This is a genomic window from Roseateles flavus (assembly GCF_039872765.1).
In the GTDB taxonomy this organism is placed as follows: domain Bacteria; phylum Pseudomonadota; class Gammaproteobacteria; order Burkholderiales; family Burkholderiaceae_C; genus Roseateles_B; species Roseateles_B flavus.
In genome coordinates, this window is sequence record NZ_JBDPZC010000002.1 from 1 (window position 1) to 55,021 (window position 55,021).

Annotated in this window: 52 protein-coding genes (1 of these 52 cut by a window edge); 20 read left to right on the forward strand and 32 right to left on the reverse strand. The window is 71.4% G+C overall.

All coding sequences use genetic code 11. The features are described from left to right. The first annotated feature begins 566 nt into the window (after positions 1–566). Together ABDJ40_RS05925 and mobA are read left to right on the forward strand one after the other, a co-directional pair. Complete coding sequence (locus ABDJ40_RS05925; RefSeq protein WP_269632441.1) at positions 567–920, forward strand: hypothetical protein; 354 nt, start codon at positions 567–569, stop codon at positions 918–920. Beyond that, entirely contained in the window at positions 913–1,614 is a 702-nt protein-coding gene (gene mobA, locus ABDJ40_RS05930) for a molybdenum cofactor guanylyltransferase MobA (protein WP_347607450.1), read from the forward strand. The genes ABDJ40_RS05925 and mobA overlap by 8 nt, the downstream gene beginning before the upstream one ends. Positions 1,615–1,756: 142 nt before the next feature. Here the strand turns inward: mobA and ABDJ40_RS05935 are convergent, their stop codons facing one another. After that, complete coding sequence (locus ABDJ40_RS05935; RefSeq protein ID WP_347607453.1) at positions 1,757–3,535, reverse strand: PKD domain-containing protein; 1,779 nt, start codon at positions 3,533–3,535, stop codon at positions 1,757–1,759. 206 nt (positions 3,536–3,741) lie between these two features. On the opposite strand from ABDJ40_RS05935, the gene ABDJ40_RS05940 reads away from it, so the two are divergent. From ABDJ40_RS05940 to ABDJ40_RS05955, 4 genes are all read left to right on the forward strand, one after another. Continuing rightward, positions 3,742–4,335, forward strand: coding sequence for a GNAT family N-acetyltransferase (locus tag ABDJ40_RS05940; RefSeq protein WP_347607456.1), 594 nt, complete (start codon positions 3,742–3,744; stop codon positions 4,333–4,335). A gap of 154 nt (positions 4,336–4,489) precedes the next feature. Continuing rightward, positions 4,490–6,493 (forward strand): OPT family oligopeptide transporter, encoded by a 2,004-nt coding sequence (locus ABDJ40_RS05945; RefSeq protein WP_347607459.1) that lies wholly within the window; start codon positions 4,490–4,492, stop codon positions 6,491–6,493. Positions 6,494–6,646: 153 nt separating this feature from the next. Continuing rightward, positions 6,647–8,068 carry a PASTA domain-containing protein gene (locus tag ABDJ40_RS05950; protein ID WP_347607462.1) on the forward strand — a complete coding sequence of 474 codons (1,422 nt, stop codon included), beginning with the start codon at positions 6,647–6,649 and terminating at the stop codon, positions 8,066–8,068. Further along, entirely contained in the window at positions 8,065–8,664 is a 600-nt protein-coding gene (locus ABDJ40_RS05955) for a hypothetical protein (protein ID WP_347607464.1), read from the forward strand. Before ABDJ40_RS05950 ends, ABDJ40_RS05955 begins: the two co-directional genes overlap by 4 nt. Before the next feature lie 74 nt (positions 8,665–8,738). On the opposite strand, the gene ABDJ40_RS05960 is transcribed toward ABDJ40_RS05955, so the two are convergent. The 11 genes from ABDJ40_RS05960 to bufA2 form a co-directional block, all read right to left on the reverse strand. Further along, the gene (locus tag ABDJ40_RS05960; RefSeq protein WP_347607467.1) at positions 8,739–9,152 is read right to left on the reverse strand and encodes a VOC family protein; all 414 of its coding nucleotides are present in this window, start codon (positions 9,150–9,152) and stop codon (positions 8,739–8,741) included. Positions 9,153–9,275: 123 nt separating this feature from the next. Next, on the reverse strand, positions 9,276–12,134 hold the full coding sequence (locus ABDJ40_RS05965; protein WP_347607470.1) for an EAL domain-containing protein: 2,859 nt from the start codon (positions 12,132–12,134) through the stop codon (positions 9,276–9,278). Continuing rightward, the gene (locus ABDJ40_RS05970) at positions 12,135–13,706 is read right to left on the reverse strand and encodes a methyl-accepting chemotaxis protein (RefSeq protein ID WP_347607473.1); all 1,572 of its coding nucleotides are present in this window, start codon (positions 13,704–13,706) and stop codon (positions 12,135–12,137) included. 216 nt (positions 13,707–13,922) lie between these two features. Beyond that, positions 13,923–14,573, reverse strand: a complete 651-nt coding sequence (locus ABDJ40_RS05975; protein WP_347607476.1) for a TetR/AcrR family transcriptional regulator — start codon at positions 14,571–14,573, stop codon at positions 13,923–13,925. Positions 14,574–14,720: 147 nt separating this feature from the next. Next, complete coding sequence (gene lepB, locus ABDJ40_RS05980; protein ID WP_347607479.1) at positions 14,721–15,401, reverse strand: signal peptidase I; 681 nt, start codon at positions 15,399–15,401, stop codon at positions 14,721–14,723. A gap of 73 nt (positions 15,402–15,474) precedes the next feature. Next, positions 15,475–15,957 carry a hypothetical protein gene (locus tag ABDJ40_RS05985; RefSeq protein WP_269632450.1) on the reverse strand — a complete coding sequence of 161 codons (483 nt, stop codon included), beginning with the start codon at positions 15,955–15,957 and terminating at the stop codon, positions 15,475–15,477. A 55-nt stretch (positions 15,958–16,012) separates the two neighbouring features. Continuing rightward, a complete protein-coding gene (locus ABDJ40_RS05990) occupies positions 16,013–16,762 on the reverse strand; it encodes a hypothetical protein (RefSeq protein WP_347607482.1) in 750 nt (249 codons plus the stop codon). Further along, the gene (locus ABDJ40_RS05995) at positions 16,759–17,301 is read right to left on the reverse strand and encodes a peroxiredoxin (RefSeq protein WP_347607485.1); all 543 of its coding nucleotides are present in this window, start codon (positions 17,299–17,301) and stop codon (positions 16,759–16,761) included. Before ABDJ40_RS05995 ends, ABDJ40_RS05990 begins: the two co-directional genes overlap by 4 nt. 77 nt (positions 17,302–17,378) lie before the next feature. Next, positions 17,379–18,176, reverse strand: coding sequence for an HvfC/BufC family peptide modification chaperone (locus tag ABDJ40_RS06000; protein WP_347607488.1), 798 nt, complete (start codon positions 18,174–18,176; stop codon positions 17,379–17,381). 70 nt (positions 18,177–18,246) lie between these two features. Then, positions 18,247–19,098, reverse strand: coding sequence for an MNIO family bufferin maturase (bufB, locus tag ABDJ40_RS06005; protein ID WP_347607491.1), 852 nt, complete (start codon positions 19,096–19,098; stop codon positions 18,247–18,249). 78 nt (positions 19,099–19,176) lie between these two features. After that, complete coding sequence (bufA2, locus tag ABDJ40_RS06010; RefSeq protein ID WP_269632455.1) at positions 19,177–19,437, reverse strand: BufA2 family periplasmic bufferin-type metallophore; 261 nt, start codon at positions 19,435–19,437, stop codon at positions 19,177–19,179. Between the two features lie 234 nt (positions 19,438–19,671). Between bufA2 and ABDJ40_RS06015 the strand changes: the two genes are divergently transcribed. Then, a complete protein-coding gene (locus tag ABDJ40_RS06015) occupies positions 19,672–20,595 on the forward strand; it encodes an N-acetylmuramic acid 6-phosphate etherase (RefSeq protein ID WP_347607494.1) in 924 nt (307 codons plus the stop codon). A gap of 9 nt (positions 20,596–20,604) precedes the next feature. Here the strand turns inward: ABDJ40_RS06015 and ABDJ40_RS06020 are convergent, their stop codons facing one another. The 8 genes from ABDJ40_RS06020 to ABDJ40_RS06055 form a co-directional block, all read right to left on the reverse strand. Beyond that, positions 20,605–22,026 carry an esterase-like activity of phytase family protein gene (locus tag ABDJ40_RS06020; RefSeq protein WP_347607497.1) on the reverse strand — a complete coding sequence of 474 codons (1,422 nt, stop codon included), beginning with the start codon at positions 22,024–22,026 and terminating at the stop codon, positions 20,605–20,607. Positions 22,027–22,147: 121 nt separating this feature from the next. Next, positions 22,148–22,813: a DUF4197 domain-containing protein gene (locus tag ABDJ40_RS06025; RefSeq protein ID WP_269632459.1), complete on the reverse strand. Its 666-nt coding sequence runs from the start codon at positions 22,811–22,813 to the stop codon at positions 22,148–22,150. A gap of 64 nt (positions 22,814–22,877) precedes the next feature. Continuing rightward, the gene (locus ABDJ40_RS06030; RefSeq protein ID WP_347607501.1) at positions 22,878–23,246 is read right to left on the reverse strand and encodes a DUF5329 family protein; all 369 of its coding nucleotides are present in this window, start codon (positions 23,244–23,246) and stop codon (positions 22,878–22,880) included. 30 nt (positions 23,247–23,276) lie between these two features. Then, positions 23,277–23,693 (reverse strand): membrane protein insertion efficiency factor YidD, encoded by a 417-nt coding sequence (gene yidD, locus ABDJ40_RS06035; protein ID WP_347607503.1) that lies wholly within the window; start codon positions 23,691–23,693, stop codon positions 23,277–23,279. 4 nt (positions 23,694–23,697) lie between these two features. Further along, a complete protein-coding gene (locus ABDJ40_RS06040; RefSeq protein ID WP_347607506.1) occupies positions 23,698–24,207 on the reverse strand; it encodes a GNAT family N-acetyltransferase in 510 nt (169 codons plus the stop codon). Between the two features lie 10 nt (positions 24,208–24,217). Further along, a complete protein-coding gene (locus ABDJ40_RS06045) occupies positions 24,218–24,847 on the reverse strand; it encodes a LysE family translocator (protein ID WP_269632464.1) in 630 nt (209 codons plus the stop codon). A gap of 12 nt (positions 24,848–24,859) precedes the next feature. Then, positions 24,860–25,369: a GNAT family N-acetyltransferase gene (locus tag ABDJ40_RS06050; RefSeq protein WP_347607509.1), complete on the reverse strand. Its 510-nt coding sequence runs from the start codon at positions 25,367–25,369 to the stop codon at positions 24,860–24,862. A gap of 105 nt (positions 25,370–25,474) precedes the next feature. Further along, positions 25,475–27,565, reverse strand: coding sequence for a M13 family metallopeptidase (locus ABDJ40_RS06055; RefSeq protein WP_347607512.1), 2,091 nt, complete (start codon positions 27,563–27,565; stop codon positions 25,475–25,477). 125 nt (positions 27,566–27,690) lie between these two features. On the opposite strand from ABDJ40_RS06055, the gene ABDJ40_RS06060 reads away from it, so the two are divergent. The 4 genes from ABDJ40_RS06060 (at position 27,691) to ABDJ40_RS06075 (ending at position 31,491) form a co-directional block, all read left to right on the forward strand. Then, positions 27,691–28,539 (forward strand): N-acetylmuramoyl-L-alanine amidase, encoded by an 849-nt coding sequence (locus ABDJ40_RS06060; RefSeq protein WP_347607515.1) that lies wholly within the window; start codon positions 27,691–27,693, stop codon positions 28,537–28,539. Between the two features lie 9 nt (positions 28,540–28,548). Continuing rightward, complete coding sequence (locus ABDJ40_RS06065) at positions 28,549–29,556, forward strand: ABC transporter permease (protein WP_269632468.1); 1,008 nt, start codon at positions 28,549–28,551, stop codon at positions 29,554–29,556. Between the two features lie 4 nt (positions 29,557–29,560). Then, a complete protein-coding gene (locus ABDJ40_RS06070) occupies positions 29,561–30,472 on the forward strand; it encodes an ABC transporter permease (RefSeq protein WP_347607520.1) in 912 nt (303 codons plus the stop codon). Between the two features lie 89 nt (positions 30,473–30,561). Beyond that, positions 30,562–31,491: an agmatinase gene (locus ABDJ40_RS06075; protein ID WP_347607523.1), complete on the forward strand. Its 930-nt coding sequence runs from the start codon at positions 30,562–30,564 to the stop codon at positions 31,489–31,491. On the opposite strand, the gene ABDJ40_RS06080 is transcribed toward ABDJ40_RS06075, so the two are convergent. Beyond that, positions 31,476–32,282, reverse strand: a complete 807-nt coding sequence (locus tag ABDJ40_RS06080) for an MBL fold metallo-hydrolase (RefSeq protein ID WP_347607526.1) — start codon at positions 32,280–32,282, stop codon at positions 31,476–31,478. The two genes, ABDJ40_RS06075 and ABDJ40_RS06080, sit on opposite strands and share 16 nt — an antisense overlap. A 110-nt stretch (positions 32,283–32,392) precedes the next feature. Between ABDJ40_RS06080 and ABDJ40_RS06085 the strand changes: the two genes are divergently transcribed. The 4 genes from ABDJ40_RS06085 to ABDJ40_RS06100 all read left to right on the forward strand — a co-directional run bounded on the left by ABDJ40_RS06085 (position 32,393) and on the right by ABDJ40_RS06100 (position 36,739). After that, complete coding sequence (locus ABDJ40_RS06085) at positions 32,393–33,388, forward strand: helix-turn-helix domain-containing protein (protein ID WP_347607529.1); 996 nt, start codon at positions 32,393–32,395, stop codon at positions 33,386–33,388. 77 nt (positions 33,389–33,465) lie between these two features. Then, on the forward strand, positions 33,466–35,067 hold the full coding sequence (locus tag ABDJ40_RS06090; RefSeq protein WP_347607532.1) for an ABC transporter substrate-binding protein: 1,602 nt from the start codon (positions 33,466–33,468) through the stop codon (positions 35,065–35,067). Continuing rightward, positions 35,064–35,687 carry a M15 family metallopeptidase gene (locus tag ABDJ40_RS06095; protein WP_347607535.1) on the forward strand — a complete coding sequence of 208 codons (624 nt, stop codon included), beginning with the start codon at positions 35,064–35,066 and terminating at the stop codon, positions 35,685–35,687. Before ABDJ40_RS06090 ends, ABDJ40_RS06095 begins: the two co-directional genes overlap by 4 nt. Positions 35,688–35,698: 11 nt before the next feature. Next, entirely contained in the window at positions 35,699–36,739 is a 1,041-nt protein-coding gene (locus tag ABDJ40_RS06100) for a S66 peptidase family protein (RefSeq protein ID WP_347607538.1), read from the forward strand. 10 nt (positions 36,740–36,749) lie between these two features. On the opposite strand, the gene ABDJ40_RS06105 is transcribed toward ABDJ40_RS06100, so the two are convergent. The 7 genes from ABDJ40_RS06105 to ABDJ40_RS06135 all read right to left on the reverse strand — a co-directional run bounded on the left by ABDJ40_RS06105 (position 36,750) and on the right by ABDJ40_RS06135 (position 43,969). Further along, positions 36,750–37,562 carry a substrate-binding periplasmic protein gene (locus tag ABDJ40_RS06105; RefSeq protein ID WP_347607541.1) on the reverse strand — a complete coding sequence of 271 codons (813 nt, stop codon included), beginning with the start codon at positions 37,560–37,562 and terminating at the stop codon, positions 36,750–36,752. Between the two features lie 81 nt (positions 37,563–37,643). Further along, positions 37,644–38,426, reverse strand: coding sequence for a substrate-binding periplasmic protein (locus ABDJ40_RS06110; RefSeq protein ID WP_347607544.1), 783 nt, complete (start codon positions 38,424–38,426; stop codon positions 37,644–37,646). A 36-nt stretch (positions 38,427–38,462) separates the two neighbouring features. After that, complete coding sequence (gene dacB, locus ABDJ40_RS06115; protein WP_347607547.1) at positions 38,463–39,947, reverse strand: D-alanyl-D-alanine carboxypeptidase/D-alanyl-D-alanine endopeptidase; 1,485 nt, start codon at positions 39,945–39,947, stop codon at positions 38,463–38,465. Positions 39,948–40,028: 81 nt separating this feature from the next. Then, positions 40,029–40,259, reverse strand: coding sequence for a hypothetical protein (locus tag ABDJ40_RS06120; protein WP_269632479.1), 231 nt, complete (start codon positions 40,257–40,259; stop codon positions 40,029–40,031). A gap of 136 nt (positions 40,260–40,395) precedes the next feature. After that, positions 40,396–41,397: an alpha/beta hydrolase gene (locus tag ABDJ40_RS06125; protein WP_347607552.1), complete on the reverse strand. Its 1,002-nt coding sequence runs from the start codon at positions 41,395–41,397 to the stop codon at positions 40,396–40,398. Then, positions 41,394–42,587: an amino acid aminotransferase gene (locus ABDJ40_RS06130; protein ID WP_347607555.1), complete on the reverse strand. Its 1,194-nt coding sequence runs from the start codon at positions 42,585–42,587 to the stop codon at positions 41,394–41,396. The genes ABDJ40_RS06125 and ABDJ40_RS06130 overlap by 4 nt, the downstream gene beginning before the upstream one ends. Positions 42,588–42,799: 212 nt before the next feature. Continuing rightward, positions 42,800–43,969, reverse strand: coding sequence for a DUF2332 domain-containing protein (locus tag ABDJ40_RS06135; RefSeq protein WP_347607558.1), 1,170 nt, complete (start codon positions 43,967–43,969; stop codon positions 42,800–42,802). A 159-nt stretch (positions 43,970–44,128) separates the two neighbouring features. Here ABDJ40_RS06135 and ABDJ40_RS06140 point away from each other — a divergent pair, with 159 nt between their 5' ends. After that, the gene (locus tag ABDJ40_RS06140; RefSeq protein ID WP_347607561.1) at positions 44,129–44,839 is read left to right on the forward strand and encodes a Crp/Fnr family transcriptional regulator; all 711 of its coding nucleotides are present in this window, start codon (positions 44,129–44,131) and stop codon (positions 44,837–44,839) included. On the opposite strand, the gene ABDJ40_RS06145 is transcribed toward ABDJ40_RS06140, so the two are convergent. Continuing rightward, entirely contained in the window at positions 44,826–46,610 is a 1,785-nt protein-coding gene (locus ABDJ40_RS06145; RefSeq protein WP_347607564.1) for a di-heme-cytochrome C peroxidase, read from the reverse strand. The genes ABDJ40_RS06140 and ABDJ40_RS06145 overlap by 14 nt on opposite strands. Before the next feature lie 103 nt (positions 46,611–46,713). Between ABDJ40_RS06145 and ABDJ40_RS06150 the strand changes: the two genes are divergently transcribed. Then, the gene (locus ABDJ40_RS06150; protein WP_347607567.1) at positions 46,714–47,160 is read left to right on the forward strand and encodes a hypothetical protein; all 447 of its coding nucleotides are present in this window, start codon (positions 46,714–46,716) and stop codon (positions 47,158–47,160) included. Between the two features lie 11 nt (positions 47,161–47,171). Here the strand turns inward: ABDJ40_RS06150 and ABDJ40_RS06155 are convergent, their stop codons facing one another. Next, the gene (locus ABDJ40_RS06155; protein WP_269632486.1) at positions 47,172–47,663 is read right to left on the reverse strand and encodes a glutathione peroxidase; all 492 of its coding nucleotides are present in this window, start codon (positions 47,661–47,663) and stop codon (positions 47,172–47,174) included. A gap of 25 nt (positions 47,664–47,688) precedes the next feature. Continuing rightward, positions 47,689–48,549, reverse strand: coding sequence for a DMT family transporter (locus ABDJ40_RS06160; protein WP_347607571.1), 861 nt, complete (start codon positions 48,547–48,549; stop codon positions 47,689–47,691). Positions 48,550–48,848: 299 nt separating this feature from the next. Here ABDJ40_RS06160 and ABDJ40_RS06165 point away from each other — a divergent pair, with 299 nt between their 5' ends. Continuing rightward, a complete protein-coding gene (locus ABDJ40_RS06165) occupies positions 48,849–49,763 on the forward strand; it encodes a hypothetical protein (RefSeq protein ID WP_347607574.1) in 915 nt (304 codons plus the stop codon). A 66-nt stretch (positions 49,764–49,829) separates the two neighbouring features. Here the strand turns inward: ABDJ40_RS06165 and lplT are convergent, their stop codons facing one another. Continuing rightward, positions 49,830–51,107 carry a lysophospholipid transporter LplT gene (lplT, locus tag ABDJ40_RS06170; protein ID WP_347607577.1) on the reverse strand — a complete coding sequence of 426 codons (1,278 nt, stop codon included), beginning with the start codon at positions 51,105–51,107 and terminating at the stop codon, positions 49,830–49,832. Between the two features lie 336 nt (positions 51,108–51,443). Between lplT and alr the strand changes: the two genes are divergently transcribed. Both alr and ABDJ40_RS06180 read left to right on the forward strand, forming a co-directional pair. Then, a complete protein-coding gene (gene alr / locus ABDJ40_RS06175; protein ID WP_347607580.1) occupies positions 51,444–52,562 on the forward strand; it encodes an alanine racemase in 1,119 nt (372 codons plus the stop codon). Between the two features lie 326 nt (positions 52,563–52,888). Further along, positions 52,889–55,021, forward strand: partial view of a TonB-dependent receptor gene (locus ABDJ40_RS06180; RefSeq protein ID WP_347607583.1) — the 5' portion only. The gene runs 438 nt beyond the window's last position; only the first 2,133 of its 2,571 coding nucleotides appear in the window; its start codon is at positions 52,889–52,891; the stop codon falls past the right edge of the window.

The window sequence follows — 55,021 nt, forward strand, 5'->3', positions numbered from 1 at the left end:
TGAGGGCCTGCTGGCGCGGCCCGCTCGGATGACGTCCGTTGGCGGGTGGCGCGGCCCGGACGCATGCAGCCGGGGCTGGGCCGGCAAAGCCGGATCCTCGGCCGTCGTGCCTGAGGGCCTGCTGGCGCGGCCCGCTCGGATGACGTCCGTTGGCGGGTGGCGCGGCCCGGACGCATGCAGCCGGGGCTGGGCCGGCAAAGCCGGATCCTCGGCCGTCGTGCCTGAGGGCCTGCTAGCGCGGCCCGGGTGGATGGCGTCCGTTGGCGGCGGGCGCGGCCCGGACGCATGCAGCCGGGGCTGGACCGGCAAAGCCGGATCCTCGGCCGTCGTGCCTGAGGGCCTGCTGGCGAGGCCCGGGCGGATGACGTCCGTTGGCGGGTGGCGCGGCCCGGACGCATGCAGCCGGGGCTGGACCGGCAAAGCCGGATCCTCGGCCGTCGTGCCTGAGGGCCTGCTGGCGCGGCCCGGGGGGATGGCGTCCGTTGGCGGGGCGAACGCTGACAGGCAAGATGCCTGGGCGAGTCGATTGCCTGAGTGAGTCCCCTCTGACTGACCGCGAGACCGCCATGTCGCCCTCACCTCCCGAGCATTTCCAGGAAGCCCTCACGGGCTGGTTCACGCGGCCGGTGCGGCGGCGGGCGGCGCTGTTGACGGCGCTGAGCTTCGTGGTGCCATGGCTGCTGGGGGCCTGGATCAAGCTGGGGCAGCAGCCGGGCCTGCACAACGACGCCGAACGCCAGCAGCTGCTGGTGGACTACATGGTGATGGGGGCCATCCTCTTCTGCCTCAGCATGGTGCTGACCTGGCTGATCGGGACCTGGATCCTGGCGGTCATGAAGGGCCGACAAGTGCTGGGCGACGACTTCCCGCAAGAGACGCACCGCCCCAGCCCGGCGGACGACCGGGTGCGCCGTGGCTGAGCGGGGCCCCGGGCCGGCGCAGATCACCGGCCTCATCCTGGCCGGCGGCGAAGGCCGGCGCATGGGCGGGCAGGACAAGGGTCTGCTCCTGCTCAACGATCGCCCGCTGGCGGCCCACGCCCTGCAGCGGCTGGCGCCGCAGGTGAGCCAGGTGCTGATCAGCGCCAACCGCCATGCCGAGGCCTATGCCGCCCTGGGCGTGCCGGTGCTGGCGGACAGCCTGCCCGGCTTCCTGGGCCCGCTGGCCGGCCTGCTGACCGGGCTTCAGTCCTGCCCGACCGACTGGCTGCTCAGCGTGCCCTGCGACAGCCCGGCCCTGGTCCCGGACCTGGCGGCACGCCTGTCGGAGGCGCTCCACGGCCAGCCGCAGGCGCGCGTCGCGCTGGTCGAGGGGCCGGACGAGGAGCGTGGCGGCCATCGCCTGCACCCGGCCTTCGCCCTGCTGCACCGCTCCCTGGCCGCACCGCTGGCCAAAGCCCTGGCGGACGGCGAGCGGCGCCTGGGCCAGTGGCTCTCGAGCCAGCCGCATGTGCGCGTGCGCTTCGACCGGCCCGGCGACGCCCTGATGCTGGCCAACGCCAACACCCCCGAGGCCCTGGCCCTGCTGGCCGGGCGCTGGGCGCCGCCGTCCCACCAAAGTCTCACCAGCCCGTCTCCGCCACGGCCCGGCAATCCGGCCGGGCACGGTCGGTGACGCCGGCCCGGGCAGCGGAGGCATGGGGGCCAGGTCTTGCCATGCCGGACCCCGGTCATCCGACCCGCCATGGCGCTCCAGCGAGGACAGGCCCCGCGGGGCCTGTCCGGGGCCGCGCAAAGCGGCCATCTTCAGCACGGGCTCACTTGAGACTCAGCGTCACGCCCGAGAAGCTGGCGTAGGCGTACAGGCCCACGTACACCACGTCCCCTGCCGCCACGGCCAGGGTGCAGGTCTCGGTGTTGCTGCTGCTCCAGGAGCGGCAACCGTAGCTGCTGGTGGTGGGGGCCGCGCCCTTGCGCAGGTAGAGGTCGGCATCGCCGCTGCCGCCGCTGCTGGTGAAGGTGACGCTGCTGACGCCGGCCGGCACGGTGTAGGTGTAGCTCAGCCAGGTTCCCTTGGTGGCGGCCAGATTGGTCTTGGGGAAGCCGCCGCCCGTGCCGCTCACGGTGACGGTGGCGGACTGGCTGTTGCTGGCGCCCTTGTCGTCGGTGACGGTCAGGCCGACCGTGTAGCTGCCCGAGCCGCCATAGGTGTGGGCGGGCTGCAGACCGCTGCCGGTGCTGGCATCACCGAAGGTCCAGGCATAGCTGACGATGCTGCCGTCCGGATCGCTGGAGCCTGCGCCCGAGAAGGTGCAGGTCAGACCCGTGCAGCTGCTGGTGAAGCGGGCCACGGGCGGCGTGTTGGTGCCGGTGCCGGTGTCGCCGTCGGGCACCTGGTTGTTGAAGTGCGTGGCCACCTGGGGCCAGATCTTGCTGAGCTTCACGCCCTGGTTGGTGCAGCCGCCGAAGTGGTGCAGGGCCAGGGCCTTGTGGCTGGCACCGGCGATCACGGGCGAGCCCGAGGAGCCGCCTTCGGTGTCGCAGAAGTAGGCCACGTCGGTGCCCGTGCCGTTGCCATTGGCGTTGGCATTGTTGATCTTGCAGTTGCCGCCGCCGTCCTGGTCGCTGGTGAGGGCCAGCTGCTTGGGGTTGCCGCCCCCATGCTGGGCGATGTAGATGGTCTCGTTCAGGATGGGCTCATGCACGTCCAGGCCCAGGTAGCCGAAGCCGGCCACGTTGGCGAAGTTGTTGATCGTGAACAGCGTGTAGTCCAGCGTGCTGTCGGTCTTGAGCAGGGTGCCGCCGGTCACCTTGGTCACGGCGGCGAGGGTGCTGCCGCCGCATGTGGTCTTCTGGTAGTTGAACCAGACCTCGGTATTGGTCAGCGTGGACTGGGTCGAGAAGCAGTGGTTGTTGGTGAACATGCGGTTGTCCGGGCCCACGCGCCAGCCCGTGCACAGGCTGCTGCCCGCCATCAGCAGGCGCGCCACCGGCCGGGTGCGGTCCACCTGGGTGGGGTTGCTGCTGGCGAAGCAGACGGGGTCGCGGCGCTCGTCCGTGCCACAGACGGACAGCGTGGTGCGCTCCGCCGCCGCGACCTGGCCCGCATGGAACTGGTCGATGCGCAGGGCATGCGAGGGCCCCCAGGCCACGCCCGGCGGCAGCACCAGGGTCACGGAGGCGCTGTCACCGAAGACCGAGAGCGCGGCAAAGCGCGTGATCCCGTCCTCGCCCTGGCTGCGGTCGAAGGTGCGGTTGGCCTGCGGCTCTGCCTCATAGCGATGCACCTCGCGGCCATCCGCCGAGGCGACGAGCACATAGGCCCCCGCGGGCAGGCGGAACTCGGCGAAGTGCACCTTGACGAAGTCGGCGCCCGCGGCCTGCACCTGCTGGCTGAGGCGGCGCTCGGTGCTGCCCAGGGCCTGGCGCGGGTCGACGCTGAAGCGCAGATCGGCGGCCACCGGGCGCGCCACGGTGAGGGGCCGGGGGTGGGTGTCGGTGGCCTGTGCCAGGCCCGCGAGCGGCAGGGCGGCGCCCAGAAGGCAGGCGCCCAGGTGTCTGGAGAAGGGTCGAGCGAATGGACGGGTCAGAGTCATGGCTTCCTCGATGCAAGGACGTTGGGGGACGCGGCCCACGCCAGACGGCAGACCGCCGCGGTGCTCCCGGCACAGCAGAGCCCGCGGCGCCCCGGGTCAGGGCAGAGCCCCCTGGCGACGCCGCCGGGCCATGATGGCAAAGGACGGTCCATCGCCAAGCTGCAAGGCCTGACAGGCCCGCACCGCCCATGACCTATGCTTGTCCCATGTCCAAGTTGCCTGACGCCCCGCGCTCCCGCATTGCCCAGGGCCTGCCGCCCGGGCTGGAGATCCGCCTGATGCGCGAAGCCGACCTCAAGTCCTACAAGGCCCTGCGCGACGCCATGCTGGCCCGTCACGAGGAGGCCTTCACCTCGGACGCCGCCGCCGAGCGCGGCCGTGACGCCGAGAGCTACCGCAGCCGCCTCAGCGGCGCCGGCCACTGCCTCTTCACCTTGCTGGCCTGGGACGGCCCGCAGCTGCTGGGCGCACTCTCCGCCGAGCGCGACAGCCGCGCCAAGATCCGCCACATCGCCCATATCGTCGGGATGATGGTGGACGAGGCCGCCCAGGGCCGCGGCCTGGGGCGCGCCCTCATGCAGGCGGCCCTGGCCCTGCTGGCCCAGGACGAGGCCCTGCAGCTGGTGACCCTCAGCGTGACCCGCAGCAACCGGCCCGCGCGCCGGCTCTATGAGCGCTGCGGCTTCGTCCGCTACGGCCGGCTGGAGGGCGCCATCGTGCTGCCTGACGGGCGTCTGCTGGACAAGGACCTGATGGTGCACCGCCTGCGCCCCGGGGTCCCGCCCGCCCCGGGCGCCTGAGCAAGACCTGGCCCCCGGCCGGTCAGGCCGGCCGGGGCGCCAGCCGCCCACCCCGTAGTCGACCCGATCCCGGCCGCGCCCACTCGCGCGATGATGCCGGCTTCCAGGGCCTGCCCACCGGGCGGGCCCGCCACGCCAACAAGGAAGCCGTGCCATGAGCTCGCCTCAGACACCCACGTCCCACCCCCCTGTCGCCCTGGGAAGCGAACTGACCCTGCGCGGCATCGTGCTGGGCATCCTCATCACCCTGGTCTTCACCGCGGCCAACGTCTACTTCGGCCTCAAGGCCGGTCTGACCTTCGCGACCTCCATCCCGGCCGCCGTGATCTCCATGGCCCTGCTGCGGCGCTTTGCGGGGAACTCCATCGGCGAGACCAACATCGTGCAGACCATCGCCTCCTCGGCGGGCACGCTGTCTTCCATCATCTTCGTGCTGCCCGGGCTGGTGATGATCGGCTGGTGGACGGGCTTCCCCTACTGGGTGTCCGTCACCATCTGCGCGCTGGGCGGCGTGCTGGGCGTGATGTACTCCATCCCCCTGCGACGCGCCCTCGTCACCAACTCGCCCCTGCCCTACCCCGAGGGCGTGGCCTGCGCCGAGGTGCTCAAGGTCGGCCATGCCGAGGGCGAGGCCGCCGGCGAGAGCAGCCGCCAGGGCCTGCGCGCCATCGTGATGGGCTCCCTGGTCTCGGCGGGCTTCGCGGTGGTGATCGCCACCAAGATCTTCATCGACAAGATCGCCGACTTCTTCCGCGTCTCCAGCCACTCCAACAGCGCCAGCGGCTACGACTTCAATCTCAGCTTCGCGCTGCTGGCCGTGGGCCACCTGGTGGGCCTGTGGGTGGGCCTGGCCATCCTGGTCGGGGCGCTGATCGCCTGGGGCGGCGCCGTGCCTTACCTCAGCGGCCTGGTGGAAGGCTCCGGCCCGATCCAGGACATCGCACGCACCGTGTGGAGCAAGCAGGTGCGCTTCCTCGGCGCGGGCGCCATCGGCGTGGCCGCACTGTGGACCCTGGTCAAGTTGGCCCGTCCGGTCTTTGACGGCCTGCATGGCGCGCTGATGGCCAACAAGGTCCGCAAGGCCGGCCAGGGCGCCAGCCTGCCGCGCACCGAGCGCGACATCCCCATCGGGACGGTGGGCCTGATCACCGCGGCCTGCCTGCTGCCCATCGGCTTCATGCTGTCGCACTTCATCGGCGGTGCCGGCCTGAGCGACCACATGGCCCTGCTGGTCGTGGGCGGCCTGGTCTACATCGTGCTGATGAGCTTCTTCGTGGCCGCCGTGTGCGGCTATATGGCCGGCCTGATCGGCTCGTCCAACAGCCCGCTGTCGGGCGTGGGCATCCTGGTGGTGCTGGGCATCGCCCTGCTGCTGGCCTTTGTCGTCAAGCCGCTGCTGCCGGCCACCGCCGGCCAGGCCCTGGTGGCCTTTGCCCTCTTCGTGACGGCCGTGGTGTTCGCCGTGGCCACCATTTCCAACGACAACCTGCAGGACCTGAAGACCGGCCAGCTGGTGGACGCCACGCCCTGGCGCCAGCAGGTGGCCCTGATCATCGGCGTGCTGGCCGGCGCGGTGGTGATCCCGCCGGTGCTGGACCTGCTGAACAAGGCCTACGGCTTTGCCGGCGCGCCCGGCGCCAACCCGGCCACGGCCCTCGCCGCACCGCAGGCCGCGCTGATCTCGGCGTTGGCCAAGGGCGTGATCCAGGGTGACCTGAACTGGAACCTGATCGGCATCGGTGCCCTGATCGGCGTCACTGCCATCGTGGTGGACGAGTTCCTGAAGCGCTCCAGCAGCGGCAAGGTCTACCTGCCGCCCCTGGCCATCGGCCTGGGCATCTACCTGCCGCTCAACAGCACGCTGATGATCGTGGTGGGCGCCGTCGCCGGCTGGTACTTCGACCGCCGTGCCGAGCGCGGTGCACAGCCCGAGGCCACCAAGCAGCTGGGCGTGCTGCTGGCCTCCGGCATGATCGTGGGCGAGAGCCTGATCGGCGTGATCCTGGCCGCCATCGTCGTCTTCTCCGGCCAGGGCGAGCCCCTGGCCCTGGTGGGCGACAGCTTCCACACCGCCAGCAAGTGGCTGGGCGGCCTGGCCTTCGCGGGCCTGGGCCTGCTGCTGTACCGCCGCCTGCTGGGCATGAACGCCAAGGTCTGAAGCGGCCTGGGCTGAGGACAAGGGCGCCCCGCGGGGCGCCCTTTTGTTTCCTGGCCCCCAGCGCATGCGCCGCGAACCCTCCGGCGGGTCGGCCCAAGCTAGGGATTGACCCCCCTGCCCCTGCCGCCAGACTGCCTCCCGGGGAGGCATCGAATGGACATTCGAGTTTCGACGCGCCGCGGGGCCCCCGTCCTCGTCGGCCTGCTGATGGCGGCCGTGTCCGTGGCGCTGGCGCAGACGGCGCCGCTGACGCAGAAGGCGCAGCTGGCGCCCAAGGCTGCGCTGGCGCAGACGGACCCCTGCCGGGGCCAGACGGGCCGCCTGGCGCAGCGCCTCATCGAGAGCGGCCGCTGCATCCAGGTGCCGGCCGTGCTGGGCCAGACCTCCGACGACGCCCTGCGCCAGCTGGCGCAGTACGGCCTGCGCATGAGTTCCGCCGCGCGCACCTCGGACGACACGCCCGGCCTCATCATCGACCAGGAGCCCCAGGCCGGCGCCGCGGTGATGCGGGGGACCACGGTGAAGGTCACCCTGCCCTATGCGCCGCCGCTCGTGCTGCCCGAGCTCGTCGGCACCGGCCTTGACGAGGCGAGGCGCCGGCTGCCCAAGGGCCTGGGACTCAACGCGACGCCCCAGGCAAGTGTGCGGCCCCGGGACGAGGTGCTCAGCCAGCAGCCGGCGGCCGGCACGCAGGTCCGGCGCGGCAGCGTCGTGGAGCTGCGGGTGTCAGACGGCTCGCTCGTGGAGGTGCCCGGCGTCGTGAGCCTGCCGCTGGCGACGGCGCGCCGGGCGCTGGCCGAGGCCGGCCTGGAGGGCCAGGTCCAGCAGGTCGATGACGAGAGCTCGGACGCCCCGATCGGCCAGGTGACGGGCCAGGAGCCGGCGCCAGGCAGCGTCGTGAAGCGCGACAGCGCGGTGACGCTGCGGGCCTCGGCGGGCCTGGAGGTGCCGGACGTCGTGGGCCGCCCCCTGGCCGAGGCCCAGGCCGCCCTGCAGCGCTTCAGCCTCGGCACCACCGAGGCCGACAGCCCGCTGCCGGCCGGGCAGGTGCTGGAGCAGACCCCACCCGCCCATGCCCGCGTCGCGGCCGGCAGCGCCGTGCGGCTGCGCCTCTCCAACGGGTCCGTCGTCACCGTCCCCACCCTGCAGGGCCTCAGCCGTGACGAGGCCGGCGCCCTGCTGCAGGCTGGCGGCCTCCAGCCGGCCATCGCAGAGGGCCCCGACTGGGCGCCCGCCCGGGTCGATACCAGCGCGCCGGCCGCCGGCACCGCGGTGAAGCGCGGCAGCACGGTGCTGCTCACACTGGTCCTGCCAGTGTGGATCTGGGCCGCGGGCGGTATCGCCGCGGCCGCCGCGGCCGCCGCGGTGACCGCGGCATGGCGAGGACTGCGGCCCCGGCCAGACCCCGCCCCTGCGCCAGCACCCGGGGACGTCCAGCTGTCCGCCAGCATCCACTTCAACACCCGCCCCCTGACGGCGCAGGCCAGCGGCCCCGAGGCCCCCACCCTCGGGCTGCGCGCCTCACTGCTGCGCGGGCCGGTCCAGGTCCATGAGCACCAGGAGACATCGCCATGAGCAGCGTCACCCTGCACCAGCTGTTCCAGTTCACGCAGGCCCTCGTGGAGCGCGGCGCGGAGGCCCGGGACCGGGAGGCTGCCGAGGCGGCGAGGCCGGGCAAGCCAGGAGATGAGGGCCAGGCCCCCGAGGCCGGCCCCAGCCTGAGCGGCTTCGTGGCGGCCAAGGCGGCCGAGCGGCTCAACGAGGCGCTGGACACCGACCTGTTCGAGATCCTGGCCGAGGCCTGGCTGAAGTTCCGGGAGGTCCTGGAATGCGCGGACCCGGCCCGTCATCCACCGGGCCAGGACGCGATCGTGACGCTGCACGAGGTCGAGATCACCTCGACCAACACCCCCCTGCTGCATCTCACGGCCGGCGGTGTTCCCTTGCCGGACCTGCGCTTCACCCTGGAGCTGACGGCGCGTTTCAAGTCTCTGCAGCTGGTGGTCCGCGATGCCCGCATCCGCGCGCTGCGGCCCGGCCTGATGTCCGCGCATGCCAGGCTCAAGTGCGGCGGTTTCAAGCTGGGCGAGCAGCCCACGCCGGAGTGGCAGGTGCCGGGCGAGATCTCCTGCGGGGAGGGCATCCCGATACCGCGGTCCCGGCCGGCCTGAGGGCGCCAGCCTCCGGGGGGCGTCTGCCGCGCGGCCTGACGCCCTGGCTCATCGGCTGAGCCAGGGCCGCCGGTTCACTGGCCGGCGCCGGGCATCGCGGCCGGGTCCATCCAGAGCGCGGCCCACATGTGGCCGTCCGGGTCGGCCAGGTCGCGGGTGTACATGAAGCCGTGGTCCTCCATCGGGTTCACGTCGGCCGTGCCGCCGTGGGCGGCGGCCGCCTCGTTCATGGCGTCGACCGCCGCCCGGCTCTCCAGGGCCAGCGAGAGCATGTGGTCGGCGCAGCCGGGCGGCGGGAAGGGCCGCTGGGTGAAGGTGCGCCATTTGGCATGGCCGACCAGCATGACGCTGACCGCCTCGTTCCAGACCATGCAGGACCCGCTGTCGTCGCTCATCTGCGGATTGCGGGTGAAGCCCAGGGCTTCGTAGAAGGTGGTCGAGGCCGCGACATTGCTGACGGGCAGGCTGATGAAAAGGGGCTGGGTCATGGTGGCTCCTGTGGGTGGTCCGGGAGAAGTCCCCGCCAAGGGGCGCTTCAGGAGGACGACGATCAAGGCCTGTCGATTTCGACACGGGCCGTTGCGGCGGCTGGCCCATGATGCCCAAATCCTCTACACCGTGCACCCCAGATGCCGCTCGAACTGCCCGATGGGCATGGGCTTGCCGAAGAGGTAGCCCTGGTAGGCATGGCAGCCGCTGGACTGCAGGAAGTCGACCTGCGCCGCGGTCTCGACGCCCTCGGCGATGACGTCCAGGCCCAGGCTGTGGGCCATGCCGATGACGGTCTGGACGATGACGGCGTCCGTGTGCGAGGTGAGCATGCTGGCCACGAAGGCCTGGTCGATCTTGAGCTGGTCCAGCGTCAGGCGGGTCAGGTAGGCCAGGGAGCTCTGGCCGGTGCCGAAGTCGTCGATGGCGAATCGCACCCCCAGGGCGCGGATGGCCTGCATCTTGGCCAGGGTGTCCTCCAGGTTCACCAGCACCAGGCTCTCGGTGAGCTCCAGCTTCAGCCGCTGCGGGCTGGCACCGCTCTCACGCAGGGTCTGGCGAACCTGCTCGACAAAGTCCGCCTGGCGGAACTGACGGGCGCTGACGTTGACGGCCAGCTGCAGCTCGCGGGTGGCCGGCGCCTCGGACCAGCGGCGCAGCTGGCTACAGGCCTCCTCCAGCACCCACTGGCCGATGGGCAGGATCAGGTCCGTCTCCTCGGCCAGGGCGATGAACTGCCCGGGCGGCACCAGGCCCCGCGCCGGGTGCCGCCAGCGCAGCAGGGCCTCGGCGCCGGTGGGCCGCCCCTGCGCATCCACCTGCGGCTGGAAGTGCAGCAGCAGCTGGCCGCCGGCCAGGGCCTGGCGCAGGTCGGCCTCCAGGGCGATGCGCTCCTGGATCGCCGCATGCGTGGCCGGGTCGTAGAAGCGGGTCACGTTGCGGCCGGCACGCTTGGCCTCGTACATGGCGATGTCGGCGCGCTTGAGGATCTCGTCGACCGGCTGGGCGCCCCCCTCCAGCATGCAGATGCCGATGCTGGCCGTGCAATGCCATTCGATGCTGCCCACCTGGTAGGGCAGGGACAGCGCGGCGCGGATCTTCTCCGCCACGGCCTGGGCGTCCGCCCCGGCCTGGCTGGGCGCGGGGTGCAGATTGCACAGGATGACGACGAACTCGTCCCCGCCCTGGCGCGACACCGTGTCATGCACCCGCACGCAGGCCCGCAGCCGGCGGGCCACCTCGATCAGCAGGGCGTCGCCCACGTCGTGGCCCCGGCTGTCGTTGAGCTCCTTGAAATTGTCCAGGTCGATGAAGAGCACGGCCGCAGCCTGCTGCCGGGGCCCGGCGGCCTGCAGCTGGTCCAGCCGGTCCCGCATCAGGCGGCGGTTGGGCAGCTCGGTGAGCGCGTCGTAGAAGGCCAGGTTGTGGATGGTCTCGTCGGCCAGCTTCTTCTGTGTGATGTCGGTGAAGACGGCCACGTAGTTGACCACCGCGCCGTCATCGTCCGTCACAGCGGTGATGCTGAGCCACTCGGGATAGACCTGACCGTCCTTGCGCCGGTTCCAGACCTCGCCCTGCCAGTGGCGCCGGGCCTTGAGCTGGCGCCACATGGCCTCGTAGAAGTCGTTGCCATGCCGGCCAGAGCGCAGCAGACGCCCCACCACCTGGCCATGGGCCTCCGCAGCGCTGTAGCCGGTGATGCGGGTGAAGGCGGCGTTGACGCGCAGGATGACCTGCTCGGCATTGGTGATGGCGATGGCCTCCAGCGAGTCGAAGGCAATGGCGGCGATGCGCAGGTCCGCCTGCGCCCGGCGGCGCTCGGTGATGTCGGCCGCGACGGCGACGAAGCCGCTGCGGCCATCGGTGTCCTCGCGCAGGGGCTGGACGTCGATGTCCAGCCACAGCGCGCTGCCGTCCTTGCGCCGGTTCAGCACCTGGGAACGCGCGCCGCTGCCGGAGGCGATCGCCTGCTGGATGCGCACCAGGCCCGGCTGCTGCTCGGCGCCACAGTGCAGCAGTCCGCTGAGGCTGCGCCCCAGGGCCTCGCCCTGGGCATAGCCCGTGATCTGACAGAAGGCCTCGTTGACCCAGACCATGCGGAAGCGGCCGTCGGTGATCATGACCGCGTTCTGGGTCAGCTCGGCGACCAGGGCCAGCCGCTCGAGCTCCCGCGTCTGCGCGGCGATCTGCAGGTACTGCGCCTTCACCGCGCGCGCCGTGGGCTCGGCCACGAGCAGCGCCATGGCCAGCAGCAGCACCGCCGTGGCGCCGGCCCACAGGCGCGAACGGATCACCTCGCTGCGACGGCGGGCCTGGATGGTCGCGTCGATCGTGGCCACCAGCTGCTCGGCGGCGGCCAGGGCAGGCTCGACCGCCTGCTGCAGGCCCTCGATCCGCTGGCGAGCGGCGGGGGTGCCGGCCCGCAGCGCGGCCAGCAGCGCTTCCGCCTCGCGCAGCAACTGGGTGCGCGCCTGGTCCCAGCGGGCCAGCACGGTGGCGTCCAGGGCCTGCTCGGCGGGCTCGCGCATGGCGGCGGCATGGAGGAGGGTCTTGAGTGCCGCCGTGTCCCGCTTCGCCTGCGCCAGCACCTCGGCCAGCGCGGCCGGGTCCACGGCGCGTGCGGGCGCCGGGTCCGGCGCCCCGTCCTGCTCCGGCGGCGCCAGCAGCGACACGATGCGACCGATGCGCTGGCTGTGCATGCGCTGGCGCCCGGCCAGGTTGGCGGCCTCGGCCTCGGCGCCGTAGCGCTCCAGCGAGGACTCCGCCTGCCAGGCCAGCAGCAGAGCGTGCCCGCCGGCGGCCAGCAGCACGAGGTAGATGGCCATGCGCACCTGGCGGTGCGAGATGACGCCCTCGAACCGCTCGGGGCGTCCGTGGCCCGTCCCGCGGCGCCGCGCCCGCTGCCGCAGGGCGCGGAACAGCAGCAGCCCGAGCAGCAGGCCGCCGCCCACGGCCATCGCCATCAGCCAGCCCGCCGCCATTCAGCCACCGGCCAGGCCGGCCCGTTCCTCGGTCTCGAGGTGAAAGGACGCCACCGCCAGGACCAGCTGCTGCGCCTGCTGGCGCAGGCTGGCCGCCGCCGCCGCGGTCTCCTCGACCAGCGCCGCGTTGTGCTGCGTGGCGCGGTCCATCTCGTTGACGGCCTCGCCGATCTGGGCCACGCCTTCGCTCTGCTGGTGGCTGGCCACGCTGATGCCGCCGACCGCGGCGCTCACCTGGTGGATGGCCTGGACCAGCTCGCCCACGGCCGCCCCCGTCTCGGCGACCAGCGCGGAGCCGCGGTCCACGCGCTCCAGGCTGCCCAGGACCAGGTCCTTGATCTCGCGGGCCGCCTGCGCGCTGTGCTGCGCCAGCATGCGCACCTCGCCGGCCACGACGGCAAAGCCGCGCCCCTGCTCGCCGGCCCGGGCGGCTTCCACGGCCGCGTTGAGGGCCAGGATGTTGGTCTGGAAGGCCAGGCCGTCGATCACCGAGATGATCTCGCCGATGCGCCGTGCACTCTCGTTGATGCCCTGCATGGTCTGGACCACCTCGCCGACCATGTCGCCGCCGCGCGAGGCCACCCGGCTGGCGCTCTGGGCCAGCGCGTCGGCCTGGCGGGCATTGCTGGTGTTCTGCTTCACCGCCGAGTCCAGCTGGGCCATGGAGGCTGCCGTCTGCTCCAGGGCGGCGGCCTGCTCCTCCGTGCGGCTGGACAGGTCGCTGTTGCCCTGGGCGATCTGGGCGCTCGCGCTGGCCACGCCCTCGGCATCTCGCCGCACCCCGGCGACCAGCGCGGCCAGGCTGCTGCGCATGCGCTCCAGCGAGGCCAGCAGACGCGCGATCTCGGGGCTGCCCCTGACAGCCACGGCCTGGCTCAGATCACCCCGGGCCACCGATTCCGCGACCTCGATCGCCGACTGCAGCGCCCGGCCCAGGCTGCGTATCAGCAGCTGGCCCAGCGCCAGGGCCACCAGGGCCGCGCCGATGCCCAGGCCCAGGGACTGGCTGCGGATGCCCGCATAGCGCTCCAGCGCCTGCGCATGCTCCTGCCGGGCCGAGTGCAGCAGCAGCTGCATCAGGCGCTGGATGTCCTCGCCCACCGGCACGTAGCGCGGCCGCAGCGCCTGCACGACCAGGGCATTGGCCCGCTCGACATCGCGCTGCTTCAGGGCGCTGACCACGGGCAGCAGCCCCTCGCGCACGAAGGCGCGGCGGTGTTCCGCAAACTGCTCGGCCAGGGCACGCTGCTCGGCATTCAGGGGGCTGGCCTGGAAGTCCCGCCAGAGCCTGTCGATGGCCGCGATATTGCCCTCGACCTCGCCCACGCTGCGTGTGATGGTGGCATCGTCCGGCGTCACCAGGGCCACGGCCACGGCCAGCCGGTTGCGCAGCAGCCGCTCCTGGATCTCGGCGACCGAGGCCATGGGCAGCACGCTGCCCTCGAAGACGGCCTGCAGCGCATCGTCCGCCCGGGCCAGGCCCGCGAGCCCGTTCCCGGCGACGGTCGCGATCAAGACCAGCAGGCCTGCGATCAGTAGATTCAGCCGCGTGGAAATCCTCAACCGATCCATGGATCACCCCTTGTTGCCCCTGCGGGGAGCGGCTCGCCCAGGGGGTCGGCCGTCCTCTCGTCGATTTATCGTAACGTGTACGCTACGCGTTACATTAAGGGTAAGCCTGAAGATGGCGGGAGATCGCCACGGGTGCTTTGAGGAGGATCAAAAGGCCGGCAGGCGGCAGGAGGGACGGGCCGCCGGAACCGCCGGGGAGCGTCCCGGGCGGTGACCTCAGCGCGGCTGCAGCTGGCGCTCGATGTCGTCGAGCAGGCCGTCCAGCAGCTGGGCCGGCAGGCGATGGGGCTGGGTGGCCAGGCCGATGCAGGTGTAGAGGAAGCCGACCACCTTGATGCGGCACAGGTCGTAGGCCATCTGCCGCTGCTCGGGCGTGGCGCCCTCGCCCAGGCAGGCGTCGATCAGGGTCTCGGCTTCACGGCGGAAGCGCCAGGCGGGGCCGTCCTGCAACAAGGCGGACGGGATCTCGCTGCCGGGGTCGAACAGCAGGCGGAAGTCCTGGGGGTGCTCCAGCCAGAAGGTGATGTAGGCGGCATAGAGCTGACGCAGGCGCGGTGCCGGCCGCTCCTGCGCCGCCATGACGGCACGGGTGGCATTGAGCGCCGCGTCCAGCACGCCCAGCCAGACCTGCTCCAGCAGGGCCGCCTTGTTGGGGAAATAGCGGTAGAGCGACATCGCCGACACGCCCACTTCCCGGGCCACGCTGCGCATGGTGACCGCGCCGTAGCCGCCGCCCTGGTGCAGGCGGCTGACGGCATCGAGGATCTGCAGCCGCAGCTCGTCGCGCTCCGGCCCGCGACGACGCCGCTGGACAGCCACGCGGGCGCGCGGACCTTCGGACGGCGGGACGGGCAGGTGGATCGCCATGGTGTCAAACCCAAAACGCAAAGACGCGTGCAATGGAGAACGGGAGAGCGCGCATTGTGCTCCTTCGCCACAGTGCAGTCGATTGCACCGCCAAAGCACCGGCCCGGCGCCGGCCTTCTTCCCCGCCGGGAGCCCGTGGGCCCGGGCTCAGCGCAGCGCCATCCCGAAGCGCTCGAAGCGGGGCGTCCACACGCCGTCGAGGTCGGCCGAGGCCAGGATGTGGTGCGCCCGTCCGATCACCGCCTGGCGGGGCACGAGGCCGATGTAGCGGGAGTCGGCGCTGTTGTCGCGGTTGTCGCCCAGCACCAGCAGCTGGTCCGGCGGCACGGTCAAGGGCGCGAAGCTGGAGCGGGCATGGACGCCATCCAGCCACTGCACCTGCCGGCGCTGGCCGCCCACATGCTCCTGCACGCGGCGCGCCGGCCACTCGCCCAGGCCGGCCACGGGCTCGCGGACGGCGGTCTCGTCCTCGTAGCGGGCGGCCTCGCCGTTGATGTAGAGCCGCTCGTCGCGCATCTCGACCTGGTCCCCGCCCACGGCCACCACGCGCTTGATCAGGCGGGTGCCATCCTTGGGGGAGCTGAAGGTGATGATGTCGCCGCGCTGCACTTCGCCCAGCCGGGCGATGACCACCTCACTCAGCGGCAGCTTGAAGTCGTAGGCCAGGCGGTTGACCAGCACCACGTCGCCCTCCAGCAGATTGGGGCGCATGGAGCCGGTGGGGATGGGGTTCCAGTCCGCGATGGCCGTGCGGAAGAAGCCGAAGCACAGCAGGAAGACCAGGAAGCCGCGGTTCTCACGGAGCCATTGTTTCGCGGGCATCTTCATGGGTGTCTCCTCACAAGGGAGCGCCAGCATCGCGCGCCGCGCTTAGCAAGGACTTAAGCGGCCCGAACCGCGCTCAGTGGCGCCAGCTCGCCCGTGCTGGACGTGGCAGGGCCCGCGCGAGCGGATGCTCGGCACCGGCGGCATCGACCACGGCCTGGTGCAGGCCCTCCAGGTCCGCCAGCATCAGCGGCAGCCAGAAGCTGCGCCGCTCCCCGTCCACATGGATCTTCAGGTGCGCGAGCAGCAGCAGCCTGGCCGGCTCGACCGCACGGATGGCCGGCCACGGCAAGGTCTGCCAGCGGCCCCGGATGTCGAAGGTATGCAGACCTTGCGGACCAACCCGGAAGCGGAAGGCGTGCACCGGCCCGCACATGATCAGGGCCAGCATCAGACCCATGGCCACATGCAGGAGCAGGTCGGGGCGCCGGATGGGGGCGCCCGTCCAGGCCGACTTCAGCACCAGCACGGCACCGATGCCGGCCATGCACAGCGACAGCTGGCCCCGCCACATCGGCCAGAAGGCATAGCGGAAGCTGCGGTAGTGGGTAGGCGTCATCAGCTGGCTTGGCAGGCGGCTCGGGATGCGCCCCGGGCGCCGGGGCGCCATTCTGTCAGCGCGGGCGCAGAGCGAGATCCAGGTTGACCCCAATGCCGTCCTGCACCGCCAGCATCCCGCCCAGCAGGCTCAGCGGCCGGATGCCGAAATCCGTCAGCCGCAAGGCCATCTGGCCCTGCACGCGCAAGACCTGACCCCCAGGCCCTGACGAGGGCTCCAGGCTCAGCGCCAGCGGCAGGCGCCAGCGCTGCTGGCGGCCGTGCCAGTCCAGCTCGATCTCGGCCAGCACCGTCGCACCCTCGCCCAGCAGCTCGACCGACTGCACGCGCAGCCAGGGGAAGCGCGCGGCCTCCAGCATTGATTCGCCCAGCAGATTGGCGCGCGTCGCGGCGATGGCCTCGGCGCCGGGCACCGAGGCGAAGCCCGGGCCCAGGCGGGCACGCTGCGCCGGCTCGTCGAGCTGCAGCTCGTCCAGGCGCAGGGCCAGGGCGAAGCGGGAGCGCGCCAGCTGCGCGGCGTTCAGCTGCAGGGGGTTCTGCGCCTGCGCAGGCAGCTGCAGCCAGCCCTGCAGGCGTGGCGCGGTCAGCACATGGTTGTGGCCCAGGCCTGCCAGCGCGCCCTGGCGGAAGGCCAGGACCTGCAGCAGGGAGCGGGCCGGGTCGAGGCGCCACAGCTGGCCCTCGCCCGGCTCGGGCAGGGGCCCCTCGGCGCGGGCCTCGGGGAGGGCCGCCGGCCCGGGCGCGGCGCAGGCCGACAGCAGCAGCACCGCGGCGCCACCCAGCAGGGCGCGCCGGCGCGCACTCACCGGCCGGCCTTCCAGGCTTCGGCGGCCTTCATCATGGCCTCGACATGCCCGTCGGCGCTCATCTTGGCGTGCACCGCGGCGATGCGGCCCGGCGGCACGATGAAGTAGGAGATGCGGTCGGCCGTGTCCGCCATCATCAGCAGCTTGGCGTCATAGGCCTTCATGACCTTGGCCCCCGCATCCGCCGCGACGGCGAACTGCTTGCGGCAGGCCTCCACGCTGAAGCGCTTGAGCGTGGCGATGTCATCGTTGGAGATGCCGATCACCGTGACGCCGAGCGACTGGAACCTGGGCGTGGCCTCGGCGAACTGGTGCGCCTCGACCGTGCAGCCGCTGGTGAAGGCCTTGGGATAGAAGTACAGGACCACCGGCCCCTTCTTCAGGGCCTCGGCCAGCTGGAAGCGGTAGGGCTCGCCGGCCAGGGCGGCATCGGCGCTGAAGTCCGGGGCGGCGTCACCGGGCTTGAGGGCGGCATGGGCGCTGGCCAGCAGGCCGGAGCTCAGCAGGGTGGCAGTCAGCAGGAGAGCAGGGGCGCGCATGGGCATCCTTGGGTAGCGTCAGAGGACCGCATCATGCCCCCGAGCCAAGCCCTCTGCCAGGGCTCGGCTATTGGCGATCACGCCCGCGCGCGCAGCCAGCCCTCCTGCACCCATTGCTGAAGGCAGGCCACCAGCCGCGCGGGGGCCTCAGCCTCGCCCCACTGCGCGACGGCGATCTCGCCAAGGCGGGTCCAGTCGGCGCCCTCGAACACGGCCTCGACCAGGGCGCCCTCCCCAGGCTCCAGCGAGCGCCAGCGCGTCTCCAGCTGCGGGCGCCAGGCCAGCAGGCGATGGGCCAGGGGCTCGGGAGCGGGCAGCTCGGGATCGTCCTGCGCCTCGCCGGCCTCGCGCCGCTGCGCGTGGCCGGCCAGCACGGCCCAGGCGGGCTCGATGGCCCAGTCCAGGGGCAGGCAGCATGCGCTCGCGCGGGGCTGCAGGCGCAATGTCGGCCAGGCCTCGGGGGCCAGCTGCTGCAGAGACTCGATCGCCAGTGCCTCGTCGTCCGCCGCATCGAAGACGCCGCGCAGGGCCCAGTCCATGCGGGCGACGTCGATGAAGGCGGGGTGGGCCACCTCGGCCTCCGAGGCCATGAAGTCCGCCAGGCCGACGCCGTACCAGCGGATGGAGGCGAAGCGGGAGGGGCGGGCCTTGATGTAGGCCGCGGCGAGGGCGTCGAAGTCCTCGTCGCCCATGACCTGGGCCAGCACGGGGTAGTTGTCGCGCAGGGCCTCGACGAGGCGGGCGCGGTAGGCGTGGCGGTAGACGGCCAGGCCGCGCTGCGAGGCCGCGTCCAGCAGGCCGGCGGGATCGCCGGGCGCCTCGTCCATCAGCAGCGCCTGCATCTGACGCTGGCTCGCGAGCAGGGCGTCGCTCATTGGGGCCCCCTTTGCAGTGCGTGCTGTCCCGCCAGGCGGGCCTGAGCCCCTTCGGGCGGCCAGGCGCGGCTCATGCGGCCTCCTGCCAGCCCGCCAGCACGCGGCGGGACAGCTGCCGCGCCAGGTCCAGCTCCTGCAGCAGCTCGGGGAGGGGCGGGATGTGGTCATCGCGCTCGATCATGGTGGGCACGGGGCCCAGGCGCTGCAGGGTGTAGGCATAGAGCTGCCAGACGGCGTCGCAGATCGGATGGTCGTGGGTGTCGATCAGCAGCTCGCCCTGGTCCTCGTGGCCCGCGAGGTGGATCTGACGCACGCGCTCGGGCGGCATGGCGTCGATGAAGGCGCGCGGGTCGAAACCGTGGTTGCGGCTGGAGACGTAGACGTTGTTGACGTCCAGCAGCAGCTGCGCACCGCTGCGCTGCAGCAGCTCGGCAATGAAGTCGGCCTCGCCCATCTCGTCCTGGGCATAGCGCACGTAGCTGGAGACGTTCTCCAGCACCAGCGGGCGGCCCAGCAGCTCCTGGACTTCGGCGATGCGCGGCAGCAGGTGGCGCAACGTGGCCTCGGTGTAGGGCAGGGGCAGCAGGTCGTGCAGGCGGCGGTGGTCCACGCCGCCCCAGCAGAGGTGGTCGGACACCCAGCCCGGCTCGAGGCGCTCGGCCAGGGCGCGCAGCTCGCGCAGGTAGGCGCGGTCCAGCGGGTCGCTGCTGCCGATGGACAGGGACACGCCGTGCATCACCACGGGATAGTCGCGGCGCAGGCGCTCCAGGTGGTGCAGGGGCTTGCCGCCGGGCACCAGGTAGTTCTCGGAGATGATCTCCAGCCACTGCGGGCGCAAGGTCGGGTCCAGGGGCTCGGCGAGCGCCTGGTAGTGCTCGACGCGCAGTCCCAGGCCGAAGCCTTCGATGGGGCGTGCATGCATGGGGCTGCTCGTTCAGCAGGGTCGGCCGCCACCGATGACAGCGGGCGGCGCACCGACCCCGGGGAGGGCGGGAAGGGCTTACTTCTGGACAGTGCCGCCGGCCTTCTTGCACTCGGCTTCGGACTTCTTGACCCAGCCCTGGCCCTTGCAGCTGTTGTGGCCCTTGCACTCGTTCTTGGCCGTCTTGCACTCGGACGTGCCCTTGCAGCTGTTGACGCCCGAGCACTTCACCATGCCGTCGTCAGCCGGCGTGGCGGCCTGGGCGGGCAGGGTGGCAGCGGCGAACAGGGCGGCAGCGGCAGCGGCGACGGACAGGCCGGTCTTGAGGCTTTGTTGCATGTGATTCTCCTGAGTTTGCTCTGTTGAGATGGGTAGGAGACCCGGCGCGGCGGCCGGGGCCGTTCGCGTTGGATCTGCGGGTCTGTCGCGCACGGCACCGGGAACTTACACCGCCGCCATCAAAAAAGATGTAACAAGACAGCCCCGCTGCGACCAGGCGCCGCAGGCGGGCCGCGAGCCGCGCTGCGCAGGGCCCAGACGCCCTAAAGTAGCGGCACGCCGCCGGAGAACGCGATGCTGAAGACCGAAAGCCCGCCGCCCCAGGGCCCCGCGCTGGACCAGTGCCCGACCCCGCAGCTGCTGGCCTGGCTCGTCGATGACCAGCAGCAGGCCCTGGCCGCCGTGCAGGCCGCCCGGCCACAGCTGCTGGCCGCGGTGGAGGCCGCCCTGCCCCGCCTGCGTCGCGGCGGTCGCCTGGTCTACGTGGGCGCCGGCACCTCGGGTCGCCTGGGCGTGCTGGACGGCGTGGAGCTGACGCCCACCTTCAGCTGGCCGCGCGAACGGGCCCTGGGCCTGATGGCGGGCGGCCCGGCCGCCATGTTCGAGGCCCAGGAAGGCGCCGAGGACGATGCAGACGCCGGCCGGCGCGAGCTGCAGGCCCTCGGCCTCACGCCGGACGACGTGGTGATCGCCCTGGCCGCCTCGGGCGGCACGCCCTATGTGCTGGGCGCCGTGGCCGCGGCGCGCGAGGCCGGCGCGCTGAGCCTGGGCCTGGCCAACAACGCCGGCACGCCCCTGCTGGCGCAGGCGGACATCGGCATCCTGCTGGACACCGGCCCCGAGCTGATCGCCGGCAGCACGCGGCTCAAGGCGGGCACGGCCCAGAAGATTGCGCTGAACACGCTCTCCAGCGCCCTGATGGTGGGCCTGCACCGCGTGCATGGCTGCTGGATGGTGGACATGCGGGCCAGCAATGCCAAGCTGCGCCGCCGCGCCCAGGCGCTGGCCGAGCGAGTGGGCCGGGCGACGCCGGAGGCGGCGCAGGCGGCGCTGCAGGCCTGCGACGGCGAGCTCAAGCCGGCCCTGCTGATGCTGCGCGCCGGGCTGGACGCCTCCGCAGCGCGCGCCCCGCTGCAGCGCTGCGAGGGGCATCTGCGCCTCGCGCTGTCGATGTCAGGCCTCCAGGACGATGAGACGGTCCCGTCTGGCAAGACCTGACCCCAATGATCAGCGCCGCGAGCGCCGCACTGCGCCGCCCATCAGCAGCAGTGCGCTCAGTGCCATCGCCAGCGAGGCGGGCTCCGGCACGGCCTTCAGCGCCTGGGGCACATAGACCGAGCCGGCGAGGTCCGCATCGCTGATGCCGAAGACGTAGAAGTTGTTGGGGCCGGCCGTCTGGGGCAGGAAGTCGTTGTCATTGGCCACCCACAGCGTGTGCAGCAGCTGGCCCTTCCAGACCACGTCCTCGCCCCAGCTGAGGCCCTCGATCTTGGCGGGCACGCTCTCGGCGCTGATGCCGACGCCGGCGCCGATCAGGGTCGAGGCCACATCCAGGAACAGGCTCTTCTTGACGGCGAAGCTGCGCAGGTCGCCCTTCTTGCCGCTGATGTCGGCAGCGCCCTTGAGGTCGATCTTGAACAGCTTCTTGGTCTTGGCGGCGCTGCCGTCACCCAGGCCGGCGCCGTCGCGCTCGTCCAGGATGAACTCGTGGTCGTTGAGGGCCAGGATCTCGCTGACGCCGCTGCCGTCGGTCAGCTGGTAGGCGTACTCGTGCGTGGCGCCGCTGGCCACGTCGATGGTGACGATGCGGATGACCTTGTTGCCGTCCTGCAGCAGCGGGGCCTGCATCACGCCGACCAGGGTCTTGCCGTCGGGCGTCAGGGCCAGGCCCTCCATGCCCTTGTTGGCCACGCGGCCGCTGCTGTTGACGGGCTTGTCCTCGGCCGCCGTGGTGGTGCCCAGCACCTTCACGCCCAGCTCGGCCGGCAGGGCATAGCTGCGGATGCGCTGGCCGGTGGCGCGGTCGAACTGGTAGACATAGGGCCCGTATTCATCGCTGATGAAGACGCTTTTGCCGTCATTGGAGACGCGGGCGCCTTCGGGGTCCAGGCGGGCGTTGTCCGGGCTCAGCGAAGACCTGGCCGGGTCAAAGCCGTCGGAACGGCCCGTGAAGTACTGGCGCGTGGCGGTGTTCTGCGCCGGGGCACCCGCGGGCAGGCCGAAGGCCGCGCCCGAGCCGTAGGCCAGCGGCGTGGGGCTGGACAGCAGCGTGGTGGCTTGCAGGGTGGGCGTGAGCGTGAAGGGCAGCGCGCCGCCGCCGGCCAGCTTCAGGTCCATCTGCACGGTGTGGAAGCGGCTGATGTAGGAGGCCGTGTTGTCCACCGCCGGGTTGTAGACCGTGGCATTGGGGCCGCGGTCCGGCAGGGCAACGAAGGTGTTGCCGCCCGCCCAGGCCAGGGCCGAGCCCATCCCGCCCAGCAGGTCGGCGGGCAGACCGTTCTCCAGGGTGCCGGCCAGGCCGGACTTGTCATGCAGGCCCGTGAGCGAGCCGATGGCCAGCAGCGGCGCGGCCTGCGCTGCAGCGGGCAGGGCCAGGCCGAGGCACAGGGCCAGGGTGCGTGGGAAGGGGATGGGCAGAGGGCGGGACATGGCAAGACTCCAGGCAGGACCAGTCCGGCATCTTTGTGAAGCCCGGTGACAGCGCCATGAAGCGCCCGGCCCGGCAGCCCCCATGTTCACGGGACAGGGTCAACCCGCCCCGCATGGCCGCTCAGCCCCCGAAGACCTTCTTCAGCAGCGCGGAGCCCGTGCCCACCGGGTCGCGGCGGATCTGCTTCTCTTCCTCGCCGATCATGAAGAAGAGCCCGTCCAGCGCCCGGCGGGTGACGTAGCCCTGGATGTTGGCGTCGTCCTGCTTCACCAGGCCCAGGCCCGCGGCCTTGCCGGCCACGGCGTTGTACTTGTCGGCCAGGGCCTGCTTCTCGGTCGCGCGGGTCACGATGGGCAGGAAGCGCTCGGTGAGGGGTGCGCGGGTCTTGGTGGCGAAGAACTGGGTGACGGAGTCATCCCCGCCCTTCACGATCTTCAGGGCGTCTTCCACGCTCATGTTCTTCGCGGCGTTGACCAGCAGCACGCGCGCCTCGGGCACGGCAGCCTCGGCGGCACGGTTCATGGCGGTGAGCAGCTCGTCGAGCTTGTGGCCCTGGCCGGTGGCCTTGAGCAGGCGGGCCGCGCCCTTGAGCGAGTCCGGCAGCTCGATGCGCACACGGTCATCCCCCAGGAAGCCGTCCCGGCGTCCCAGCTGGGCCACGGCCGCCTGCGCGCCGCGCTCCAGGGCCGCGCGGATGCCGCTGGCGGCCTCGCTCTCCCCCAGGGCCCAGGCGGGCAGCGAAAGCCCCAGGGGCGTGGCGATCAACAGGGTGCGGCGGTTCAGCATGGGGCGACTCCTTCGGTGCAGGGGCCCATGCTACTGCGCCCGGGAGCGCCCCGCACGCGCGGGGTCAGGTCTTGCTGCCACGCAGCTTCTGCAGCTCCTGGGTCAGCCAGTCCTTGCTCTGCACCGGCGCGGCCGCGGCGCAGCGCACGAGGTAGGGCTTGCCGCTCATGCTGCTGGTGCTGGCGGCCTGCTGGATGAAGTCCTCGCTGCGCCGGGGTGCGCTGTCGTGCGACTCCAGGTAGTCCAGCTTCTTGAGCAGGTGGCTGCGCGCCTCGGTGCCGCTGTACCAGCTGCCGTTGCGGTTGAACTCGCAGCCGGAGTCCTGCAGGCGCTGCAGCAGGCCCTGGATCTCGGTGCGCACGGCCGGCGCTGTAGGTGCGGCCTGGGCGGCGCCCAGGCTCAGCAGGAGGAGCAGGGTGGAAAGGAGCTTCATGACGCCATCATCGCGCAAGCTGCGGCCCCTTCAGGAGAAGCGGCCGCGGAAGGACGTGCGGCGCTGCTCGCGGCGGGACTTGCGCTCGAAGACATCGCAGGCGTCGCAGCAGTCGCAGGCATCGCCCAGGTCGCAGACGTCGCCCACATCACAGCCGCTGCAGCTCTCCGCCCCGGGCAGGTCGCAGCCCCCGCAGTCGCAGTCCCCGCGCTGCAGGGCCGGCGGGCGGCGCTGCGGATGCGCCTGCGCATGCACCGCCGCGCAGCGCGCCAGGCGTTCGCGAAGCAGCCACAGGCCCGTCCAGCTGCCTTTCCAGCGGATGGCGCGCAGGCCCAGACCCGAGCAGCCCGCGCCGCCGCAATGCAGGCGGTAGGCGCAGCCATAGCCCTTGCGGGGCGAGAGATGGCGCTGGTAGAGCCGGATCAGGGCCAGCAGCAGCGTGCGCATGGGCTCAGGCGGCCAGCGCGCCCAGCCGCTTGCTCATCACCACGCTGCGGTAGACCTTGCCGGGCCACTGCACATGGCTGACGGGCTCGTAGCCGAGACCCTGGTACAGCGTGACGAGGTGCGTGGCCGGCTCGGCCGTGTCCAGCGCCAGCTCGCCGAAGCCCTGGCCGCGGGCCCAGTCCTCGCCCGCCTGCATGAGCGCACGCCCGATGCCATGCCCTTGCAGGCCAGGCTCCACCGCGAACTGGTGCAGGGCGGCCACGCCGGGGCGGGTGAAGTAGGCGCAGTCGTTCTGCGCATAGGTGGGCTGCAGCAGCACGGTGCCGGCCAGCTGCCCCTCCCAGAAGGCCAGCAGGCAATGGCCGCCGGCCACGCGGCGGGCCGTGGTGGCCTCGTCCTGGTCGACGGCAGTGTAGTTCAGGCCCAGGGCCGCCAGGCGGGCATAGGCGCGGTGCAGCAGCGCGGTCAGGGCGCTCAGGGAGTCCTCGGGCTGGAGCGGGCGGATCTGCAGCATGGGCGTGGGTTCAGCGTTGCACGGTGGCCAGGCGCAGCGCCAGGCCGGCGAAGACGAGGGCGGCGCAGCGGTTGAGCCCGCGCTGCAGGCCCGGCGAACGGCGCAGCCGCTCGCCCAGCAGGCCGGCCGCAAAGGCGATGCTGCCGAAGGTGATCAGGGTCGCGAGGATGAACACGGCGCCCAGCACCCCCAGCTGCAGCGCCACGGGGCCGCGGTCGGCGGCCACGAACTGCGGCAACAGGGCGAAGAAGAAGAGCAGCACCTTGGGGTTGCTGAGGTTCATCACGATGCCGCGCCGATACAGGGCCGACAGCGGCTGGGCCGGGGCCTGCGCGCTGCCCGGCAGCGAGGCAGCGGGTGCGCGCCAGGCGCCCCAGGCCAGGTAGAGCAGGTAGGCCGCGCCGGCCGCCTTCATCAGGGTGAAGGCCAGGGGTGAGGCGGCCAGCAGCGCCGCCAGGCCCAGGGCCACGGCCGCGGTGTGCACCACGATGCCCGTGCACAGGCCCAGCACCACGACGAGGCCGGCGCGCCGGCCCTGGGTGGCTGACTGCATCAGCACGAAGAGGTTGTCGGGCCCGGGGGTGAAGCCCAGCACGAGGGCGGTTGCCAGGAAGGCCAGCAGGGTGTCGAGGGAAGGCATGGGCGGCGGCGTTCAGCGCGGAAGGCCGGCATCATCGCACCCCGCCTCGTCGGCCGGGCCTGCATGACGCATGGGCAGGAAGGCCAGGCCGTGCTGCCGCTGCGCCGGCCCTTCGGCGACGAAGCCGAAGCGCTCGTAGACCGCCACGGCCGGCAGCGCGGCGTTGACGGTGAAGCCACCGCGGTGCCCGGCCTCGGCCGCGCCAGCCTGCATCGCCCGCCACAAGCGGCGCGCCAGGCCCTGGCCCTGCCAGGCCGGCGCCACGAAGAGGTGGAAGAGATGGCTGGTGTCACGGCTGGCGATGAAGCCGGCCAGCGCGCCGCCGGTGGCCTCCAGCACCCAGAAGCGGTAGCGCGCATCGGCCAGGTAGCCCGCCTCGGCGGAGGCGGACACCGAGGCCAGGAAAGGCTCGGTGCCCGCGCCATCGGGCGACAGGAAGAAGGCCGGCGCGAGTTCGACGATGAGGGCGCTGATCGCCGCCGCATCGCCCGCCCGGCCCTCGCGGAGCTGCAGCGTGTTCATGGGCCCAGCTTGCCAGACTCCGGCGGCACGCCCGCATGCCGGGGGTCACGTCTTGCCAAAAAAAGAGGGCCGCCGCAGCAGCCCTCCGCTCACTTCAGGTCCGGCTTACCAGACCTTGCAGCGCTCCGCTGCCGGCTTGACCATGGCCTGGCCCGGCTTGCAGGCGAAGGCCTTCTCGAACTCGGGCATGTTCACCGCCACGCCGTTGATGCGGTAGCGGCCCGGCGAGTGCGGGTCGGTCGCGGCATGCACGCGGGCGGCCTCGGGCCGGGTGTCGCTGCAGTCCCATTGGGCGAAGCCCACGAAGAAGCGCTGCTCCGGCGTCAGGCCGTCCACGGTGGGCAGCTGCTTGCCGGCGATCTGGGTCTGCCAGGCGGCCCAGGCCAGGACCAGGCCGCCGAGGTCGGCCAGGTCTTCGCCCAGGGTCAGCTTGCTGTTGATCTTGATGTCGTCGATCACCTTGTACTGGGCGTACTGCTTCGAGACGCAGGCGGCGCGCTGCTCGAAGGCCTTGGCGTCCTTCTTGGTCCACCAGTCCTTCAGATTGCCCTTGGCGTCGAACTGGCGGCCTTCGTCGTCGAAGCCGTGCACCAGCTCGTGGCCGATGGTGCCGCCGGTGTTGCCATAGTTGGGCGCATCGTCCAGCTTCGCGTCGTACAGCGGGGGCTGCAGCACGCCGGCCGGGAAATTGATGTCGTTCATCTGGGCGTTGTAGTAGGCGTTGACCGTCTGCGGCGTCATGCCCCATTCGCCGCGGTCCAGGGGCTGGCCGATCTTGCCCAGGTCACGGCGGCGCTCGAAGGCCTGGCCGCGCATCACATTGCCCACGAAGTCCTCGCGCAGCACGGCAAAGCGGCTGTAGTCGCGCCACTGGTCGGGGTAGCCGACCTTGTTGACGATGCTGTGCAGCTTCTCGAGCGCACGCTTCTTGGTGTCCTCGCTCATCCAGGGCAGGGCCTGGATGGACTTGCCCATCTCGACCTCGATCTGCTCGGTCATGCGGATGGTGGCGGCCTTCAGCTCAGGGCTGAAGTTGCGGGCCACGAACTCCTGGCCCAGGGCCTCGCCCAGCTGCCCGTCGACCAGGGTCACGCACTTCTTCCAGCGCGCCTGCTGCTTGGGCACGCCGTGCAGGGTCTTGCTGAAGAACTCGAAGTGCTCGTTGACGAAGTCCGGGCCCAGATAGGGCGCCATGCTGCTGGCCAGCTGCCAGCGCAGCATCGTGCGGAGGTCCGCCACCGGCAGGCGCTTCCACTGCTGGCCCAGGGCCTTGTAGAACGCGGGCTCGGTGACGTTGAACTCCTGCTGCGGGGTCAGGTCTTGCGCGCTCTGGTAGGCGGGGAAGTCGAAGTCCGGGATCAGGGCCTGCAGCTGCTTGGCCGTGTAGCGGTGGAAGCTCTTGTAGGGGTCGCGCTTGTCGACCACGCTCAGCGAGGCCTTGGCCAGCGCGGTCTCCACGCTCAGCACCAGGCGTGCATTGGCCGCGGCCTGCGGCTTCGTATCGCCCATCAGCTCGAAGATGCGGGCCACATGGGCCTGGAACTTGGCGCGTAGCTCGCGGCTCTTGGCATCGGTCTTGAGGTAGTAGTCGCGCTCCGGCAGGCTCAGGCCGCCCGTGGCCGCGAAGGCGATCTGGCGGGTGCTGTCAGCGAAGTCCTGGCCGGAGCCGAAGCTGAAGAAGAGCCGGTTGTTGTGGGTGTTCTGGTGCAGGGCCGCCAGCACGAAGGGCAGCTCGGACTTGTCCTTCAGGCCCCCGATGCGGTTCATCAGCGGCTTGAGCGCGGCCAGGCCGTTCTTCGCGACGGCGGCCTCGTCCATGCAGGCGGCGAAGTAGTCGCCGATCTTGGTCTGGGACGCGCTGCGGGTCTCGCCGGGGGCCGCAGGCTGGGCCAGCTTCTCCAGGATGCCCCAGAGGTAGCGCTGGTTGTCATTGGCCGCCTTGGCGTAGACGGACCAGCGGGCCTGGTCGTCCGGGATGGGGTTGTTCTTGTTCCAGCCGCCGCAGGCGTACTGGTAGAGGTCTTCGCAGGGGTCTGCCGTGCGGTCCATGGCCGAGAGGTCCAGGCTGGGCGTGTAGGGCAGGCTCTGCAGCGGCTGTTCGGCGGGCTTGGCGTCCTGCGCCTGGGCGAGGCTGGCCAGGACGAGTGCGGTGCCCAGGGCGCTGAGGCGCCAGGCGGTCTTGCGGGCAGTCTTCATGGTGGGGCAAGGGTGTCTTCGTGAAGGGCCGCATTGTGGCGCCAGGACCCGCTCCGTGCCGCTCGTCAGGCCCCTCGGCGGGATCGGGCCTTTCCCCAATGCACAAGCTGCAACAATGCGGGCCGATGAGTGCCGTTCGCTTCACCCGCTCCCTGCCCCTGCTGGCCAGCCTGCTGCTGGCCGCCTGCGCCACCGGCCCGCGCGGCCTGCAGATCGACGACAGCTTTTCGTCCCTCAACCAGGACAGCCGCGCCCAGCTGCTGGTGCTGCATTACACCGTCGGCAACTTCGAGAGTTCGCTGAAGACCCTCACCCAGCCCAACCCCGGTGGTGGCGAGGTCTCGGCCCACTACCTGGTGCGCGACGAGCCCGTGCGCATCTACCGCCTGGTGGACGAGTCGCGGCGCGCCTGGCATGCCGGCGTGAGCCGCTGGAAGAGCTGGGGCAACCTCAACGCGGCCTCCATCGGCATCGAGATCGTCAACCCCGGCCGGGTGGACACCCCCGACGGCCCGCGCTACGCACCCTTCCCCCAGGCCCAGATCGACGAGGTGATCCGCCTGTGCCAGGACATCGTCGCCCGCCACCGCATCCGCCCGGACCGCATCCTGGGCCACAGCGACGTGCAACCCCTCAGCAAGCAGGACCCCGGCCCCGCCTTCCCCTGGAAGCAGCTGTGGGCGGCCGGCCTCATCCCCTGGCCCGACGAGGCCCTGGCGGAGAGCCTGCGCCCCTTCTACGAGCAGGGGCTGCCCGACGCGGCCTGGTTCCAGCAGAAGCTGGCCCAGCACGGTTTCGGCCTGACGCAGAGCGGCCTCTGGGACACCGAGACCCGCAAGGTGCTGGCCGCCTTCCAGATGAAGTACCGCCCTGCCCGCTACGACGGCGAGGCCGACGCCGAGACCGCCGCCCTGCTGGACGTGATCACCCGCCGCGAGGGATTTCGCATGAAGGACGGCAGCCTGCCGCGCTGACACCCGCCCATGCTCAACGCCCTGCTGCGCCGCCTGCTGACCCTGCTGCCCACGCTGCTGGGCGTGAGCCTGGTCGCCTTCGGCCTGATCCGCCTGGTGCCCGGCGATCCGGTCGAGGTGATGATGGGGGAGCGCGCCCTGGACGCCGCCACGCACGCCCGGCTGATGCACGAACTGGGGCTGGACGCGCCCTGGCCCGTGCAGTACGGCCGCTACCTGCAGCAGCTCCTGCAGGGCGACCTCGGCCGCAGCCTGGTCAGCCATGAGCCGGTGGCTCAGGAGTTCCTCGCCCTCTTCCCTGCCACGGTGGAGCTGGCCGTGGCCGCCCTGCTGCTGGCCCTGCTGCTGGGTCTGGGCCTCGGCCTGGCGGCCAGCCTGAAGCGCGGCTCCTGGCTGGACCAGGGCGTGATGGGCCTGGCCACGCTGGGCTATTCCATGCCGGTGTTCTGGTGGGGCCTGATCCTCATCATGACCTTCTCGGTGGGCCTGGCCTGGACGCCGGTGACGGGGCGCATCGCCATCGAGTACGAGGTCACGCGGGTGACCGGCTTCATGCTCGTCGACGCCGCCCTGCACCCCGAGCCCGGCGCCTGGCGCTCGGCCCTGCTGCACCTGCTGCTGCCGGCGCTGGTGCTGGGCACGTCCAGCACCGCGGTGATCGCCCGCATGACGCGCTCCAGCATGCTGGAGGTGCTGCAGGAGGACTACATCCGCACCGCCCGCGCCAAGGGCCTCTCCACCGCCCGCGTGGTGCTGGGCCATGCCCTGCGCAACGCTCTGGTGCCCGTGCTGACCGTGGTGGGCCTGCAGACCGGAAGCCTGCTGGCCGGCGCGGTGCTCACCGAGACCATCTTCTCCTGGCCCGGTGTGGGCAAGTGGCTGATCGACGCCATCGCCCGGCGCGACTACCCGGTCGTGCAGGCGGGCATCCTGATCTCCGCGCTGACCTTCATGGGGGTGAATCTGGCGGTGGACCTGCTCTATGGCGTCGTCAACCCGCGGATGCGTGCGCGCTGAAGCCATGAACCAGCCCTCCCGGACTCAAGACCTGACCCCACGCCCGCCGCGAGGCCGCAGCCCGGCACGCGCGGCCTGGGACCGCTTTGCCACGCAGCGCGGCGCCCTGGCGGCCCTGGGCGTGTTCGGCCTGGTGGCGCTGGCGGCCCTGCTGGCGCCCTGGCTGTCTCCGCACGATCCGCTGCAGCAGTACCGCGACCACCTGCTGCAGCCGCCGCTGTGGATGGAGGGCGGCATCGCCCGCTTCCCGCTGGGCACCGACGAGCTGGGCCGCGACCTGCTCTCGCGCCTGCTGCACGGCGCGCGCGTCTCCCTGGGCCTGGGCCTGGCCTCGGTGGTGCTGGCGCTGGTGCCGGGCATCGTGCTGGGCCTGCTGGCGGCCTTCCACGAGCGCTGGCTCTCGCCCCTGGTGATGCGCAGCATGGACGTGCTGCTGGCCCTGCCGGGGCTGCTGCTGGCCATCTGCGTGATCACCATCCTCGGCCCGGGGCTGATGAACACGGTGATCGCCATCGCCATCGGCGCACTGCCGGGCAGCACGCGCCTGGCGCGGGCCGCCGCCCTGGCCGAGAAGTCCCGGGACTACGTGCAGGCGGCCCGGGCCGCCGGGGCCTCGTCCTGGCACCTGATGTTCCGCACCGTGCTGCCCAACTGCGCGGCGCCGCTGATCGTGCAGGCCACGCTGGCCTTCTCCTCGGCCATCCTGGAGGCGGCGGGCCTGGGCTTCCTGGGCCTGGGGGTGCAGGCGCCCACGCCCGAGTGGGGCGGCATGCTGGCCACGGCGCGAGACGCGCTCCAGCGCGCGCCCTGGGTCCTGAGCCTGCCGGGCCTGGCCATCCTGCTGACGGTGCTGAGCGTCAACCTCGTCGGCGACGGCCTGCGGGACGCGCTGGACCCCAGGCTGCGCCGCGGCTGAGCCCCGCGCCCTGTCTCGACGCTCGCACGAGGTGACGACGGCGCCGACTTCGGTCAAGATGGCCCCGCCCTCCCCTCCATGACCTCGCCATGACGCAGTTCGCCTTCCTCAGCCACACGAGTTTCATGAAGCAGCCCGCCGCCGCGCCGGGCAGCAAGCCCTTCGGCCTGGCCGGCATCGCCTGGGACGGCTGCGTCACCAACCGCCCCGGCGCCCGCTTCGGCCCGCGCGCCATCCGCGAGGCCAGCCACATGCTGTGCGACGGCATCCACCCCTTCTTCGACACCACGCCGGACGGGCATCTCCAGGACCATGGCGACCTGCCCCTGCCCAACACCAGCCTGGAGGGCATGCGCGCCGCCATGATGCCGCTGATCCGCCCCCTGATCGCGCAGCAGCACATGGTCTGGCTGGGCGGGGACCACAGCATCACCCTGCCCCTGCTGCGGGCCTACCGCGAGCAGCTGGGCCGGCCCCTGGCCTGCTTGCACTTCGACGCCCACTGCGACACCTGGGAAGACCATTTCGGCGAGCCCAGCGGCCATGGCACCTGGGTCTACGAGGCCCTGCAGGAGGGCCTGGTGATGCCCGAGGGCATGGTGCAGCTGGGCATCCGCTCGGCCGGCCAGCGCGAGGCCCGCCACTACGTCCGAGATCAGGGCGGCCTGATTCACGACGCCCGCAGCCTGCGCGGCCTGGAGAGCCCGGCCCAGCTGGCGGGCGTGCTGGGCGGCATCCGCGAGCGCATGGCGGCGCTGGGCCATCCGCCGATCTACCTCAGCCTGGACATCGACTGCCTGGACCCCGCCTTCGCGCCCGGCACCGGCACGCCCGAGCCCGGCGGCATGAGCAGCAACCAGGTGCTGAGCCTCCTCGAGGAACTGGCCGACCTGCCCTGGGTGGGCATGGACTGCGTGGAGGTGGCCCCGCCCTACGACCACGCCGAGCTGACCAGCTACGCCGCCGCGCAGTTCGTCTGGACCTACCTCTGCGGCCGGCTGGCTCAGGCCGCGCGCTGAAGGCCCGCCGGGGCTGGGTAGCGGCGCGACTCGCCGTCCATCGGCACCCACAGGCGATCGCCCAGGCAGGCGGCCTCCCGCCGCACGTCCTCGCGGCTCACGGGGCAGTGGTCCAGGGCTTCGAGGTGGTTGACCACCAGCTGGCCCGCGAACAGCCGCCCGGCCTCGGCCACCTCGGCCGCGTCCATCAGGATCTCACCGCCCAGGTCGAAGCGGGCGCCGCCGGCAGGCAGCACGGCGATGTCCGGCTTCAGCACCGACAGGCAGTGGCGCACGGGCTCGTGCAGCACGGTGTCGCCTGCCACATAGACGCTGGGTTCGCCCGGCATCTCGATCAGGTAGCCCGCGCCATGGGCCATCAGCCGCCCCACCCAGCCGCGGCCATGCAGGCAGGGAATAGGCGTGACGAAGCCACCCAGGAAGGGCTGGCGCTGCAGGCCTGTCAGCGGCTGCGCCTGCAGGCCGCGGGTGCTGAGCCAGGCGGCATCGTCCGGCATGCAGAGCACGGGCAGGCCGCGCTCGCGCAGGAAGCGTCGGCCGGCGCGATCCAGGTGGTCGAAGTGGCCCTTCTGGCAATGCGTGATCAGCGCATGGGTGGCGCGCTCCAGCGCCGGCCCCGCGGCGGCCGGCAGCGGCACCAGCGGATTGCGCCGCCGCGTGCCCCCCAGGTAGCGCAGGCTGGGCAGGGCCCCGGCCTCCGCCAGCATGGGGTCCACCAGCAGCGCGACGTCGTGGCCGCCGGCGCGGAACTCCAGCAGCACGGTGGCATTGCGGATCTGGGTGATGTGCATGGGCGGTCTCGCGGAGGGCGTGGTGAGTGGTCGTTGGCCGGATTGTTCAAAGCCCGGCTGACCCCCACAATGGCGCAATTCGCCAATTTCATGCCGTTTCAGGCCAAGCCATGCCAAGACCGCCGCTGAACCTGGGCCTGCTGCTCTTCGAGGGCTGCATGCCCGCCGGCCTCTTCGCCGCAGCGGACCTGGCCCGGGCGGCCAATCTTCGCGCCGGCCGCGAGGTCTTGCGCCTGCGCTGGGTCAGCCTGGATGGCCGCCCGGTGAAGACCTGGCAGGGCCCGGTGCTCGCCGCCGAGGCGGCCCTGGCCGAAGCCGGCTGCGAGGCCTGGCTGCTGCCCGGCCTCTGGACGGACTCGCCCCAGGCGCTGGCGCAGCAGCTGGCCACGCTCGCCCCCCTGGTGCAGGCCCTGGGCCAGCTGCCCAGGCGGCATGCGCTGTGGAGCTACTGCGCTGGCGTCGCCCTGCTGGCGGCCGCCGGGCGGCTGGACGGCCGGGACGCCACGGCCACCTGGTGGCTCAGACCGGCCCTGGGCGCCCGCTTCCCCAAGGTGCACTGGCGCTTCGACGAACTGCTGGTGTCCAGCGGCCCGGTGCGCACCGCCGCCGGGCCGCACGGCTACCTGCCCCTGATGCTGCAGGCCCTGGCGGAGCGTCTGGAGGCGTCGGCTCTGCGTGACATCGAGGCCGTGCTGATGCTGCCGCGCCCGCATCAGTGGCCGGCGGCCTTCCGTCCCGTGGAGCTGATGGGCCAGTCCGACGAGGCCCTGCGCCGCCTGATCGTCTTCGCGCAGCGACTGCCGGCGCAGGGGCTGTCGCTGGCGGCGGCGGCGCAGGCGCTGGGGCTGTCGGTGCGCAGCCTCAGCCGCTGGCTGCCGGCGCAGACCGGCCTGGCCGCCGGCCAGTGGCTGCGCCTGCTCAAGCTGCGCCAGGCGGCGGAGCTGCTGTGCGAGTCCGCCCTGCCCGTGAAGACCGTGGCCGAGCAGCTGGGCTATGCCAGCGAGGCCGGCCTGCACCGCAGCTTCCAGGCCCTGCTGGCCTGCACGCCGGGCGAGTTTCGCCGGCGCCACGCCCGCCTGCCCTCGCCCGCAGGCGCACGGCCATGAGCGCACCCTGCCTGGACAGGGCGCGCGCTGCGCTCACAATGGCAGCCCAGTCCCACCTGCCTTGCGCGCCTGTGCCGATGTCCCGCCCCGGTCTCTCCCCGCTGTTCGCTCCCCTGCTGATGCTGGCGGCCGCCGCTGCATCGGCCCAGGCCACGCTGCCGGTGGGCAAGCCCATCGTCTACTGCAGCGAGGCCAGCCCCGAGGGTTTCGACCCCGGCCTGTGGGACAGCACCAGCACCAACAACGCCGTGCGCCAGATGTTCCAGGGCCTGCTGGGCTTCGAGCGTGGCGGCACGGCCCTGGTGCCGCGGCTGGCGCAGCGCTGGACGGTGTCGCAGGACGCCCGCGTCTTCACCTTCACGCTGCGCCGCGGCGTGCGCTTCCACTCGCGGGCCTGGTTCACGCCCTCGCGCGAGTTCAATGCCGACGACGTGCTCTTCACCTTCGGCCGCTTCCTGGACCCCGCCCATCCCTTCAACAAGGCCCTGCCCGGCAACTTCATCTACCCGAACAACCTGGGCCTGGCGAAGCTGGTGCAGCAGCTGGAGAAGCTGGACGAGCACACCGTGCGCTTCACGCTGCGCGAGCCCAACGTCGTCTTCCTCAGCTGGTTCGCCATGCCCTTCGCGGGCATCCATTCGGCGGAGTATGCGGCCCAGCTGCTGCAGCGCGGCGAACCGCACAAGCTGAACAACGCACCCATCGGCACCGGCCCCTTCGCCTTTCGCAGCTATGCCAAGGACGACGTGCTGCGCCTGGAGGCCAACCCCGGCTACTGGGCCGGGCCGGTGCGCACGCCCAAGCTGATCTTCGCCATTGCCCGCGAGCCCAACGTGCGCATCCAGAAGCTGCTGGCCGGCGAATGCCAGGTGAGCGCACCGGCCCGCGACATCGACGTGCCGGTGCTCGCCAAGCGCGCGGACATCCAGCTGCTGCAGGTCCAGGCCCTCAACATCAGCTACCTGAGCTTCAACCTGGCCCGCGCGCCCACCAGCATCCGGGCGGTGCGCGAGGCGCTGGACATCGCCATCGACCGCCCGGCCCTCTTCAAGGTGCTGTTCCCGCGCGGCGACGCCACGCCGGCCACCAGCGCCTTCCCGCCAGCCATCCCGGGATTCGACACGACGCTGCGCAACGAGTACGACCCCGAACGCGCGCGCCGCCTGCTGGCCGAGGCCGGCTTCCCGCAGGGTTTCGCCCTCGACCTGTGGGCCCTGCCCATCGCGCGGCCCACCAATCCCAACGGCCTGCTGCTGGCGCAGATGATCCAGCAGGACTGGGCCCGCATCGGCGTGCGCGCCAGCATCAAGACCTACGAGTGGGGCGAGTACCTCAAGCGCGCCAACAAGGGCGAGCATGACGTCTACATGAGCGGCTGGAGCGGCGAGAGCGGCGATGCCGACGAGTTCCTCACCCCCAATCTCAGCTGCGCGGCCAACCGCAGCGGCGTGAAGTTCTGCAACGCGGAGTTCGAACGCCTGATCGACACCGCGCGCGCCACGCCGGATGCCCCGCGGCGCAGCGCGCTCTACGTCCAGGCCCAGCAGATCTTCAAGCGCGAGCGGCCCTGGATCCCCTTCGCCCATTCCACGCTGTACCTGCCGGTGCGCGCGGACGTGAAGGGCTTTGTGATCAACCCCAATGGCGGGGTCGAGTTCGAGAAGGTCTGGCGCGAATGAAGACCCTGCCCGTTCCCATGATTGCCTGCGAGGACATCGCGACCCACCCCGACTTCCTGCCCCTGCACGGCATGGCGGAGGTCGACCTGGACCTGCGCTACGCCACGCCCGACAACTTCGTCAGCCGCGACGTCTATGGCCCGCTGGACTGCGCCTACCTGCGAAAGGACGCGGCCGAGGGACTGCGGCGCGCGGCGCAATGGCTGCAGCGGCAGCGGCCGCAGTGGCAGATCCGCGTCTTCGATGCCCTGCGCCCGCAGCGGGTGCAGGAGGCGCTCTACGCCGAGCTGGCCGGCACGCCGCTGGCGATGTACCTGGCCCACCCCGAGGCCGGCTCCCTGCATTCCTTCGGCGTGGCGGTGGACGCCGGCCTGCTGGACGAGCAGGGCCAGGAGCTGGACATGGGCTCGGGCTTCGACGAGATGTGCCTGCTGTCCCACCCCGACCACGAGGCCGAACACCTGGCCCTGGGCCTGCTGACGGCGCAGCAGCTGGTGCACCGCGGCTGGCTGCGCGCAGCGATGCGTGCGGGCGGCTTCCACACCATCGCCACGGAATGGTGGCATTTCGAGTTCGGCGACCGCGAGCAGGCGCGCGTCACCCTGCCCCGCGTGCTGTGAAGGAGCCCCGCATGGACCGACGTCATTTCCTGCAGGCCCCGGCCGTGCTCGGCCCGCTGACCGCCACCGGCGCCGCAGGGGCTGCGAGCGCAAGACCTGACCCCGTGCGCCCGCGCCGCCTGCGCCCGGGCGACACGCTGGGCCTGATCAGCCCCGCCAACGCCAGCTTCGAACGCGAGCCCGTGGCCCTGGCCATCGAGGCCCTGCAGGCCCTGGGCCTGAAGGTGAAGCTGGGCGCGCATGCGCTGTCCCGCCGGGGCCAGTTCGGCGGCAGCGATGCCGAACGCGCCGAGGACATCCACCGCTTCTTCGCCGATGACGGCATCGCCGGCCTGCTGGCCCTCACCGGCGGCTCGGGCTGTGCGCGCATCGTGGACCGGCTGGACTACGGCCTGATCCGCCAGCATCCCAAGTTCTTCGGCGGCTTCTCGGATGTCACCTGCCTGATCAACGCCATCCACCGCCAGACCGGGCTCCTCACCTTCCATGCGCCCTTTGCCGGCTCCACATGGACGGCCTTCACCACCCAGCACTTCCGTGCCCTGGTGATGGCGGGCGAGGCGCCGCTGCTGCGCAATCCCGAGGGCGAGCAGGGGGGCGATCTGGTGCAGGCCCATGACCGCGCCTGGACCGTGCGCGGCGGGCGCGCCCGCGGCCGGCTGGTGGGCGGCAACCTGGCCGTGCTCAGCGCCATGGCCGGCTCGGCCTACTTTCCGGACTTCGACGGCGCGGTGCTCTTCCTGGAAGACATCAACGAGTACATCTACCGCGTGGACCGCATGCTGGCCACCCTGCGCCTGGCTGGGGCCTTCCGCCGTCTGGCCGGCGTGGTGCTGGGCCAGTTCACGAAGTGCGAGCCGGGCGACGGCAACTACGGCACGCTGACGCTGGACGAGGTCTTCGAGGACTACTTCGGCGGGCTGGGCGTGCCGGTCTACCGCGGCGCGATGATCGGCCACATTCCGCGCAAGTTCACCCTGCCCGTCGGCGCCGAGGCCGAAATCGACGCGGACGCCCGCACCCTGCGCATCCTGGCGCCAGTGGTGGCCTGAGCGGGGGCCCTCAGTTGCAGGGCGCCGCCGGCAGCGCATACGGCTGCAACAGCTCGGCCATGCGCCCACTGCGGCACAGCTGCTGCAGGCTGCGCTGGAAGCGCTGCTGATCGGCCACGCTCAGGCGCTGGCGGCTCAGGCCGAAGTGGTAGCCGAACTGCTTGACCGTGCCCACGGCCTGCAGGGGCGGCATGTCGTTCTGGGCGGTGAGCCACAGGGCCACGGCCTCGTTCATCAGCACCAGGCCCAGGGGGCCGTAGCGGCCTGCATGCAGCATGCGCAGCACGGTGAGGTTGTCACGCTCGATCAGGGTCTGGATCTGCAGGCCCTGGGCCAGCTCCTCCAGCATCATCGAGGTGCCCGAAGGGCCGTAGGCCGCCACCGTGCGGCCCTCCAGCGAGGCCGGCCCCTTGTACTGCAGGCTCTCGCCCTGGCGACCGAAGACGGTGTAGCGCGCCTGCAGCACGGCCGGCGAGAGCGCGAAGTACTTGCGCCGCTCCGGGGCGTCGACCACGGTGAACAGGCCGTCGGCCTCACCCTGCTCTGCCAGGGCCAGCGCCCGCCGCCAGGGCATCACCCGGATCTCGCAGCGCCAGCCGAGCTGCTCGCAGGCCTTGTCCAGCACATCCACCATGGGGCCGGCAGGCTTGCCGGCACGCTCGTAGGTGTAGGGTGGGAAGGGTTCGGTCAGGAAGAGACGCCGGGGCGCCGGCGCCGCCTGGGCCGCCAGCACGGCCAGGCCCGCCACTGCGGTGCCGAGCAGGCGGACCAGGGCACGGAAGCCGGGAAGGCGGGCGCAGGCGGCCCGCGGCGTCAGGGGCATGGGGTGCTGTCTCCGGGGATGAGGCTGCCAGCATAGGGCCTGCGAGGCGCGCATCTGGCGCGCCAGGCCCCGCGCCGGCGCTCAGCGCGGCATGCGCACCACACAGGCCGAGGCCGGCAGCGCATAGGGGCGGACCAGCGCGGCCGTGCGCCCGCTGCGGCAGTTGGCCGCCAGGGCTTCGTCGAAGCGCTGGAAGTCGGCCTCCGAGAGCCGGGCCTTGACGAGGCCAAAGCCGTAGCTGATCTCCCGGACCACGCCGGCCATCTGCAGGCCCTGCAGCTGCTCCTGCTTGAGCAGCCACAGCGCCACGCTCTCGTTGATGAAGGCCAGGCCTTGCTCGCCGTAGCGGCCATGGACCAGCTTGCGCAGCACCGTGGCGTTGTCGGGCTCCACATGCACCGACACGCCGGGGCCGTCCTGCAGCAGCTCATTGAGGGCCGCCGAGGTGCCCGAGGGGCCGTAGACGCCCAGCTCACGCCCCTCCAGGCTGGCCGGTCCATCGTAGCGGTAGCTCTGGCCGCTGCGACTGAACAGGGCGTAGCGGGCATTCAGCACGGGGCTGCTGAAGTGGAACAGGCGCTCGCGCTCGGGCGTCTGCAGCAATGGGAAGAGGCCGTCGAGGCGGCCGGCCTCGGCCTCGGCCAGCGCGCGGCGCCAGGGCAGCAGGGTCAGCTCGCAGCGCCAGGCCAGTCGCTCGCAGGTGGCTCGAAGCACCTCCACCATGGGGCCCACGGCCCGCCCCTGGCGCTCGACCACATAGGGCGGAAAGGGTTCCGTCCCGAAGTGCAGCACGGGCGGTGGCTCGGCGGCGATCGGCGTCGCGACCAGCAGGCTCAGACTCAGCGTCAGGACCAGAGGCTTCATGCAGGCAGCATAGCGCCAGTACGGCGGGCCGCGGGATCAGGACTGACCCGCCAGCCAGTCCACGATGCGGTCCAGGGCCGGGCGACCCACCCAGAGGGCCGACTCGTCATTGAGCATCAGCACCAGCACCCAGGAGCGGCCGCGACGGTCCTGCACCAGGCCGGCCAGGGAGACGACATTGCGCAAGGTGCCCGTCTTGAGCCGGGCCCGCCCCTGGGCCGGCGAGCCCTGGAAGCGGCGTGACAGCGTGCCGTCGACACCCGCCAGGGGCAGGCCGGCCAGCCAATCCGGCGCATGGCGGCCCTGGGCGGCCTGGCGGATCACGGCGGCCAGGGTCTCGGCGCTCATGCGCTCGCTGCGCGAGAGTCCGGCGCCGTTGTCCGGCACCAGTTCGGGCGCAGCGATCCCCTGCTCGCTCAGCCAGCGCTGCACCGCCTGGGCGGCCCGCTCGCGGGTGGGCAGGGCGGAGTCAGCGCCCGCCTGCTGGCCCAGTCGCAGGTAGACGAGGCGCAGCTGGACGTTGTCGGAGCGCTTGAGCGCGCCGCGCAGCACCTCCGCCAGCGGCCGGCCCCAGCGGGTCTGCAGCACGCGGGCCTCGGCGGGCGCACGCCCGCTGCGCAGCTCGCCGCTCATCGTCCCGCCCAGGGACAGCCACAGCTGGCGCACCGTCTCGCCCAGCAGCCACTGGCGGTCCAGCAGCTGCAGGGCCTGGCTCACCCGGCACTCGACGGGGAAGCGGCCGCTGAGCAGCAGGCGCGGCGGCGTGCCGCCCTGGCCGGGCTCGAAACGCGGCTGCAGGGGCAGCACGTCCCAGTGCCGGCAGGGGGCCTCGGCCTGGGTCAGGCCGCTGGTGTCGACTTGCAGCTGCGGCCAGGCCGGCAGGCGCGCCTGCACCGGCCCCTGGGCACCGCTGGAGAGCTCCAGCAGCTGCACGCCGCCCTCCAGCAGCAGGGCGTCGGGCACGACGTTGTAGGGGAAGTTGGGCGTGTCGTCGAAGTCCGGCGACTGCAGGTCCTCGCGCTCGGGCAGGAAGGCGCTGCGGTCCAGCACCAGGCCGCCGCGCAGCTCGCGCACGCCGGACTGCCGCAGCTCGCGCAGCAGCTGCCACAGGGCGGCGCTGTCCAGCTCGCCGTCGCCGCCGCCGCGCAGGTACAGCGGGGTCTCGAGGATGCCGTCCTGCGGCGTGCCCGTGCTCAGCAGCTCGGTCCGGGTCCGCGCGCCTGGCCCCAGCTGGTCCAGGGCGACGGCGGCCGTCAGCAGCTTGGCCACCGAGCCCGGCACCATGGGCCTGTCCGCCTGCCAGGCATAGCCGGCGCGGGGGCGGTCCAGCGGGAAGGCACGCAGGGCCAGGGATTCAGGCGGCAGGCCGGCCCGCTGGAGGGCCGCGGCGACCGGCGCCGGCAGCCGCTCCGTGGCGCCCTGCACCGGCAAGGAGAGGCCCACGCAGGCCAGACCCAGAAGGGCGGCCTGCACCAGGGACCGAAAGGGGAGTGGGCGGGTGGCGGGGGCGCTGCAATGCATGGACCGCAATGTAGCGCCCGGCCGGCATCCGGCCGGCATCCTGAGGACCCAGGAGCGGACGGAGCGGCGCAGGCAGGGCGCTCAGCGCAGGTAGTCGGAGACGCCGTGGCGGAACTTGTCCTCGAACTGGGACTGGCATTGCTCCCATTCCTCCAGCGTCGAGTCCTGGACTTCCAGACCATCGATCTTGCTGCTCCCGACGATGTTCAGCGGCCGTGCGATGGCGTTCATCGCGCTGCGTCCCAGCGCGGCCATGCGGGCCATGCCGGTCTCGGGATGTGCGGCCCCGCGGGGCTTGATCAGCTGTGCCATGGTCCACCTCTACGGCTTCAGTGATGGATCCAGTGTGCGCCGCTGCCTGGGCGAAAGCCATCGCATCTGCGGCGCAGAAGCCCCCTGTTTCAGGGGACCGTCACCTGTTGAGGTGGCAAGGGGCGAGGGCCCGCGATCAGGGCCGGGGTTCGACCTGGGTGGCCACGAACTCGCGGATCTGCTCGACCATGGGCTGCACCGCGCGCGGGGCATCGATGTCGCCTGCCAGCACGTGCTGGCCGGGCGATTCGCTGTAGTCGACCTCGATCAGCTGCTTGCGCGGACTGCCGATGCGCTCGAAGGCCGCGCGGGCCTCGGCGACGTCGATCACGGTATCGCGCGGGGACATCAGCATCAGCGTGGGCGCCTGGATCTTGCCCAGCTCGCTGCTGCGCACGCGCTCGACCAGGGCCATCATGGGGAACAGCGCCTCGGTGGGGTAGCGGTGGGTCCAGAAGCGCGCCTTGCGCTCATTGGCGGGCTTCTCCTCGTACTCGGCGCCCTGCACCAGGCGGGCGATGCTGCGGCCCCAGGGCCAGTTGATGATGCCGGCCTTGGGATCGCGGGGACCGAAGTTGGGAGAGATGAGCACCCAGCCGGCCACGTCCTTGGCTTCCTCGCGCTGGGCCAGCCAGGCGGCCAGGGTGGCGCCGGTGGAGGCCCCCACCACCAGCACGCGTTCGCCGATGCGCTGGCCCACCTGCAGGGCCTCCAGCGCGTCGGCCTTCCACTGGCCCAGGCTGGCCTGGGCCATGGCGTCGCCAGGCAGGCCGTGGCCGGCCAGGCGGGTGTAGAAGGTGTTGCCGCCCAGGGCCTGGGCCAGGCGCTCGGGCACAGGCGCCATCTCCTGGCGGGTGGCGGAGAAGCCGTGCAGGTAGACTACGGCCCAGGGCGCGCGTTTGCGGCCCTGGTCGCCCCAGACGATGTGCTTCTCGGTCTGCGGCGTCAGGCCGGCGACGCGCGCCTCGCCGGCGGCCAGCTGGGCCTCCAGCGCGTCCATCTGCTCGGGCAGGTGGACGGGCGTCATGGGGGCAGGCTCCCAGGCGATCTCGCCGTTGCGGGGGCCGATGGAAAAAACCAGGCCGCAGGCCAGCAGCGCCAGTGCGGCGCCCCAGGCAATGCGGCCTGCCCGGCTCACGCCAGCACCGCGGCCATGGCGTTGGCCACGGCTTCCACGTTCTTGGTGTTGAGGCCGGCAACGCACATGCGGCCGGAGCGGACCAGGTAGACGCCGAACTCGTCCTTCAGGCGGTCCACCTGGGCGGGCGTGAGGCCCGTGTAGCTGAACATGCCGCGCTGGTGCAGGAAGTAGTCGAAGTTGCGGCCCGGCAGCTTGGCCGACAGCACCTGGTGCAGGGCGTTGCGCATGGCCAGGATGCGCTCGCGCATCTCCTCGACCTCGCCTTCCCACAGGGCGCGCAGGGCCGGGTCGCCCAGCACCTTGGCGACCAGCTGGCCGCCGTGCATCGGCGGGTTGGAGTAGTTGCGGCGGATGGTGGCCTTGAGCTGGCCGAGCACGTGCGTGGCCTGCTGGGCGTCCGGGCAGACGACGGAGAGGCCGCCGCAGCGCTCGCCGTAGAGGCTCATGTTCTTGGAGAAGCTGTTGGCCACGAAGAAGCACAGACCGGCATCGGCCATGGCACGGATGGCGAAGGCGTCCTGCTCCAGGCCTTCACCGTAGCCCTGGTAGGCGATGTCCAGGAAGGGCAGCAGCTCGCGCTGCTTCAGCAGGGGGATCAGGGTGTCCCACTGGGTGGGGGTCAGGTCCACGCCGGTGGGGTTGTGGCAGCAGGCGTGCAGCAGCACCACGCTCTTGGCGGGCATGGCCTGCACGGCCTCCAGCAGCTCCTTGAAGCGCACGCCGCCGGTGACCGGGTCGTAGTAGGGATAGGTCTTGACCGCGATGCCCGAGCCTTCGAAGACAGCGCGGTGGTTGTCCCAGGTGGGGTCGGAGACGTAGATCGCGCTCTCGGGGAAGTAGCGCTTGATGAAGTCGGCGCCGACCTTCAGGCCGCCGCTGGAACCCACGCTCTGGATGGTGGCCACGCGGCCCGCCTTCAGCACCTCGGCGTCGCGGCCGAACAGCAGAGCCTGCACCTCGGTGCGGAAGGCGGCCAGGCCTTCCATGGGCAGGTAGGGTCGCGCGCCGGCGGACTCGACGACGGCCAGCTCGGCCTTGCGGACCGAATCCATCATGGGAATGCGGCCGTCGTTGTCGAAGTAGATGCCAATGGACAGGTTGATCTTGCCGGCCCGCGGATCCTTCTGGAAGGCTTCGTTCAGGCTGAGGATGGGGTCGCCAGCGTAGGCGTCAACGTGTTGGAACATGGCAGGTCACTCCGGGGTCTGAGACAGCCTGCCATTATGCGGCCGGGGGCCTGGCGCCTGGCCTCGCAGCCGGCAGCCCAGGCCCGCCAGGCCCTGGCGGGCGCCTTCGTCCCTGATGAGGGGAGGCTTGCCCCGCGCCGGCTGTGCCGCAGGGCCACTGCGCGGGAGTCTATGCCAGGGAGCGGCCCTGTTCGCGTGCCGAAGGGCACCCGTCAGCGCGGGCCCGGAGCGCCCGCCGCGGGCGCCAGCCAGTGCGCGAAGCGCCCATGCGGATGCGACCAGGCCAGGGCCTGGGGCGCCTGCCCGGCCCGGCGCCATTGCCACAGCGTGGCGCTGCCCGCGGACACGCCGTCGGGCCGGGGTGCCAGCGCGGTGTCGGCGGGCCAGTCGCTGTCAGCCCGGGACTCGGCTGAGAGCCACCACAGTCCCCGGTGCGCCATCAGCCGCTCGACGCGCTGGCCATGGCGAAGGCGGTCCGCCGCCTGGAAGTAGTAGAGCACCCAGCTGTGGAACAGCACGGGCTGCACATCTGGGGGCAGGCCGTCCAGCCAGGCCTCGAGCCGCGCCAGGCCGTCGTCAGCCGCCTGCACCGGCCAGGCGCGCTGCCGCGCCAGGGCCAGGGCGGACTGCAGGCGCTCGCGGCGCTCCTGGTCATGCGGCCACAGGCAGGCCAGCAGCCAGCGGGCGTCCTCCGGCTCGGCGGCGTGCAGCGGCCTGAGGTCCACGCCCTGCCGAAAGGCCAGCTCGAAGCCCGCCTCCGGCCGGGGCAGCGCGCCCTGCCAGCGGCAGCTGATCTGCGGAGCGTCCCGGTCCGCGAGCGCGCCGGCCTCGACCGCCTGCCCGTCCTCCCCGAGGTAGCGGTAGCGGTAGGCATCCACCCCCAGGTTGAGCCCGGCGCTGCAGCCAAAGTCGAACAGGGCCAGCCGCCGCCGGCCGCCGGCCCGCGCCAGATGCTGCAGGGCGGGCCACAGCAGGGCGCAGCGGCCGATCTCGTTGGTCTGCGTGGCACGGTGGCGCAGCAGGCTGCGCAGCGCGGCTTCATGGTCGGCGACAAAGCCGGCCAGGACGGCGGCCAGGGCCTCGTCAGGCAGGCGCCGGCCGCCCACGGAGGGGAAGTAGGCGGCCAGGGCCGACTGCGGCGCCGCCATCACCCGTGCATGCAGTGCCGCCAGATAGAGGTTGGGCTGGGCCTGCTCGGGCGGCGCCTCGTCCATCAGGGCCAGCAGGGCCGGCTGCGCCGCCAGCAGCCGGCACAGGGCCTGGTAGAGCGGATCTTCGGGGCAGTCCTCATCGGCAAAGTGCCGGAACCGGGCGGACCAGTCCGGCCGTGGCGGCCGGGGCGGCTCGGTGGCGAAGGACGGTGAAGCAGGCAGAGCGGTCATGGGCGAAGCTTAGGCGCAGGGCCGACACGCAATGGTCGGATACCCGACAATTTCCATATGTCCGCCCCTCGCGCCCCTGCCGCCCGCTCGTCCGCCAGGGCCCCATCCGGCCCATCCCGGGCTCGAGCCCCCCGCCCCGGCGCGGCCGCCCCCGGCCGTGTGGACCTGCGGACCGGCTTCGCCGCCGTCCTCGAGAGCCTGGCGCCGGGCCTGCCCCTGGACGACGCCCGCTGGCAAGCCCTGGCACCGCTGCTGCGCCTGCAGCGCCTGGCGACGGGCGAGGCGGTGCTGCTGCAGGGCCAGCAGCCCCAGGCCTTCTACGCGGTGGTGCAGGGGGAGATCGAGGCCCGCTTCAGCGGCCTGGACGGCCAGGTCTCGGTGCTGGAAACCATGCGGCCGCCGCGGCTCTTCGGCCTGGCCGGCTTCGTGTGCCGTCAGCCCTCACGCTACGAGGCCGTGGCGCTGCGCCCCAGCGTGCTGATCGCCATCGGCCCGGCGGCTTATACCCGGCTGATGGATGAGCTGCCCGGCTTTGCGCGCGCCCTGATGCAGGAATTCGCCGGCCGCTTCGCTGGCACCCTGGGGCTGCTGGCAGCCTCGCGCCATGCCACGGCGGCGGAGCGCCTGCTGCTGGGTCTGCAGCAGCTGGACCAGGAACGCGGCGAGCCGCTGCCGGGCGAGCCCGGCTGGCGGCGCCTGCGGGTCAGCCAGGCGGAGCTGGCCGCGCTGGCCAACGTCTCCCGGCAGACGGTCAATGAATGGCTGGGCCAGCAGGCCCGCGAAGGCCGGCTGCGCCAGGCCTACCGCTGCATCCTGTGGCGGCCGCCCGCCCCCGGCGCCGGGGCGGCGGCACCGTTCACAGGGTCTTGAGGTACTCGAGCAGGGCGCGCTTGTCTGCCTCGGGCAGGGTCGTGCCGGCCAGGTGGCCGCCATTGCTGTTGCCGGGCAGGCTGGTGTCCAGAAGCGAGGGACCTTGGTCACTGACCTGGCCGACGCGCACCGGATCGAACTCGCGGCTGCCGACAAAGAAGCGCGCCGGCCGCTGCGCCACCGGCTGCAGCAGGGCCCAGAGCGAGGGCACCGAGCCATTGTGCAGATAGGGTGCCGTAGCCCAGATGCCGTTGAGCGGCCTGGCCTTGTAGGGCGCCAGGCTGGGCGGCGGATCTTCGTGAGGTGCGGGCGTGGCCAGCACCTTGTTGAGCAGCTCCTCGGAGGGCTTCTCGTGCGTCCAGCCGGCCGGTGCCTTGAACTGGCCGGCGCCGCGCAGCTCGTCGGCCAGCTGGGCCTCGTACTGGATGATCAGCGCTCGCAGCGTCGCCATCCGGGCCTCCTTGGTGCTCAACATCACGCCCACTGCGCCCTGGACCACGATGGTGGCCCCGCCGTCCTTGTCACCGAAGCGCTTCGGGAGGCTGGTGATGATGGGCGTGCCCTGCAGCCGCCCGGTCAGGGCCTGGCGCATGGCGACTGCGGTGGCCATGGCCGGGTCGGTGCCGACGTCATGCATCTGCGCGGTGATCCGGCGGTAGGGATTGGTGCGCTCGATGGGCAGGTGGCACTTCGCGCACTGCTGGCCATAGATCGCCTCGCCCTTGCGGGCGAGCTCGCGGTCCAGCGGGCCCAGCACCTTCTCGTCCCATTGCGGCGACCACAGGCTGCGCAGCCAGCCCTCCAGGTGACCCAGCGCCACGATGTCCACGGTGCTGGGGTAGCTGCAGCCCTGGGGCTTGCAGTCCTCGATGTGCAGGCCGCCGAAGACGCCCAGCACCTCGCCCACATTGCGGGTCACCTCGCCCAGGCCCAGCGGGCCGTTGGGCGCGGAGCCGTTCCATTGCACCTTGTCGTGCTGGGGGGTGTCCCACAGGAAGGGGTAGGACACCGGGGCGTTGGGCGGCCGGGCGTTGCTCGGCTGATCCAGGGCCGTCACCAGCACCTCGTTGAAGATGTTGCCGAAGGCGTCCAGGCGGGCGTGACCGGGGTCGTAGGTCGGCCTGTTCAGGGCCAGGCGGGCGGCGGAGTCACGCGTCTGGCGGGCGAGATCATCGCGCAGGGCCTGCTGCTGGGCGGGGCTGGTCTGGCCCAGGGCGGCGGCAAAGCGCTGGAACTTGGCCTCGTCCGCCTGCGTGGCCTGCAGGGCCGCCACCAGCTCGGCGTAGAAGCGGTCGAAGCTCGACAGGGCCGGTGCGCCGTCGATGCGCAGGCCGCGGCCCTTGTAGTTGATCTGGCCGGTGTGGCAGGCGGCGCAGCTCATGCCCATCCAGTCCTGGCCCTTGCTGCTGGCCTTGGTGAAGCCCACGGGCAGGCCGTCCGGGTTCCAGGCGCCCGGGCCCGGCGCGGCGGGCAGGTAGCCCAGCTGCTCGATGTGGGCGTCGCTGCGGAACCGCTCGGTGCTGTGGGCCTGCTCCAGCACCAGGAACCAGCGGTAGGGCACGATCTGGGAGCCCTGGGAGGTGAACCAGTAGGACATGCGCGTGGACTGGTCCCAGCCCTGGTCAAGGGTGACCACGGACATCGGGCCGACGGGGTCCGGCAGCGGCGTGTTGTCGGGCGTGGGCTTGATGGGCTGCCACAGCGCGCAGGCTGCCAGGGTCAGCACCGCGACGGCCGCGGCCACGGGGGTTCTTGCTCTCGTCCTCGTCATGACTTGCTCCCATTTACAAAGTCATAACAACTGTAGGAGAGGGTGGCAGGGGCAACGGGATCACTTCGGTTGATGTGCTAGGGATGGCGTCGACAATGAAGCCATGCACTCCCCGCCTGACTCCGTGCCCCCTCAGGTGCCCGTCCAGGCCCTGGCCGACTGGCCCTCGCCCCTGACCCTGGTCCTGCAGGACTCGGAGCTGCTGCGGCTGGGGCGGGAGGGCGACGACGGCCTCATCGAGCTCTCCAGCGCCCTCGTGCACTGGCACAGCCCCAGCCAGCGCGAGCCGGTGCAGGGCTGGGTCTGGCCCCTGCGGCTGCAGTGGTCCGGCCTGGAGGTCTGGACGCTGCGGGACTTCACGCCGGGGCGCATCGCCCAGGCCCGGCTGAGCCGGGATGGGCAAGACCTGACCCCGCAGCTGCCGGCGCTCTACACAGGCCGGCTGGTGCTGCAGCTGGAGCTCGCGCGCGGCGGCAGCCTGCGCCTGCAGGCGCGCACCCTGCGCATCGGCCTGGAAGGCGCGCAGCTGCGCGAATCTCTGGCCTGCTGAGGATGGCGGGGTCAGCCGCCGAGTGCGGCCTCGATGTCGGCGCGCAGCGATTCCGGTGTGTCGTTGGGGGCGTAGCGGCGCAACACCCGCCCGTCACGGCCGATCAGGAACTTGGTGAAGTTCCACTTGATCGCCTGCGTGCCCAGCAGGCCCGGCTTCTCCTTCTTGAGCCACTGCCAGAGCGGATCGGCCTTTTCGCCGTTGACCTCCACCTTGGCCATCATGGGGAAGGTGACGCCGTAGTTGATTTCGCAGAAGGACGAGATCTCGTCGTTCGTGCCGGGGTCCTGCCCGCCGAACTCGTTGCTGGGGAAGCCGATGACGACCAGGCCACGGGTTCGGTAGTCGTGCCAGAGCTGCTCCAGCCCCTTGAACTGCGGCGTGAAGCCGCATTCGCTGGCCGTGTTGACGACGAGCAGCACCTTGCCGTGCTCGGCGGCCAGCGAGAAGGGCTGGCCGTCGATGGAGGTGGCGTTGAAGTCGTAGATCGTCTGTTGTGCCATGGCGCGCTCCTTGGGAAGCCGGATATTAGCCCTGCCGCTTCTCCAGCGCAGCCAGCAGGGCCGCTCCGACGATGCACAGGCCGCCGACGGCCGTGCGCAGGCCCAGGGTCCCGCCGCCCCAGGCCAGGGACGAGAGGGCCGCGAAGGGCACCTCGCAAAGCATCACGATGGCCGTCACGTTGGCCGGCAGCCGCGCTGCCCCATATTGCAGCGACAGATTGGAGAGGAAGAACAGCACGGCCATGCCCGCCAGCGGCAACACCCACCACAGCGAGGCCAGGGCCGGCCAGGGCGCCAGGCCCTGCGACGCCATCAGCGTGGCCGCCAGGGCCGAGACGCCCACGCCGCCGCTGAACATGGCCAGGGCGCGGGCCTCGGGGCTGCGGCCGGCCTCGCGGCGCAGCATGACGTTGTTCAGCGCAAAGGACATGCCGCCCAGCACGCCGAGCCAGTCCGAGAGGCTGGCAGGCAGGGGCAGCCCGCCGCCGGCCGGCGCCAGCACTGCCGCCGCGCCCCCCAGAGCCAGGGCCATGCGCAGCAGGGCCAGCCGGGTCAGGTGCTCGCCCAGGATCAGCCGCGCCAGCAGCACCGCCCACAGCGGCATCAGGTAGAACAGCAGCACCACCCGCACCACGTCGCCGGTGGCCACGCCCCAGTTGAAGAAGGTGTTGGTGACGCCGGCGGCCAGCATGATGGGCCACAGCGAGGGCGTGGACCGCAACTCGCGCCAGGCCTCGCGGCGCAGCAGCAGGATCACCAGCCAGGACAGGAAGAAGAAGGAGACCGTGGCCCACAGCGGGTGGAGCCCGGCGGACTGGAACTGGCGAAAGGGCCACCAGGACAGGCCCCAGACCAGGGCGTTGAAGATCAGACCGAGGAATGCCATGCAGCGAGGCGCGCAAGAGCCCGGCGAATGCGAGGGCCGGGTGGAACGATGGGGTCAGGTCATGCCTCGGGGGCAGCAGGGCCGTGCGGACCATGTCACTGCTTACAGGGCATGGGTTGGCTCGCTGCAACAACCCCTTGAAATCCATTGGGAAGCCGACACACTGCCGACCCACAATGCCCAGGGTTTATAGCATGGTGTCCGGAAGGAGAACCGTACTCCAATCGGGACGCCGTGCGGCCAGCCTCCGGGAGGCCGGCCCCCCTCCGATGAGCCTCATGAACTAGGGAGAGCCCGACTTGGACCACTTGGCCTGCTTGACCCCGGCTGATCTGCAAGCGAACCCGGCGCCCGACCTCAGCGCCTTCCGCTGGCGCCTGCTGGCCCAGGGCGATTCCTGGTTCAGCTTCACCGCCGCGCAGATGAATGCGCACGCCAATCTGCTGGAGGAGCTGGTCTTCCGGGACAAGGCCCTCGCCGTCAACTGCGCCGGCCAGAGCAATGCCCTGAGCCACATGGTGGACCTGGAATCCGCGCCCGAGTTCGTGCGCCTGCTCAGTGCCGACGACGCCCCGGTCTGGGACGGCATCCTGCTCTCCGTGGGCGGCAACGACCTGGTCAAGGCCGCCCAGACCCCGGCCCATCTGCCCGATGGCGAGCCCGTGGCCCTGCACCTGCGCCTGCTGCGCCGCCAGACCGAATGGGGTCCGCCCTCGGCCGGCGTGGCCCGCTACTTCTCCGAGCCCGGCTGGGCCACCTATGCCGACTACCTCAGCGCCAACCTGCGCCATCTGCTGAGCCTGCGCGACCAGGGGCGCTCGGCGGGCAAGCCGGTCTTCATGCACAGCTATGCTGTGCCCATGCCCCGCCCTGCCGGCGCCGAGGACGCCTCGGGCCCCTGGCTCTACCCCGCGCTGAAGGCCTATGCCATCCCGGCGGCTGACTGGGCCGCGGTGAGCCGGCTGATGGTCTACCACCTGGCCCAGCTGCTCAAGCGCCTGGCCGCCGACCAGCAGCTCTACCCCGGCCTGCATGTCTTCGACTCCACCGCCGTGCCCCTGGCCCTGGCCGCGCCCGGCTCCAGCGGCAACAGCGGGGACTGGTTCAACGAGATCCACCTGAACCACAGCGGCTGCTTCAAGATCGCCCGCGCCTGGAGCGAGCACATCGAAGGCGTGCTCAACGGGAACACGGGCGGGAAGAAGAAGGCCTGAGCGCTTCGGACCGACCATGAAAAAGGGGCGCTCGCAGCGCCCCTTTTGCTGGTCCGTCGACCGGTCTCAGTGCTTGTCGCTGCGCGCGATGGCCAGCAGGCGCTGCACTTCCTCGGCGTGCTGGACGCAGTTGTTGCGGTGCCAGCGCTGGATCAGCCACATGGTGCCGGCCACGACCAGGCCGAAGATGGTGATGGCGCCGAAGGCCGACATGCCCACGCGGGTCATGCCCGTGTACAGCGCGCCCAGGCCCAGGATGCAGGCCTGCTCGTTGAAGTTCTGCACCGCGATGGAACGGCCGGCGCCCATGAGGTTGTGGCCGCGGTGCTGCAGCAGGGCGTTCATGGGGACGACGATATAGCCCACCGTCGCGCCCAACAGCACCAGGAAGGGAATGGCCAGGTACAGATTGGTGATGAAGTTGAGCCCCAGCATCAGCAGGCCCATGGCAATGCCCATGGGGATCAGCTGCGTGGCCTTGTCCAGGCGCATGGTCATGGAGGCCACCACGGCGCTCACCGCCGTGCCCACCACCACGACGCCGGCCAGGGTGGAGGCCTGGGTGGTCGAGTAGCCCAGCGCCGCGGCGGCCCAGGGGAACACGATCACCCGCATATTGCCTGACACGCCCCACACCAGGGTGGTGCTGGCCAGGGAGATCTGGCCCAGCTTGTCCTGCCACAGCCGTGAATTGCAGTCGGCGAAGTCACGCACCAGGCCACTGATGCCGCCCACGATGGGCTGCAGGGGCGCCTCAGTGCGCGGGATGCGCAGATTGAACAGCGCAGCGATGATGTAGAGCAGGATCATCGAGGCGATGGCCGCCTCCGGCGCGGTGTCCACGCCGGTGTCGACGTAGGGAACGTCGATGCCCAGAAGCAGCTGGGACAGTCGCGGCCCGACCAGCTGACCGCCCAGCAGCACACCCAGGATGATGGAGCCCACCGTCAGGCCCTCGATCCAGCCATTGGCCTTGACCAGCTGCGACGGCGGCAGGAGCTCAGTCAGGATGCCGTACTTGGCCGGCGAATAGGCCGCCGCCCCCAGACCCACGATGGCATAGGCCAGCAGCGGGTGGCTGCCGAACAGCATCATCAGGCAGCCCAGCACCTTGATGCTGTTGGCAAAGAACATGACCCGCCCCTTGGGCCAGGCATCGGCATAGGCGCCCACCAGCGGTGCAAGCACCACATAGAAGAGCGCGAACATGGGTGTCAGGGCCGGCACCTGCCATGCGGGAGCGTGCGTGGAGCGCAGCAGTTCGATGGCGCCGATCAGCAGGGCGTTATCAGCCAGCGAGCTGAAGAACTGCGCCGCCATGATGGTGTAGAAGCCTTTTTTCATGGACCCGAGCTTGTGAATGCCTGTCTTATCGAAGCAAAGGAAAGAGAAGCCGTGCCCCCGTAAACGCCTCACAAAACTTCACAAGCGGGCCATGCTGCGGCGGGTTTATAGCACGCACACCTGTGCATGCCATGACGTCAGGGGCCAGCGTCCGGGCAGGCCGCTGCAATCCTTCGCAGCCGGCGCGCACGGCCGACAGGCGGCAAGCCCGGCCGGCAGCAGACCCGTACAGGGCGCCGCCCGGGACCCAATCCAGGGCAGGCAAGCGCCCCGCCTCGTGCGGGCAAGTCCTTGCCCTAGGGCAAACCCTCAGGCTTTGCTGCCACAATGGCAGCCATGCCGCGTCCCATCCAAGCCCTGATCCACCCCGCCCATCTGGCCCACAACCTGGCGCGAGCCCGCGCCTGCACGCCGGACGCCCAAGTCTGGGCGGTAGTCAAGGCCAATGCCTACGGCCATGGCGTGGCCAACGTCTTCGAGGCCTTCCGTGCCGCCGACGGCTTCGCGCTGCTGGACCTGGACGAGGCCCAGCAGCTGCGCGAGCTGGGCTGGCGCGGCCCCATCCTGCTGCTGGAAGGCTGCTTCGAGGCGCGCGACCTCGAACTGTGCTCGCGCCTGAAGCTCTGGCATGCCGTGCACTGCGAGCAGCAGATCGACTGGCTGGCCATGCACAAGACGCACGAGCCCCACCGCGTCTTCCTCAAGATGAACAGCGGCATGAACCGCCTGGGCTTCACCCCCCAGGCCTTCCGCGCCGCCTGGACCCGCCTCAACGCCCTGCCCCAAGTCGACGAAATCTCCCTGATGACGCACTTCTCCGACGCTGACGCCCGGCGCTTCGGCGAGGACGGCATCGCCCACCAGATGGCCGCCTGGACCGAAGCCACCCATGACCTGCCAGGCGAGCGCTCGCTTTCAAACAGCGCCGCGACCTTGCGCTACAACCAGCGCCCGGAAGTCCGGGCCGACTGGGTGCGCGCCGGCATCATGAGCTATGGCGGCGTGCCGGACTACCCCGAGCACGACATGGCGCACTGGGACCTCAAGCCCGGCATGAGCCTGCGCGCCAAGGTCATCGCCGTGCAGCAGCTGCAGCCGGGTGACTCCGTGGGCTACGGCAGCACCTTCGTCGCCGACCGCCCCATGCGCGTCGGCACCGTGGCCTGCGGCTATGCCGACGGCTACCCCCGCCATGCCGGCAGCGGCACGCCGGTGCTGGTGGACGGCCAGCGCAGCCAGACCGTGGGCCGCGTCTCCATGGACATGCTGGCCGTGGACCTCAGCGAGCTGCCCCAGGCCGGCTTCGGCTCCGAGGTGACCCTGTGGGGCCAGAGCAGCAAGGGCGCCGTGCTCTCCATCGACGAAGTCGCCCGTGCCGCCGGCACCATCGGCTACGAGCTGATGTGCGCGGTCACCCGGCGCGTGCCGGTGCAGGTGGAATCGCTGCAGGGCTGAACGCCCGGCCGCATCACCACTCGGCGGGATGCTGACTGTTGCCTGACGGCGACGATTGCCCGGGTGCAGCTTGTAAAAGAAGGTGAAGTGGCCCGGCTCTTGCAGGGGTCTGGACGCGCGCAAGTCCTTGTTTCTTCGGAATTCCGGGCATTTCTCACGGTGTTGCGCCGCTGCGCGCCTAGGCCTTACCCCAAGGCCGACGGCGCCAGAAAGGCATGCAATGCACGGGCTCGCCACCAAGGCCGCGCCCGCTACCGTTGAGCGCTAGCCGGGGCGGGCCAACGTGGCTCAACCAACACGAGGGATTCCCGCCCATGAAGCTTTCCATGCTCCGCCAGTCGTCGCTGGCCGCCGCCATCAGCCTGATGCTGGCCAGTTCCGCCGTCTACGCGCAATCCAACACCGTCGGCACCATCTACGGCCAGGCCGCCAACGCCAAGGGCAGCACCCTGGTGGTGGAGAACGCCGCCACCGGTGCCAAGCGCACCATCACCCTGGATGAAAGCGGCCGCTTCAACGTGACCGCCCTGCCCGCCGGCACCTACAAGGTCACCCTGATGAAGGACGGCGCCGTGGTCTCGACCCGCGACGGCGTGGAAGTCCGCATCGGCCAGGGCTCCGAGCTGCTGTTCGGCTCGGCTCAGACCCTCAGCACCGTCGAGGTGACGGGCAAGGTCGCTCGCCTGGACATGGCCAACTCCAACAACGGCGCCACATTCAGCGCCGCGCAGCTGGACCGCCTGCCCGTGGCCAAGTCCATCGACGGCATCATCCAGCTGGCCCCCAACACCACCAAGGCCGACAGCCGCTATGCCGGCGGCGCCAGCTTCGGCGGCGGTGCGGCCTCCGAGAACGCGTACTACATCAACGGCTTCCCGGTCACCAACCCGCTGACCCAGCTGGGCTCCTCCGAGCTGCCCTTCGGCGCCATCGCCAACGCGCAGATCCTGACCGGCGGCTTCGGCGCCGAGTTCGGCCGCTCCACCGGCGGCGTGGTCAACATCACCACCAAGAGCGGCGGCAACACCTGGGAAGGTGGCGTGAGCATGAGCTTCACGCCCAACAGCCTGCGCGGTTCGCGCAAGGACATCTTCTATCCCACCACCGGCAAGCATGCGAGCGACGGCACCCTGTACCAGCGCCGCCAGAACAACACCGAGGACGAGTTCTCGATCGGTGCCTACGTGGGCGGCCCGCTGATCAAGGACAAGCTGTTCATGTTCACCGCAGTGGAGCGCCTCACGCGCAACACCGGCCAGGTCAACCTGACCCGCGACGTCGACGAGAAGAGCGACTCCGGCTGGACGGATGCGCGCAACGTCAACAACCGGTACATGTCCAAGTTCGACTGGAACGTGACCGACGACCACCACCTGGAACTGACCTTGCTGGGCGATGCCTACACCCGCAAGGAGCGCCTGGGCGGCTGGGACTACGCCACCGACAGCCGCTTCGGCAGCCTGGGCGACACCTCCACCTTCAAGGACGTGGCCAACAAGACCGACGGCGTCGGCTCGACCTCGCAGATCCTGAAGTACACGGGCAGCCTGACGCAAGACCTGACCCTCACCTTCCTGCATGGCCGCAGCAACTCGCCGCACACGCAGACCCTGGCCGGCTACGACTCCAAGCTGCCCGGCGTGATCGCCAGCCCCGCCAACCGGGCGCCCGGCATCACCTACAACACCACCGCACAGCCCTTCGCCGGCGAGCGTCTGCTGGCCGAAGGCGCCAAGGACAAGGTCAAGTCCACCCGCCTGGACATCGAATGGCAGCACGGCAAGCACACGGTGCGCGCCGGCATCGACAACAACACCCTGCGCTCCATCAACGCCGGTGAAAGCACCGCTGGCGGCCTGACCTACACCTACTTCAAGTCCGCCGCCTCGCCGGACGGCACGGTGCCGGTCACCGACCTGCGCAGCGTGGGCACCATCATCCCGGCCGCCGGCGGCCAGCTGGGCACGCAGGGCTACTACGTGCGCGCCACGCAGTTCGACGACATCACCAACGCCGAGTCCACCCAGGCCGCGCAGTACATCGAGGACAAGTACCAGGTCACCAAGGACCTGCTGGTGACCGCCGGCCTGCGCAACGAGACCTACGAGAACAAGAACGGCGACGGCCAGACCTTCCTGAAGAACAAGAACCTGAACCCGCGCCTGGCCTTCTCGCTGGATCCGCTGAGCGACAAGACCACGCACGTGTTCGGCAGCGTGGGCCGCTACGCCATCCAGATCCCGACGCACATCGCCGTGCGCGGTGCCAGCCGCTCCACCTACATCGACACCTACTCCACCTACTCCGGCGTCGATGCCAAGGGCGCGCCCATCAACCCGGTGCTGCTGGCCACCGGCTCGCCGGACAACGAGTTCGGCCAGGCCAAGCTCTACCAGACCGTCGCCGCGCAGAACCTGAAGGCGGCCGCGCAGGACGAGATCACCCTGGGCATCGAGCGC

Bases quoted from the DNA above. Each gene is read 5' to 3' on its own strand.
- bufA2 (WP_269632455.1), bottom strand. From the start codon at position 19,437: ATGCAACAAAGCCTCAAGACCGGCCTGTCCGTCGCCGCTGCCGCTGCC.
- ABDJ40_RS06120 (WP_269632479.1), bottom strand. From the start codon at position 40,259: ATGGCACAGCTGATCAAGCCCCGCGGGGCCGCACATCCCGAGACCGGC.
- ABDJ40_RS06045 (WP_269632464.1), bottom strand. From the start codon at position 24,847: ATGCCTTCCCTCGACACCCTGCTGGCCTTCCTGGCAACCGCCCTCGTG.
- ABDJ40_RS06145 (WP_347607564.1), bottom strand. From the start codon at position 46,610: ATGACGAGGACGAGAGCAAGAACCCCCGTGGCCGCGGCCGTCGCGGTG.
- ABDJ40_RS06085 (WP_347607529.1), top strand. From the start codon at position 32,393: ATGCCAAGACCGCCGCTGAACCTGGGCCTGCTGCTCTTCGAGGGCTGC.
- ABDJ40_RS06110 (WP_347607544.1), bottom strand. From the start codon at position 38,426: ATGAAGCCTCTGGTCCTGACGCTGAGTCTGAGCCTGCTGGTCGCGACG.
- ABDJ40_RS06150 (WP_347607567.1), top strand. From the start codon at position 46,714: ATGCACTCCCCGCCTGACTCCGTGCCCCCTCAGGTGCCCGTCCAGGCC.
- ABDJ40_RS05985 (WP_269632450.1), bottom strand. From the start codon at position 15,957: ATGACGCCTACCCACTACCGCAGCTTCCGCTATGCCTTCTGGCCGATG.
- bufB (WP_347607491.1), bottom strand. From the start codon at position 19,098: ATGCATGCACGCCCCATCGAAGGCTTCGGCCTGGGACTGCGCGTCGAG.
- ABDJ40_RS06015 (WP_347607494.1), top strand. From the start codon at position 19,672: ATGCTGAAGACCGAAAGCCCGCCGCCCCAGGGCCCCGCGCTGGACCAG.
- lepB (WP_347607479.1), bottom strand. From the start codon at position 15,401: ATGAAGATGCCCGCGAAACAATGGCTCCGTGAGAACCGCGGCTTCCTG.
- yidD (WP_347607503.1), bottom strand. From the start codon at position 23,693: ATGCGCACGCTGCTGCTGGCCCTGATCCGGCTCTACCAGCGCCATCTC.
- ABDJ40_RS06080 (WP_347607526.1), bottom strand. From the start codon at position 32,282: ATGCACATCACCCAGATCCGCAATGCCACCGTGCTGCTGGAGTTCCGC.
- ABDJ40_RS06090 (WP_347607532.1), top strand. From the start codon at position 33,466: ATGTCCCGCCCCGGTCTCTCCCCGCTGTTCGCTCCCCTGCTGATGCTG.
- ABDJ40_RS06095 (WP_347607535.1), top strand. From the start codon at position 35,064: ATGAAGACCCTGCCCGTTCCCATGATTGCCTGCGAGGACATCGCGACC.
- ABDJ40_RS06070 (WP_347607520.1), top strand. From the start codon at position 29,561: ATGAACCAGCCCTCCCGGACTCAAGACCTGACCCCACGCCCGCCGCGA.
- ABDJ40_RS06000 (WP_347607488.1), bottom strand. From the start codon at position 18,176: ATGAGCGACGCCCTGCTCGCGAGCCAGCGTCAGATGCAGGCGCTGCTG.
- ABDJ40_RS05955 (WP_347607464.1), top strand. From the start codon at position 8,065: ATGAGCAGCGTCACCCTGCACCAGCTGTTCCAGTTCACGCAGGCCCTC.
- ABDJ40_RS05945 (WP_347607459.1), top strand. From the start codon at position 4,490: ATGAGCTCGCCTCAGACACCCACGTCCCACCCCCCTGTCGCCCTGGGA.
- ABDJ40_RS06160 (WP_347607571.1), bottom strand. From the start codon at position 48,549: ATGGCATTCCTCGGTCTGATCTTCAACGCCCTGGTCTGGGGCCTGTCC.
- ABDJ40_RS06100 (WP_347607538.1), top strand. From the start codon at position 35,699: ATGGACCGACGTCATTTCCTGCAGGCCCCGGCCGTGCTCGGCCCGCTG.
- ABDJ40_RS06040 (WP_347607506.1), bottom strand. From the start codon at position 24,207: ATGCTGCAGATCCGCCCGCTCCAGCCCGAGGACTCCCTGAGCGCCCTG.
- dacB (WP_347607547.1), bottom strand. From the start codon at position 39,947: ATGCATTGCAGCGCCCCCGCCACCCGCCCACTCCCCTTTCGGTCCCTG.
- lplT (WP_347607577.1), bottom strand. From the start codon at position 51,107: ATGAAAAAAGGCTTCTACACCATCATGGCGGCGCAGTTCTTCAGCTCG.
- ABDJ40_RS05925 (WP_269632441.1), top strand. From the start codon at position 567: ATGTCGCCCTCACCTCCCGAGCATTTCCAGGAAGCCCTCACGGGCTGG.
- ABDJ40_RS05965 (WP_347607470.1), bottom strand. From the start codon at position 12,134: ATGGCGGCGGGCTGGCTGATGGCGATGGCCGTGGGCGGCGGCCTGCTG.
- ABDJ40_RS06155 (WP_269632486.1), bottom strand. From the start codon at position 47,663: ATGGCACAACAGACGATCTACGACTTCAACGCCACCTCCATCGACGGC.
- alr (WP_347607580.1), top strand. From the start codon at position 51,444: ATGCCGCGTCCCATCCAAGCCCTGATCCACCCCGCCCATCTGGCCCAC.
- ABDJ40_RS06020 (WP_347607497.1), bottom strand. From the start codon at position 22,026: ATGTCCCGCCCTCTGCCCATCCCCTTCCCACGCACCCTGGCCCTGTGC.
- ABDJ40_RS05970 (WP_347607473.1), bottom strand. From the start codon at position 13,706: ATGGATCGGTTGAGGATTTCCACGCGGCTGAATCTACTGATCGCAGGC.
- ABDJ40_RS05950 (WP_347607462.1), top strand. From the start codon at position 6,647: ATGGACATTCGAGTTTCGACGCGCCGCGGGGCCCCCGTCCTCGTCGGC.
- ABDJ40_RS06130 (WP_347607555.1), bottom strand. From the start codon at position 42,587: ATGTTCCAACACGTTGACGCCTACGCTGGCGACCCCATCCTCAGCCTG.
- ABDJ40_RS05995 (WP_347607485.1), bottom strand. From the start codon at position 17,301: ATGCGCGCCCCTGCTCTCCTGCTGACTGCCACCCTGCTGAGCTCCGGC.
- ABDJ40_RS05975 (WP_347607476.1), bottom strand. From the start codon at position 14,573: ATGGCGATCCACCTGCCCGTCCCGCCGTCCGAAGGTCCGCGCGCCCGC.
- ABDJ40_RS06065 (WP_269632468.1), top strand. From the start codon at position 28,549: ATGCTCAACGCCCTGCTGCGCCGCCTGCTGACCCTGCTGCCCACGCTG.
- ABDJ40_RS06135 (WP_347607558.1), bottom strand. From the start codon at position 43,969: ATGACCGCTCTGCCTGCTTCACCGTCCTTCGCCACCGAGCCGCCCCGG.
- ABDJ40_RS05940 (WP_347607456.1), top strand. From the start codon at position 3,742: ATGTCCAAGTTGCCTGACGCCCCGCGCTCCCGCATTGCCCAGGGCCTG.
- ABDJ40_RS05960 (WP_347607467.1), bottom strand. From the start codon at position 9,152: ATGACCCAGCCCCTTTTCATCAGCCTGCCCGTCAGCAATGTCGCGGCC.
- ABDJ40_RS06075 (WP_347607523.1), top strand. From the start codon at position 30,562: ATGACGCAGTTCGCCTTCCTCAGCCACACGAGTTTCATGAAGCAGCCC.
- ABDJ40_RS06055 (WP_347607512.1), bottom strand. From the start codon at position 27,565: ATGAAGACTGCCCGCAAGACCGCCTGGCGCCTCAGCGCCCTGGGCACC.
- ABDJ40_RS06025 (WP_269632459.1), bottom strand. From the start codon at position 22,813: ATGCTGAACCGCCGCACCCTGTTGATCGCCACGCCCCTGGGGCTTTCG.
- ABDJ40_RS06105 (WP_347607541.1), bottom strand. From the start codon at position 37,562: ATGCCCCTGACGCCGCGGGCCGCCTGCGCCCGCCTTCCCGGCTTCCGT.
- ABDJ40_RS06050 (WP_347607509.1), bottom strand. From the start codon at position 25,369: ATGAACACGCTGCAGCTCCGCGAGGGCCGGGCGGGCGATGCGGCGGCG.
- ABDJ40_RS05935 (WP_347607453.1), bottom strand. From the start codon at position 3,535: ATGACTCTGACCCGTCCATTCGCTCGACCCTTCTCCAGACACCTGGGC.
- ABDJ40_RS06060 (WP_347607515.1), top strand. From the start codon at position 27,691: ATGAGTGCCGTTCGCTTCACCCGCTCCCTGCCCCTGCTGGCCAGCCTG.
- ABDJ40_RS06030 (WP_347607501.1), bottom strand. From the start codon at position 23,246: ATGAAGCTCCTTTCCACCCTGCTCCTCCTGCTGAGCCTGGGCGCCGCC.